This window comes from Chryseobacterium sp. ISL-6 (genome assembly GCF_018613715.1).
Lineage (GTDB): Bacteria > Bacteroidota > Bacteroidia > Flavobacteriales > Weeksellaceae > Chryseobacterium > Chryseobacterium paludis.
In genome coordinates, this window is sequence record NZ_JAGGPT010000005.1 from 57,672 (window position 1) to 115,342 (window position 57,671).

The 57,671-nt window shown below is 35.0% G+C and carries 47 protein-coding genes; 26 read left to right on the top strand and 21 right to left on the bottom strand.

All coding sequences use genetic code 11. The annotated features are described in order from the left end of the window. Window positions 1-82 precede the first annotated feature (82 nt). Complete coding sequence (locus J7E44_RS07895) at window positions 83-928, top strand: mechanosensitive ion channel family protein (RefSeq protein ID WP_214827554.1); 846 nt, start codon at window positions 83-85, stop codon at window positions 926-928. A gap of 103 nt (window positions 929-1,031) precedes the next feature. Here the strand turns inward: J7E44_RS07895 and ligD are convergent, their stop codons facing one another. From ligD to ku, 3 genes are all read right to left on the bottom strand, one after another. Further along, window positions 1,032-2,915, bottom strand: a complete 1,884-nt coding sequence (gene ligD / locus J7E44_RS07900) for a DNA ligase D (protein ID WP_214827557.1) — start codon at window positions 2,913-2,915, stop codon at window positions 1,032-1,034. A 71-nt stretch (window positions 2,916-2,986) separates the two neighbouring features. Next, window positions 2,987-3,589 (bottom strand): DNA polymerase ligase N-terminal domain-containing protein, encoded by a 603-nt coding sequence (locus tag J7E44_RS07905; RefSeq protein WP_214827561.1) that lies wholly within the window; start codon window positions 3,587-3,589, stop codon window positions 2,987-2,989. Beyond that, window positions 3,589-4,374, bottom strand: coding sequence for a non-homologous end joining protein Ku (gene ku / locus J7E44_RS07910; RefSeq protein ID WP_214827564.1), 786 nt, complete (start codon window positions 4,372-4,374; stop codon window positions 3,589-3,591). The genes J7E44_RS07905 and ku overlap by 1 nt, the downstream gene beginning before the upstream one ends. 146 nt (window positions 4,375-4,520) lie before the next feature. Between ku and J7E44_RS07915 the strand changes: the two genes are divergently transcribed. From J7E44_RS07915 to J7E44_RS07925, 3 genes are all read left to right on the top strand, one after another. Next, window positions 4,521-5,294 (top strand): hypothetical protein, encoded by a 774-nt coding sequence (locus J7E44_RS07915; RefSeq protein ID WP_214827573.1) that lies wholly within the window; start codon window positions 4,521-4,523, stop codon window positions 5,292-5,294. Window positions 5,295-5,496: 202 nt separating this feature from the next. Next, the gene (locus J7E44_RS07920; RefSeq protein WP_214827575.1) at window positions 5,497-6,066 is read left to right on the top strand and encodes a Crp/Fnr family transcriptional regulator; all 570 of its coding nucleotides are present in this window, start codon (window positions 5,497-5,499) and stop codon (window positions 6,064-6,066) included. Window positions 6,067-6,148: 82 nt separating this feature from the next. Further along, window positions 6,149-7,420 carry an adenylosuccinate synthase gene (locus J7E44_RS07925; protein ID WP_251040526.1) on the top strand — a complete coding sequence of 424 codons (1,272 nt, stop codon included), beginning with the start codon at window positions 6,149-6,151 and terminating at the stop codon, window positions 7,418-7,420. A gap of 17 nt (window positions 7,421-7,437) precedes the next feature. On the opposite strand, the gene J7E44_RS24385 is transcribed toward J7E44_RS07925, so the two are convergent. Beyond that, window positions 7,438-7,581 carry a DUF7660 family protein gene (locus J7E44_RS24385; RefSeq protein WP_449243642.1) on the bottom strand — a complete coding sequence of 48 codons (144 nt, stop codon included), beginning with the start codon at window positions 7,579-7,581 and terminating at the stop codon, window positions 7,438-7,440. A gap of 126 nt (window positions 7,582-7,707) precedes the next feature. Continuing rightward, the gene (gene aspS, locus J7E44_RS07930; protein ID WP_214827578.1) at window positions 7,708-9,462 is read right to left on the bottom strand and encodes an aspartate--tRNA ligase; all 1,755 of its coding nucleotides are present in this window, start codon (window positions 9,460-9,462) and stop codon (window positions 7,708-7,710) included. A gap of 112 nt (window positions 9,463-9,574) precedes the next feature. Between aspS and J7E44_RS07935 the strand changes: the two genes are divergently transcribed. After that, a complete protein-coding gene (locus J7E44_RS07935) occupies window positions 9,575-10,969 on the top strand; it encodes an MATE family efflux transporter (protein ID WP_214827581.1) in 1,395 nt (464 codons plus the stop codon). Window positions 10,970-11,054: 85 nt separating this feature from the next. Beyond that, a complete protein-coding gene (locus J7E44_RS07940; protein ID WP_214827584.1) occupies window positions 11,055-11,174 on the top strand; it encodes a 30S ribosomal protein THX in 120 nt (39 codons plus the stop codon). 57 nt (window positions 11,175-11,231) lie between these two features. Here the strand turns inward: J7E44_RS07940 and J7E44_RS07945 are convergent, their stop codons facing one another. The 3 genes from J7E44_RS07945 to J7E44_RS07955 form a co-directional block, all read right to left on the bottom strand. Continuing rightward, window positions 11,232-11,885, bottom strand: a complete 654-nt coding sequence (locus tag J7E44_RS07945; RefSeq protein WP_214827587.1) for a DUF937 domain-containing protein — start codon at window positions 11,883-11,885, stop codon at window positions 11,232-11,234. A 79-nt stretch (window positions 11,886-11,964) separates the two neighbouring features. Beyond that, entirely contained in the window at window positions 11,965-13,224 is a 1,260-nt protein-coding gene (locus J7E44_RS07950) for a protein O-mannosyl-transferase family (RefSeq protein ID WP_214827589.1), read from the bottom strand. 2 nt (window positions 13,225-13,226) lie between these two features. After that, entirely contained in the window at window positions 13,227-13,736 is a 510-nt protein-coding gene (locus J7E44_RS07955; RefSeq protein ID WP_214827591.1) for a DUF2480 family protein, read from the bottom strand. A gap of 79 nt (window positions 13,737-13,815) precedes the next feature. On the opposite strand from J7E44_RS07955, the gene lpxB reads away from it, so the two are divergent. The 9 genes from lpxB to J7E44_RS08000 all read left to right on the top strand — a co-directional run bounded on the left by lpxB (window position 13,816) and on the right by J7E44_RS08000 (window position 24,762). Further along, window positions 13,816-14,919: a lipid-A-disaccharide synthase gene (lpxB, locus tag J7E44_RS07960; protein ID WP_214827593.1), complete on the top strand. Its 1,104-nt coding sequence runs from the start codon at window positions 13,816-13,818 to the stop codon at window positions 14,917-14,919. A gap of 102 nt (window positions 14,920-15,021) precedes the next feature. Beyond that, the gene (locus J7E44_RS07965) at window positions 15,022-16,794 is read left to right on the top strand and encodes a ComEC/Rec2 family competence protein (protein WP_214827595.1); all 1,773 of its coding nucleotides are present in this window, start codon (window positions 15,022-15,024) and stop codon (window positions 16,792-16,794) included. A 146-nt stretch (window positions 16,795-16,940) separates the two neighbouring features. Continuing rightward, a complete protein-coding gene (locus J7E44_RS07970) occupies window positions 16,941-17,603 on the top strand; it encodes a succinate dehydrogenase cytochrome b subunit (protein WP_214827597.1) in 663 nt (220 codons plus the stop codon). Between the two features lie 15 nt (window positions 17,604-17,618). Next, window positions 17,619-19,631: a fumarate reductase/succinate dehydrogenase flavoprotein subunit gene (locus J7E44_RS07975; RefSeq protein WP_214827599.1), complete on the top strand. Its 2,013-nt coding sequence runs from the start codon at window positions 17,619-17,621 to the stop codon at window positions 19,629-19,631. A 24-nt stretch (window positions 19,632-19,655) separates the two neighbouring features. Beyond that, window positions 19,656-20,423, top strand: coding sequence for a succinate dehydrogenase/fumarate reductase iron-sulfur subunit (locus J7E44_RS07980; RefSeq protein WP_214827602.1), 768 nt, complete (start codon window positions 19,656-19,658; stop codon window positions 20,421-20,423). Window positions 20,424-20,561: 138 nt separating this feature from the next. Then, window positions 20,562-22,100, top strand: a complete 1,539-nt coding sequence (locus J7E44_RS07985; RefSeq protein ID WP_214827605.1) for a TlpA family protein disulfide reductase — start codon at window positions 20,562-20,564, stop codon at window positions 22,098-22,100. A 115-nt stretch (window positions 22,101-22,215) separates the two neighbouring features. Next, window positions 22,216-23,622 (top strand): 23S rRNA (uracil(1939)-C(5))-methyltransferase RlmD, encoded by a 1,407-nt coding sequence (gene rlmD, locus J7E44_RS07990; protein ID WP_214827608.1) that lies wholly within the window; start codon window positions 22,216-22,218, stop codon window positions 23,620-23,622. A 29-nt stretch (window positions 23,623-23,651) separates the two neighbouring features. Beyond that, window positions 23,652-24,128: a DUF6452 family protein gene (locus tag J7E44_RS07995; RefSeq protein ID WP_214827633.1), complete on the top strand. Its 477-nt coding sequence runs from the start codon at window positions 23,652-23,654 to the stop codon at window positions 24,126-24,128. Beyond that, complete coding sequence (locus J7E44_RS08000; protein ID WP_214827636.1) at window positions 24,094-24,762, top strand: DUF6048 family protein; 669 nt, start codon at window positions 24,094-24,096, stop codon at window positions 24,760-24,762. Before J7E44_RS07995 ends, J7E44_RS08000 begins: the two co-directional genes overlap by 35 nt. Window positions 24,763-24,793: 31 nt before the next feature. Here the strand turns inward: J7E44_RS08000 and J7E44_RS08005 are convergent, their stop codons facing one another. Continuing rightward, window positions 24,794-25,243 carry a hypothetical protein gene (locus J7E44_RS08005; protein ID WP_214827639.1) on the bottom strand — a complete coding sequence of 150 codons (450 nt, stop codon included), beginning with the start codon at window positions 25,241-25,243 and terminating at the stop codon, window positions 24,794-24,796. Window positions 25,244-25,345: 102 nt separating this feature from the next. Here J7E44_RS08005 and J7E44_RS08010 point away from each other — a divergent pair, with 102 nt between their 5' ends. From J7E44_RS08010 to J7E44_RS08020, 3 genes are all read left to right on the top strand, one after another. Next, window positions 25,346-27,358 (top strand): M43 family zinc metalloprotease, encoded by a 2,013-nt coding sequence (locus J7E44_RS08010; RefSeq protein ID WP_214827641.1) that lies wholly within the window; start codon window positions 25,346-25,348, stop codon window positions 27,356-27,358. A gap of 311 nt (window positions 27,359-27,669) precedes the next feature. Then, window positions 27,670-30,651: a reprolysin-like metallopeptidase gene (locus tag J7E44_RS08015; RefSeq protein WP_214827644.1), complete on the top strand. Its 2,982-nt coding sequence runs from the start codon at window positions 27,670-27,672 to the stop codon at window positions 30,649-30,651. Window positions 30,652-30,832: 181 nt separating this feature from the next. Beyond that, the gene (locus J7E44_RS08020; RefSeq protein ID WP_214827648.1) at window positions 30,833-37,291 is read left to right on the top strand and encodes a GEVED domain-containing protein; all 6,459 of its coding nucleotides are present in this window, start codon (window positions 30,833-30,835) and stop codon (window positions 37,289-37,291) included. A 106-nt stretch (window positions 37,292-37,397) separates the two neighbouring features. Here the strand turns inward: J7E44_RS08020 and coaE are convergent, their stop codons facing one another. The 4 genes from coaE to ruvB are packed head-to-tail and all read right to left on the bottom strand — an operon-like array spanning window position 37,398 to window position 40,567. Continuing rightward, window positions 37,398-38,027: a dephospho-CoA kinase gene (gene coaE / locus J7E44_RS08025; protein ID WP_214827651.1), complete on the bottom strand. Its 630-nt coding sequence runs from the start codon at window positions 38,025-38,027 to the stop codon at window positions 37,398-37,400. 8 nt (window positions 38,028-38,035) lie between these two features. Next, on the bottom strand, window positions 38,036-38,902 hold the full coding sequence (locus J7E44_RS08030) for an MBL fold metallo-hydrolase (RefSeq protein WP_214827653.1): 867 nt from the start codon (window positions 38,900-38,902) through the stop codon (window positions 38,036-38,038). Window positions 38,903-38,927: 25 nt separating this feature from the next. Next, window positions 38,928-39,539, bottom strand: coding sequence for an FMN-binding negative transcriptional regulator (locus J7E44_RS08035; RefSeq protein ID WP_214827655.1), 612 nt, complete (start codon window positions 39,537-39,539; stop codon window positions 38,928-38,930). Between the two features lie 5 nt (window positions 39,540-39,544). Then, a complete protein-coding gene (ruvB, locus tag J7E44_RS08040) occupies window positions 39,545-40,567 on the bottom strand; it encodes a Holliday junction branch migration DNA helicase RuvB (protein WP_214827666.1) in 1,023 nt (340 codons plus the stop codon). Between the two features lie 148 nt (window positions 40,568-40,715). On the opposite strand from ruvB, the gene hutI reads away from it, so the two are divergent. The 4 genes from hutI to J7E44_RS08060 all read left to right on the top strand — a co-directional run bounded on the left by hutI (window position 40,716) and on the right by J7E44_RS08060 (window position 46,642). Continuing rightward, window positions 40,716-41,945: an imidazolonepropionase gene (gene hutI, locus J7E44_RS08045; protein WP_214827668.1), complete on the top strand. Its 1,230-nt coding sequence runs from the start codon at window positions 40,716-40,718 to the stop codon at window positions 41,943-41,945. A gap of 209 nt (window positions 41,946-42,154) precedes the next feature. Beyond that, window positions 42,155-44,170, top strand: a complete 2,016-nt coding sequence (locus tag J7E44_RS08050; RefSeq protein ID WP_214827670.1) for a BCCT family transporter — start codon at window positions 42,155-42,157, stop codon at window positions 44,168-44,170. Between the two features lie 117 nt (window positions 44,171-44,287). Next, on the top strand, window positions 44,288-45,214 hold the full coding sequence (hutG, locus tag J7E44_RS08055; protein ID WP_214827672.1) for a formimidoylglutamase: 927 nt from the start codon (window positions 44,288-44,290) through the stop codon (window positions 45,212-45,214). A gap of 135 nt (window positions 45,215-45,349) precedes the next feature. Beyond that, window positions 45,350-46,642 (top strand): aldehyde dehydrogenase family protein, encoded by a 1,293-nt coding sequence (locus J7E44_RS08060; protein ID WP_214827675.1) that lies wholly within the window; start codon window positions 45,350-45,352, stop codon window positions 46,640-46,642. Between the two features lie 98 nt (window positions 46,643-46,740). On the opposite strand, the gene pyk is transcribed toward J7E44_RS08060, so the two are convergent. The 7 genes from pyk to J7E44_RS08095 all read right to left on the bottom strand — a co-directional run bounded on the left by pyk (window position 46,741) and on the right by J7E44_RS08095 (window position 52,978). Continuing rightward, the gene (gene pyk / locus J7E44_RS08065; protein WP_214827678.1) at window positions 46,741-48,186 is read right to left on the bottom strand and encodes a pyruvate kinase; all 1,446 of its coding nucleotides are present in this window, start codon (window positions 48,184-48,186) and stop codon (window positions 46,741-46,743) included. Beyond that, window positions 48,179-48,652: an IPExxxVDY family protein gene (locus J7E44_RS08070; protein WP_214827681.1), complete on the bottom strand. Its 474-nt coding sequence runs from the start codon at window positions 48,650-48,652 to the stop codon at window positions 48,179-48,181. The genes pyk and J7E44_RS08070 overlap by 8 nt, the downstream gene beginning before the upstream one ends. Beyond that, window positions 48,630-49,391 carry a ribonuclease III gene (gene rnc, locus J7E44_RS08075; RefSeq protein WP_214827684.1) on the bottom strand — a complete coding sequence of 254 codons (762 nt, stop codon included), beginning with the start codon at window positions 49,389-49,391 and terminating at the stop codon, window positions 48,630-48,632. Before rnc ends, J7E44_RS08070 begins: the two co-directional genes overlap by 23 nt. Window positions 49,392-49,400: 9 nt before the next feature. Beyond that, the gene (gene fabF / locus J7E44_RS08080) at window positions 49,401-50,645 is read right to left on the bottom strand and encodes a beta-ketoacyl-ACP synthase II (RefSeq protein ID WP_214827687.1); all 1,245 of its coding nucleotides are present in this window, start codon (window positions 50,643-50,645) and stop codon (window positions 49,401-49,403) included. Window positions 50,646-50,679: 34 nt separating this feature from the next. After that, window positions 50,680-50,919, bottom strand: a complete 240-nt coding sequence (locus tag J7E44_RS08085; RefSeq protein WP_002976354.1) for an acyl carrier protein — start codon at window positions 50,917-50,919, stop codon at window positions 50,680-50,682. A 252-nt stretch (window positions 50,920-51,171) separates the two neighbouring features. Further along, window positions 51,172-52,062 carry a helix-turn-helix domain-containing protein gene (locus J7E44_RS08090; RefSeq protein ID WP_214827690.1) on the bottom strand — a complete coding sequence of 297 codons (891 nt, stop codon included), beginning with the start codon at window positions 52,060-52,062 and terminating at the stop codon, window positions 51,172-51,174. Window positions 52,063-52,153: 91 nt separating this feature from the next. Then, window positions 52,154-52,978, bottom strand: a complete 825-nt coding sequence (locus J7E44_RS08095; protein WP_214827692.1) for an SDR family NAD(P)-dependent oxidoreductase — start codon at window positions 52,976-52,978, stop codon at window positions 52,154-52,156. A 198-nt stretch (window positions 52,979-53,176) separates the two neighbouring features. Between J7E44_RS08095 and J7E44_RS08100 the strand changes: the two genes are divergently transcribed. After that, window positions 53,177-54,073 (top strand): oxidoreductase, encoded by an 897-nt coding sequence (locus J7E44_RS08100; RefSeq protein WP_214827694.1) that lies wholly within the window; start codon window positions 53,177-53,179, stop codon window positions 54,071-54,073. A gap of 87 nt (window positions 54,074-54,160) precedes the next feature. Next, window positions 54,161-54,967 (top strand): helix-turn-helix domain-containing protein, encoded by an 807-nt coding sequence (locus tag J7E44_RS08105; protein ID WP_214827696.1) that lies wholly within the window; start codon window positions 54,161-54,163, stop codon window positions 54,965-54,967. A 12-nt stretch (window positions 54,968-54,979) separates the two neighbouring features. Here J7E44_RS08105 and J7E44_RS08110 read toward each other — a convergent pair whose 3' ends face one another. After that, window positions 54,980-55,705, bottom strand: a complete 726-nt coding sequence (locus J7E44_RS08110) for an AAA family ATPase (protein WP_214827698.1) — start codon at window positions 55,703-55,705, stop codon at window positions 54,980-54,982. A 282-nt stretch (window positions 55,706-55,987) separates the two neighbouring features. Between J7E44_RS08110 and J7E44_RS08115 the strand changes: the two genes are divergently transcribed. Together J7E44_RS08115 and J7E44_RS08120 are read left to right on the top strand one after the other, a co-directional pair. Then, window positions 55,988-56,947 carry a beta-1,6-N-acetylglucosaminyltransferase gene (locus J7E44_RS08115; RefSeq protein ID WP_214827700.1) on the top strand — a complete coding sequence of 320 codons (960 nt, stop codon included), beginning with the start codon at window positions 55,988-55,990 and terminating at the stop codon, window positions 56,945-56,947. Between the two features lie 250 nt (window positions 56,948-57,197). After that, entirely contained in the window at window positions 57,198-57,560 is a 363-nt protein-coding gene (locus tag J7E44_RS08120) for a helix-turn-helix domain-containing protein (protein WP_214827702.1), read from the top strand. The last annotated feature ends 111 nt before the right edge of the window (window positions 57,561-57,671 follow it).

Below are 57,671 nucleotides of genomic sequence, written 5' to 3' on the forward strand. Positions count from 1 at the left end.
GGATGCAGGTTATTTTTCAAAATTAATTACAAAATGAGAGTAAATAAACGGGTAAAATATCAAAAATTAAATAAATACAAAGATGGACGATCTAAAATTGAATAACATTCAGCAACATTGGGATACCTTTATGGCTTCAGCTATTGCATGGGCTCCAAAGATTATTACAGCAGTAATCTCTGCGTTCTTGATATATCTCATCGGATCATGGATCATAAGGATGATAAAGAAATTAGTTGAAAAAGCCTTTAAAAGGCGCAATATGGAGCCGTCCTTACAGCTTTTTCTTTTGAATATTATTAATTGGAGTCTCAATATTTTGCTCTTTATCGTTGTCGTAACTCAATTGGGGGTACAGACCTCTGCATTTGTTGCAATGATAGGTGCTGCCGGTTTGGCGGTGGGATTGGCATTACAAGGTTCACTGACCAATTTTGCAGGTGGGATACTTATCTTATTATTGAAACCATTTAAGATCGGAGATTTTATTTCCACAAGTTCGGGAGTTTCAGGAACGGTAAATGCAATTGATGTTTTCCACACAAGATTAATTACTCCACAAAATCAATTAATCGTAATACCTAATGGCGAAATTTCAAATAAAAGTATTACGAATTACACACAGCTAGGAACACGTAAAACATGGTTCGACATAGGAGTTTCTTATAACGCCGATTTAAAACAGGCAAAGGAAATACTACTGGAGGTGATAAAGAATAACGAATATGCACTTAAAGAACCAGTCCCACAAGTGGTCGTAACTGAACTTGGAGATAGTGCAGTTAATTTATCTATAAGAGTAGCGACTACCAATGAAAATTTCTGGGCGATGAACGAAGAGTTAATGATAACCTGTAAAGCAGCTCTTGATCAAGCTGGAATTGAAATTCCTTTTCCACAACGAGATGTACATCTTTATAATAAGTAACGGTTATAAATAAAAATAGTAAAAATTCCTGCATTAATTATAAATGCAGGAATTTTTTTATTACCATGGCTTGAATGCTGAAATGATCCTCATCAGTCAAAGCTTACTTAAGATTCTGTAACAACTCCAATGCTTTCATCATATCAATTCCTTTTCCCAATACAGATTTAAATAAATCTCCTTTTTCTTTAATTCTTTCTAAAGCATTATGAATAGTAAAATCTGTTGGTTTTAATCCTGGCTTTACCTCATCCCATTCTAAAGGCATAGAAACAGAAGCTCCTTCCTTAGGCCTTAAGCTGTAGGCACTCGCCAATGTCTGACCTGTTCTGTTTTGAAGATAATCGAGATAAATTTTCTTATCATCTCTTTTTTGTAAGTTTCTTTCTAATGTAGTTGTTTTAGGTAGCTTTTCATTAACTTGTTTCATCACGATATGAGCGAAGTCTTTCACCTGGTCAAAATCGTATTTACCACCCATTGGAATGTAGATATGAATTCCGGTACTTCCGGAAGTTTTACAGTAGCCTTTAATTTTAATTGAATTTAAAACTTCATTCACCTGTAATGCCGCCTCAATCACATCATCAAAACTATTTTTCTTAGAAGGGTCAAGATCCAAAACCAAATAATCTGGATGTTCCAGATCAGGAAGCGAACTGTTCCATGGATTGAGATCGATACAGCCTAAATTATTAAGATAGGCTAAGGTGGCTTTATCATTACAGTAAATATAATCAATGTACTTATCATTGGACTCTGAATAAACTTGAGTGGTTTTTATCCAATCAGGTATATTATCACTGGCATCTTTTTGATAAAAACCCTGGGCTTCAATTCCATTTGGAAAGCGGTTTAAGGAAAGTGGACGGTTCCTTAAATGCGGAAGTATATATTCAGCTACCGATTGATAATATTCAATAACATTCCCTTTTGTAATACCATCTTTTGGAAAATAGATTTTATCCTGATTGGTCAACTTTACAGAATGTCGGTTTAACGTTATTTCCTTTTCAGAATGTGGCGCTTTTTTGGGAGAAGAGGTTGTAGCTTTCATTTCTTTAGGTTTTTCGTTAGTTTGGATATTAGTATTTGTCGAACCTTTTATTTCTTCGGGATCTTTATCCTCACGGATCGCAATAAAAACGGGATGCCGGAAAATACCATCTTTTGTAATTTCTGAAAATTTAATTTCACAAACCAATTCGGGCTTTATCCATGTTACAGGCATATTGGTTTTAGGAACAGTTTCAAATGGAGATTTCTTTATAATTAATTTTTTCAATCTCTCATGAAGCTGGTTTAAAGATTCTTTATTAAATCCTGTTCCTGTATGACCGGAATAAATCAATTTCCCATTACTATATTTTCCTAAGATCAATGCTCCAAATCCTTTTCTTGAGCCCCTCGGTTCCGTAAATCCACAGATAATGGCTTCTTCAGTATCCGTAAATTTTATTTTGAGCCAATCCGTGGTTCTATGGTTTTCAATATAGTTGCTGTTTGCTTTCTTTGCGATCATCCCCTCAAGCTTCATTTTTTTCATCTGATTGAAAAAGTCAATTCCTTTTTCGGGAATGTGGTCGCAATATTTAATAACTTCAGTCTCAATCAAGGCCTCTTTTAAAAGTTCCTTTCTTTGCAATAATGGGATATCTTCTGTAGAATGACCATTGAGCCAGAGAAGGTCAAAAACTTGGTAAACCAAAGCAAGGTTAGGATTATCTCCGATCTGTTGTAGCAAATGGAAGCTGGGCTTTCCGTTTTCGTCATAAGCTACAATTTCTCCGTCCAGAATCATCTTATGTTTTTGCGAATCGAAATCTCTTGAAACCTTTTGAAATTTATCCAGGAAAGAAATGCCATTTCTGGAATAAAACAGAGGCGTATCATTACTAACATCAGCAATAGCCCTATAGCCATCCCATTTTATCTCGAAGATCCAATCTTTATCATCAAACGCTTTTTCAAAGGACTTTGCAAGCATTGGCCTGATGAAATTTTTAAGTTTTTTTTCGTTGGTTAGAGCATTAAAGTTTCTGAATCTTGGCTGAGTCGTTATGATTTCTTTCTGCTGCTTTTTAGGCTTTTTTTTTCCTCTAAAAATTTGGTGACTAAAGATTTTGCAGAAGTGTTTTCTTCAGCATCATAATTTGTTTCTGCATATTCATCTTTGTGTTTTATGAGCAACCAGGAATTGCCTTCAGTGTTTTTCATTTTAACCAAAGCAAATTCACCTTTCAATTTTTTACCGTGGAGAATAAATTTTAATGATCCGGCGTGTAATTCCTTTAACAGTTCTTTCTCATCGGAAAGCTTGTTGTTTTCTTCCAGTGGTTCGTAAGTGCCACTGTCCCAAACCTCAACCTGGCCGGCTCCATAGTTGCCTTCAGGAATATTCCCTTCAAAATCTTTATAATCGTATGGATGATCTTCCACCATCATGGCAAGACGTTTATCTTTAGGGTCTAATGATGGACCCTTTGGAACGGCCCAGCTTTTAAGGACACCTTCCATCTCTAATCGAAAATCATAATGGAGATGTGATGCCGCATGTCTCTGAACTACAAAAATAAGTTGATCCTTACTCTTCTTAGTTTTCCCTTTTGGTTCACTGGTTTCGTTGAATTTCCGTTTTTCGTTATAATCTTTAAGAGCCATTACGATGCATTTTTGGATTTAGAACTTTGTAAACTGGCTTTCAATTGTGCCATTAAGTCAATGACTTTACCTTCTTTTGTCGGCTCTGCCTTTTGGGCTTTTACACTCTTACCCTTCGCTTTCTGTTTGATGATTTTCATTAATGCTTCTGAATAGGTATCCTTATACACAGTAGGATCAAACTCCTGGGAAAGTTGTTCAATAAGACTTACTGCCATTTTTAATTCCGCAGGTTTTGGAGCTTTCTTAGGTGGAATCTTTAAGTCTTTATAATCCCTTATTTCCTGATTAAAGCGTAATCTGTTAAGAATTAAAACCTCTTCATTATAGGGTCGAATCATTCCGATAGCCTCACTTTCACGAAGAACAAAAGTTCCTATACCGACCATTTTAGTTTCTGTTAAAGCTTTCATTAGAAGGCGGTAAGCGTTTTCTCCGTTTTTCTGAGGTTCCAAAAAATAAGGATTTTCAAAATAAACGCTGTCTACTTCCACTTCTTTTACGAACTGATCAATAGAAAGTATCTTACTCTTTTCGGGACTTGCTGCTTCGTAATCTTTATCGTCAAGAACAATGTATCTGTCATCCATGAGATAAGCTTTTACGATGTTTTCCCATTTCACTTCTTTACCTGATTTTTCATTGACTCTTTTAAACTTGATATTTGAAAAATCAGATTTATCAAGCATATCCAGATCCAACTTACTTGTTTCGGTTGCGGAATAAATCTTTACAGGGATATTGACTAAACCAAAGCCAATGGCACCATTCCAAATTGCTTTCATTGTACTATGTTTACATAATAACGTACAATGATTGTGCCGAGTGAAAAATATTTACTAAATGTATTATTTTGATTAATATTAAAAATACAGGATAAGCACACTAAATTATTATTTGTATTTTGGACCAAAATAAAATATAACCTATAATGAAAACAATTTTTACTTTTTTATTTGTACTTGGAGTAAATGTCTTTCTATCGGCACAGAAAGTCGATTACAAAAATAATATCATTACTGTGGATGGAAATAAGCTTGGAAAAGTCGAGGTACAGAAACAAAATTTTGGGCTTACCAAAAACTTTAACCTTTACTCAATGGAAGGCGAAAAACTGGTCATTGCAGTTCTCAGTACAGAGTTTGAAGGTGATAAAAATGACAATGCAAGTATGTACTATCGTTTCACTTTTTTACCTACCAATCAGGTTGGAATTTTCAAGTTATCAACGTTGGGGATGGAGAAAGGGTTTGTAAATTTAATCGGTAAAGGAGGAGTAATTGACGGGAATAGCTTAAATGCAGATAAAATTACAGAATTAATTGCTACAAAAGGAGTGACACCCAGAACTGCCGTTAATTATAGTTTGGTATCACGTAATAAAAACTGGCCAATCGAGTTAAAGGAAACAAAGTCAATTGAACAGGGAGGAGAAACGATTGGCTTTTTTACTTCTACAGGATATGTAAACGGTCAAGACTCGTACGAATTTTTTATTCCCGATGGAATTATGGTAGCTAAAATAAGTTTTGCAGGAGGAAACAATGCTCAGAATTTTGAATTATTTACAGCACGGGATAAAGTGCGGAAAGTGGTTTCTATTCCACAGAAAGATAAAGTGAATTCTCTTTCATCCGTTGTAGATCCTAATGCACTTACTCTTAAAAGAATTACGGCTTGGTTGGTACAGAATAATTATCTTTAAAAGCGAAAAAATTAATGATTTGAAATTCTAGATCAATGATAAAAAGCGGATATATTCTCCGCTTTTTATATGCTTTAAAATCAGATTTATCATGTATAAATATATAATTGAGAGGTGTGATAGTAGCTGTTTAGTTTTATTACCAATTGGCAATTGACAATAATAAGTATTTGTATATCTTTAAAATTCGATTGATCAAAACATGAAAGAGCTATTTAATTACATCAGAAAATTTGGAACGCTTAGTGACAAAGAGGAAGAATTAATTGCTGGTGGAGTCAAAGAAGTGAACATTTCTAGAGGAGAACCATTTGTAGAAGCTGGTAAGATAAGCCAAAAGATTGCTTTTGTAAAAGAAGGGGTATTTCGATCATTGTATTATAACAAACAAGGAGATGACTTTACGAGGTACTTTATTTATGAAGGACGGTTTATTGGAGATTTTCAAGGTTTTGCTGATCAGGTACCTTCTAATGAATATATCGAAGCTATAACCGATGGGGTATTATTAACACTTGATTTTGATTTTTTAAAATCAATTGAAAAGGAAATTATTATTTGGCCTGTTTTAATTGCTAAGCTACATGCTTTTGTTGCTGAGAATAAGCTTAAGGTAGTAAGTACAATGCTCAACCTGGATGCTAAATCCCGATATCTTCATTTTCTCAGTCATTATCCTGGCCTGGCCAATCGTGTTCCACAAGCAATGTTGGCTTCTTATTTAGGAATTACTCCTTCTTCATTCAGTCGTATCCGGAAAAATATATTATAGAAATCCTTTCTTGTCAAATGACAATTGCCCCGCTATTCATATATGATAGCTTTGTCATATACAAAAACGATAAATTATAGATATGGATATTGTATTAGGTTTACAGTGGGGAGATGAAGGGAAAGGTAAATTCATTGATCTTATTAGTCAGAATTATGATATTGTAGCACGTTTCAACGGTGGGGCTAATGCCGGACACAGCATAGAGCGTTATGGAAAGAGAATAACATTAAAATCTCTTCCTTCAGGAATATTTATGAAGGGTGTACAAAATGTAATCGGAACAGGAATGGTCCTGGATCCTGTTAATTTTAAAAAAGAAGTTTTAAATTTAAGATCATTTGATGAAACCATCCAGGTGGAGAAGCATGTTTCTATTTCAAAAAAGGCACATCTTGTTCTTCCTACTCATCAATTAATGGATGTCTTCATGGAAGAAAATTCTTCTTATACGGCTATTGGAACTACACGAAATGGCATTGGACAGGCATATGCAAACAAGATTCTTAGGCAGAATTTACGAGTAGGGGATATTTTATCACCGGATTTTACGGATCGGATAATTCATATTTTAGAAAGAGATTATAATCAGCTTTTGAGCTATGGGCAGATACTTCCGTCATTAGAAAAACTATGTGAAGATTTTTTTGATGCCGTAGAGTTTCTGAAAAGATTTGAATTTATTGAAGCAGAAATATTTTTAAATAATTCATTGAGTGAAGGAAAGACCATGCTGGCAGAAGGAGCACAAGCTACATTGCTTGATATTGATCATGGCACCTATCCATATGTTACTTCTTCAACTACTTTAGCAGCGGGAGCCTGTAGTGGTTTAGGAATTTCACCTAAAAAAGTAGGTGAGATATATGGAGTTGCTAAAGCCTATTGTACAAGAGTAGGTAATGGAATTTTCCCTACAGAAATATTTAATGATCTGGGTGAAGAAATTAGACAGAAAGGCAATGAATTTGGATCCAATACAGGAAGGCCAAGAAGGATTGGCTGGTTGGATCTACCCGCTTTGAAATATGCTGTTATGATAAATGGGGTAACTCAGCTGGTGCTTACTAAAGCAGATGTTTTAAGTGGTTTTGAATCAGTAGCCGTATGTACTCACTATGAAATACAGAATCAGCAGATTTCAGTGATGCATGGTTTATTTATTGATGATGAAGTTCAACCCGTGTTACAGTGGATGAAAGGCTGGGACGAAGATATTTCCAATTATGATGATGCTTCTTCTTTACCCGAACAATTGAAGAATTATCTTAGTTTCCTGGAAAAAGAATTGAAAATTCCTGTGAGCTATCTTTCTACGGGACCCGGAAGAGAGCAGATTATAAAAATGGATTAAGAATAATCTATATCTTTCTATTCGTAGATGCTGCTTCCTTTTAATAGGTCGGAGAAAACTTTCCAATTAATCTTTTCTAAATCAATATTTTGGCTGGTATTAATATAATAACCATCTATATCTTGAATATAGCTAGACATTGCTTCTAAATAATCTTCAATGGTTCTGTTTTCTCATTGCTCCTTATTTTTGATAAAATCTTTCCTAAGATTGTCTATAAAATCAATGAGTTCTTCTTTTGCCATATGGGATAAAATAAAAAAGCGAGGAAAAACCTCGCTTTAAATTTATGCTTTTAAATTCAATTTTAATTCTAACTCATCGAGTTGAGCATCCGCAATAGAAGCTGGTGCATCGATCATAACATCACGTCCTGAGTTATTTTTAGGAAATGCAATATAATCTCTGATCACTTCATTTCCGTCAAGAATAGCTACCAAACGGTCAAACCCGAATGCTAAACCACCATGAGGAGGAGCTCCATATTTGAATGCATTCATTAAGAAGCCAAACTGAGCTTCCGCTTCTTCTTTTGAGAACCCTAAAAGATCAAACATTTTTGACTGAAGATCCTTATCGAATATTCTGATAGATCCACCACCAATTTCATTTCCATTAAGAACCATATCATAAGCATTAGCTCTTGCTTTTCCAGGATCTGTTTCTAATAAGTGGATATCTTCAGGTTTTGGAGATGTAAATGGGTGGTGCATAGCGTGGTATCTTTGAGTTTCTTCATCAAATTCCAATAATGGAAAATCAACTACCCAAAGAGGTGCAAATACATTTCCTTTTCTCAATCCTAAACGGTTTCCAAGTTCCATTCTTAAAGCTGAAAGCTGAGTTCTTACTTTATGCTCATTTCCTGAAAGGATCAACATGAGGTCTCCTTCTTTTGCTCCAAATTTTTCAATGATCTTTGCCAGATCTTCTTCATTATAAAACTTATTAACAGAAGACGTTTTTACCCCGTCATTTTGGAATTTTACCCAAACCATTCCCGAAGCTCCGATCTGTGGACGTTTTACCCAGTCCACCAATTCGTCGATTTGTTTTCTGGTGTAGTCTGCGCAACCTTCAACATTGATTCCGACAACCAATTCAGCATCATCAAATATTTTGAATTCTTTTCCTTTTACAAGCTCATTCAGCTCCACGAATTCCATTCCAAAACGAATATCCGGTTTGTCATTCCCATATTTTTGCATGGCATCAGCAAAAGTCATTCTTGGAAAAGTTCCGAATTCCTGACCTGTAATATCTTTAATAAGCGTTTTAGTCATCCCTTCAAAAACGTTCATTACATCTTCCTGCTCTACAAAAGCCATTTCACAGTCTATCTGAGTAAATTCCGGTTGTCTGTCGGCTCTTAAATCCTCATCACGGAAGCATTTTACGATTTGGAAATATTTATCCATTCCACCTACCATCAAAAGCTGTTTGAAAGTTTGTGGAGATTGTGGTAATGCATAAAACTGTCCTGGATTCATTCTGCTAGGAACCACAAAGTCTCTTGCTCCTTCCGGAGTAGATTTAATAAGAACCGGAGTTTCAACTTCAATAAATCCTTCATCTGAAAGATAATTTCTTACTTTTTGAGCCATTTTGTGACGGAAGATCAATTTATCTTTCACAGGATTTCTTCTGATATCCAGATAACGATATTTCATTCTTAGTTCCTCGCCACCATCGGTTTCATCTTCAATAGTGAAAGGTGGAAGCTGTGACTCATTTAGAATCGTTAATGTTTCAACTAAAATTTCAATCTCTCCAGTTGGAATATTAGGGTTTTTGCTTACCCTTTCAATTACTTTTCCCTTAACCTGAATCACAAACTCACGACCCAGTTTTTTAGCTTCTTCCATCAACTGAGTAGAAGAACGGTCCTGGTCAAAAACCAACTGAGTGATTCCGTAACGATCTCGTAAATCTATCCAAATCATAAATCCTTTATCACGGATAGTTTGTACCCATCCTGAAAGTGTAACTTCTTCATTAAGATTTTTTAGAGATAATTCTCTGTTGGTATGTGTTCTGAACATTGATAAGATTTTTTGCAAAGATAATATTATTTTTTCCTAAAACTTTCCATATGCCAAGTCTTAATCGTTTTGGAAGTGATATTTTTGAATCCTATTAATATGATTAAAGATTATGACAAAATATATAGACTTTTTCAAAAAAGCATTTAAAGGTGGAGATGTAGACTATACAAAGATCAGTATAAGGAGTGCTGTACTTCTTTTAGCCATTCCGATGATGCTGGAAATGGCAATGGAGTCTGTATTTGCTCTGGTAGATCTGTATTTTGTAGGGCATCTGAAAGAAAGTGGTTATGCGATACAAACCGTAGGGCTTACAGAATCTGTTCTTTCTGTAATGTACTCTATTGCAATCGGGATGAGTATGGCGGCAACAGCTTTGGTTGCAAGGAGAATTGGTGAGAAAAACCCTGAGCAAGCTTCCAGAAGTGCTGCACAGGTTTTATTTGTTTCGATTGTCATTACTTTTATTCTAAGTTTACTTGGAGTAATTTACGCAAAGGAAATCCTAATTCTTATGGGTTCTAAGCCAGAAGCAGCCGCTTATGGTAAAGATTTTACAAGAATGATGATGGGAAGCAGTGTTATCATTATGCTTCTGTTTTTAATTAACGGAATTTTCAGAGGGGCAGGAAATGCAGCCATTGCAATGAAGAGTTTATGGATCGCAAATATTGCCAATATTATTCTTTGTCCCATTTTAATTAGGGGCTTTGGTCCTATTCCGGCAATGGGTTTAACTGGCGCAGCCCTTGCAACAACAATAGGAAGAAGTGTGGGCGTTATTTATCAATTGTATCATCTCTTAATTGCTGATACACAAATCCGAATAAAATTAAATTATTTCAAACCAGATTTCGGATTAATAAGATCAGTTGTAAAAATAGCAACTCCAGGAATTTTTCAATTTGTTATTGCATCATGCAGCTGGATATTTCTGGCACAGCTTGTCGCAACAACGGGAGGAGAGAATGCTTCAGCAGGGTATCAGACAGCATTAAGATTGATGATGTTTTTTATGCTTCCAGCGTGGGGCTTAAGTAATGCTGCTTCTACTTTGGTTGGACAGAACATGGGGGCTAACGAGATGTTGAGAGCCGACCAATCTGTGATGAAAACCGTAAAGTATAATGTTGTTTTTATGCTCGTTGTAAGTTTGGTATTTTTTCTTTTGGGAGATTTTCTGGTTGGCTTTTTTACACAGGAGGTTGAAATTAAAAGCTTTGCTAAAAATGCACTGCATATAATGAGTGTAGGTTTTCTTTTCTACGGAATAGGAATGGTCATGGTTAATGCTTTTAATGGAGCCGGAGATACATGGACACCGACCTGGATAAATTTTTTTGGATTTTGGATGTTTCAGATTCCTTTTGCCTACTTTCTGTCAAAACATCTTGGAATGGGGCCGAAAGGGGTCTTTATTTCAATCCCTGTAGCAGAAATTCTAATTACAATAGTGGCTTTTATATTATTTAAAAAAGGAAAATGGAAGACCATTAAAGTTTAGATTTATAAAAACTTTAACAGCGATAAGTAGTCTGTTTCGAACGAGTTTTCTTACATTCGTATGAATCAACAAATACTTAATTATTATGGGAAAAGGAGACAGAAAATCTAGAAGAGGTAAAATTAATAATGGAAGCTATGGGAAAAGAAGACCTAGAAAAGCTTCTAAATCATTAGTGACTTCGGAAGAAAAATCTAAAAAGTAAACAAAATAAAAAAAGGCCAAAGATCTATTCTTTGGCCTTTTTTATATCCAAATTAAATTATTTTCCAAAAATATTTCCCAAAATACCACCTAGTCCTCCTTCCTGCTGTTTTTGCTGTCCCCCTCCTAAAACACTTCCTAAAATGTCGTTCAGTGGATTTCCAGATGATTGAGATTGTCCACCACCCCCTAATACACTTCCTAAGATGTCATTTAATGGATTGGATTGCTCAGCCTGAGCCTGATTAGATGCATTTCCAAGTATTCCGCCTAATAAATCACCTAAGCCTCCGGCACCAACATTATTTTGTTGTTTTTCTTTACCAATATACCCCATGATAAGTGGAGCAAGCATAGCCAGAACGGGACCTATTTTATCAATTGAAATCCCTGTATTTTGTGATAATTGATTTTCTACATTTTGTTTGTCACCACCAAAAACATGACTAAGGATTGAACCTCCTTCTGCTTGTCTTGCTTCTAACTGAGAAGAGTCATCTAAAATACTTCCGTTATGATCTTTATCCAGGGCGTTGTTTAATGCTTCAGCTTCTTTTGAATCTTGTGATTTATTTCTTAAATATGAAATAACTAAAGGTGCTGCAACAGCCAACAATGCAATAATCTGGTTTTTACTGATTCCAAATTTATTTTCTGCCTGTTCTGCAACCTGGTTGCTTGTATTTCCTGTAAGCAAATCGATTAAATTCATGTTTGTGTCTGTTAAATTGTTAGTAAACCAAAGTTATCAAAAAATATTCCCAAACAATTTTTTTAATCTAAAATTACTGTTAAAGTTTTCTTATATCTTCGTCGGTATATCCTTTAGATCTTAACAGCTTAATGTATTCTTTAGCGCTGGCAGTCATCCAGTTGATTGGTTCCGGAGCTTCTTTCTTATCAATAGTAAATTCAAGAATACCCACATTGTCATTCATCCACGGCAACATATAATATTTTAGTCCGCCTTTGTATTTTTTAAAATCGTTGAAGCTTTTTCCTTTATCTGTTGATGATACTGCGCTATATGAAAGAACATATCCTAAAGGGATAAAAAGACAGAGCCAGGATATCTTTTTGAAGGCAGCATATTTTGAAGATGATAGTCCATATCCAATAGACAACGCAAAGATGATATTGAACGGAATAAAAAATACATAGTTATCCGAAACCGCATAAAAAGTTGAAAACCCATAGACGCATAATGATCCTGCAAAGAATACAAAAAACATTTTTGCATTTGATTTATACAATAAAAATGCACCAACAACTCCAAAGAAGGTAAATATGTTGAAGTTATAAATTAGATAAACAAAAGACTTAAAGAAGTCCTGTACATATTGTAAAAATGTTTTGTTTAAGGAGTCTTCAACCCAGGTTCCCTGATCGGAAGTATAAGGAGAGCTTAGTGATAATCCCTGAGAAGTATTTAAAATAAATAGAGAAGAGAAAAGCACTAAGAAAATAAGCAGGGATAAAAAGACTTGTTTTTTTTCTGCTCTGAAATAGAAAAGAAATAAAAGAAGCGTCGGAATCAACAGGATATTCTGAATATGGATCCAGAGACTGATCCCTAAAAATAATCCACTTAAAACAATGTAATTTTTTTTATTTTCTATAAAACTTTTTATTATTGAAAAAAACACGAGGCTAATCCATAAAGAATTATAGGTGTATACTTCTACTATTTCTGCATTTTTCCAAAAAGTAAAGCTAAAACCAAACACAAAAGCTGTAGTGATAGATACCCATTCGTTTTTTGTAATAATCCTTACAGTGAGGTAAATTACCGCAATTGTGGCTGCTCCGGAAAGAATAACCAGAATCCTGCTTGCTTCTATAGAATTAATATTGGCTAAATTCTTAATAAGAATTGCCGTATTGGTATAAAAAAAATGTGTCGTAGCTGTGGCTGTGGTCATCCATTCACCTTTTTCTACAAGTGCTACAAATCCAACGCAATCAGCAAAAGGAATTTTTGTAAAACTCCCAGCATAATAGATGAATAAAAAAATGAGAAATAAGAGAAAAGCGGTTACGTTTTTTTTCATTACTAGTTCTTAATGATTGGGACATTAGAACATGCCTCTCCAAACATAAGAGACTTTACAATAGGTTTCAATTGTTCTACCAATTCTACATAGGCATTTTCCGGAATTTCTTTATCTGAGCAACCTTTTACGAGAACTCTTTTGCCTCTCATGTCATCGAAATCATAAGTTTGTATTGCATTGTGCATTAATATCACTTCAAGATCTTCACGATTGCCAAAAACTATTTTTTTTGCTGTATCTGTAAGTTTAGCTGTAAGGACAAAATATGCCCATAATGGAACAATGGCATCTGCGGAATTATAGATGTAAATATAGGTATCGGTATATTCGTCGGTGTTGATAGCGGCAACTTTCTCGCGAAAATCTTTTTCTTTTAAGATCATTTCCTGGAAAAGAAAATCTTTAAGATCTATACCCTTACGTATTCCTTTGGGAAGAAGAGTAGTAAGATCAAAATTTACCAGACCACTTTCATTTACTTTATTTCTGATTTCAAATTCTTCTGACATTTTTTATCATTATCTTTGAACAAATTTACAAATTAAGATTTAACAAATTCTTAATTTGTTCTCTATCCTTATTATAGAAATGAAATATTACATCATTGCTGGCGAAGCATCAGGGGATTTACACGGAAGTAATTTAATGAAAGCTTTAAAACAAAAAGATTCAAATGCCGAATTTAGGTTTTGGGGTGGCGATCTGATGACTAAACAGGGTGGCACATTAGTGAAACATTACCGTGATTTGGCTTTCATGGGGTTTTTGGAAGTGGCTATGAACCTAAGGACAATTCTTAATAATATAAAATTTTGTAAAGAGGATATTAAGAATAACAGACCTGATGTTTTAATTCTTGTTGATTATCCAGGATTCAACCTAAGGATCGCAAAATATGCCAAAGAACTTGGGATAAAAGTAGTATATTATATATCTCCTCAGCTATGGGCATGGAAAGAGGGTAGAGTAGAGATTATCAAGAAGTACGTAGATGAAATGATGGTTATCTTACCTTTTGAAGAAGATTTCTATAAAAAGCATGGTGTTCACTCTCATTTTGTAGGCCATCCTTTACTGGATGCAATTTCAAGTTTACAAGAGATCAACATCGACGCATTTAAAAAAGAACATGGTTTAAACGGAAAAGAAATAATTGCACTGCTTCCGGGATCGAGAAAACAGGAGGTTGAAAAGATGCTTGAAATAATGCTTTCTGTAAGGCCTCATTTTAAAAATTATCAATTTGTAATTGCTGGTGCACCAAGTCTTCCCAAAGAGTTTTATCAAAGTTATGTGGATGATAATGTTCATTTTGTCTCCAATAGAACATACGATTTGTTGAGATGTTCTAAAGCAGCACTGGTAACCTCCGGAACAGCAACTTTAGAAACGGCCTTGCTGAATATTCCTGAAGTAGTATGCTACCGTGGAAGTAAAATCTCCTATGCCATTGCTAAAAGGTTAGTGAAGAATATCAACTATATTTCTTTGGTAAATCTGATCATGGATAGGGAGGTTGTGAAAGAATTGATACAAAATGATCTGAATACTAAAAACCTTGTTGAAGAATTAACTAAAATTTTGGAAGGACAAAAAAGAGATCAGGTACTAAAAGATTATGAGCTGCTTAGAGAGAAACTTGGCGGAAAAGGAGCTAGTGATCATGCTGCGGATATTATTTTGAAAATATAAAGGAAAAAACATATCGGATTTCTGTTCCTAATATTTTAAGAAAAACAAAACCATACAGTTATGTGGTTTTTATTTACTATTTTGGTATAGTAAATCCTTAAGTTGAACAAACAACCCCTTTTTATTCTTGTCCTGTGTTTTATCCTTGGAATAGTTTTTCAGGATCAATTTTCGCTGAATAAAACGGCAATATTTATTTTTGCGGGAATTTGTTCAGCCATTTTTGCTACACTATTTTTTAAATCTTATCTAATACATAAAAGCAAGTCGGTTTTGTTAGGAATAATGTTTTTTGGAATAGGGATTATTATTCATTGTTGTAATATGGTCACTTCTTCTGAAACCAATTTTGATTCATCAAAAAAGACTGTAGTCTTTAAAATCTCTAAGAAACTAAATTCCAATGAAAAGTATAAAAATTATGAATGTATTGCACAGGTTGGGAAAAAATACTTTAGTTCAATTGTACGTATACCTGTAGAACGCGATCAGCTTGATTTTGATCATTACTATAAAGTAGAAGCTTTTATAGGTAAGCTAAAACCTCCACAATATGATTTTCAATTTGACTATTCCCATTACCTAAAACGGAAAAATATTGGGTACCAATTGTATGTGTCGAATGAAATTCTTTCTGTTCCAAGAACTGATCTTGATATACAGGAAAAAATTAAGCAGAAAAGGCTTAAAGTCCTGCAGAATATAGATAATACCGACATTTCTGCTCAAAGCAGGGAGTTTTTAAAAGGTATTATTCTTGCCGATAGGACGGAGATTGATTCCTCCGTAGTGCAGGATTTCAGCAGATCAGGGCTGGTTCATTTTCTTGCTATTTCCGGAACACATATTATGGTGATCTTTGGATTGTTTTATTTCCTTTTTAAATTGGTACTGCCTCTCAAATTTAGGAGATATACCATCATTATAAGTTTAGTGTTTCTCTGGTTTTTTGCTGCTTTTATTGGGTTTGGTAATTCAGTACTGAGGTCATGTACCATGTTGACCGTTTATTTTATTTATGTATTGCTTCAAAGAAAACCCGATGTATTACATTCTATGGCTTTGTCAGCTTTTATTATTCTAATTTTTGATACTCACCAGCTTTTTAATATAGGATTTCAATTAAGTTTTATTGCCGTTTTGGGGATTTTCTGGTTAAATCAACCTATTTTAAAGTGCCTTCCAAAGCAGGATGGCTATGGTAAAAAGTTAATCTTTAATACGATCTCTATTTCGATTTCAGCTCAATTGGCAACCCTTCCTTTGGTCTTATATTATTTTCATCAGTTTTCTTTTATTTCCATTTTAGCCAATTTTGTTATTGTTCCTTTCTCTGAACTGATCATTATGTTATCATTTGGAATGGCAGGCTTAATTGCTCTCCATTTAGATTTTGATATCATTAATATGGTGTATGACTTTGTGATTCACGGATTATTAAAATCTATTCATTGGTTTGCCGATTTCGATTTTCTCTTTTTTGAAAATATCTCAATGAATTTGGTTGAGGTTTTTCTCTTGTCAATAATTATATATGTGCTGAGGTTTGTATTTCTTAAATTTAATTTTAAAAATATAATGAGATTCATCATACTAAGTTTAATGTTTTTTATTGTCCGGTCTGGGTTTAATATTAAAGAGAATCAGAGAGAAGAAATTTTGGTTCACCAAGTAGGAAAGGATAAGGTACTTTCAATTAAGGATGGAAACAGGGCTTATTTTTGGATGGCAAATACTTCTGACAGAGAGAAAGTAATTAAGTATGTGATTAATCCATACAGCTCATCAAGAAGATTAAAAAATATTGAATTGAAAAGTTTAGAGGGTATAACGAAAAAGATTATCTATAAGAGCAAAATTTATGATATAAATTAATTGTTACATTTTTTTATTTTTTCTCTTATTTACTATACTTTAGGCTCTTATTTAGAAAGATTACAAACTGGCTAATAGTGAGATTTCTCACTTTATAATATTGTTAACATTTCCTAATTTTGTAGAAATTCAAATTTAAACTTAATATGGCAGGTTTAACGAGTTCTACAATAGGTAGAAAATATGCTATGGCATTATCAGCTATGTTTTTGCTGATTTTTCTTATACTGCATTTAACAACAAATTTATTATCTGTTATAAATCGCGATGCTTTTAATACAGCATCAGATTTTATGGGGTATAATCCTTTTGTTCAATTCTTGATGCAACCTATTCTTGGTTTTGCAGTTCTTTTCCATTTTATTATGGGATTTGTGCTGGAGATTAAGAATAATAAAGCGCGTCCAGTTAAATATGCTTCAAACAATGCGGCTTTGAATTCTACATGGATGTCTAGAAATATGATTATTTCCGGAGCTGTTGTATTGGCTTTTTTAGCGCTTCACTTTTATGATTTCTGGATTCATGAAATAAACTACAAGTATGTGGAAGGACTGGCTCCGGATGCGGAACGTTTTTGGCCGGAATTGCATGAGAAATTTGCTGATATCTGGAGAGTAGCTTTATATGTAATCTCATTTGTATTATTGGGACTGCACCTGGCTCATGGATTTCAGTCTTCTTTCCAGTCAGTTGGTGCAAGACATCCAAAATATACTCCAATACTTAAGGCGATAGGAACTTGGTATTCGATCCTTATTCCATTTGGGTTTATTTTTATTGCAATTTATCATTTTGTAACTCAATAATATCAATATACTAATATGAGTAAATTAGATTCAAAAATTCCGGCGGGTCCTTTAAAGGATAAATGGAAAAATCATAAAGATCATATGAACCTTGTTGCACCAAACAACAGAGATAAGATTGATATTATTGTTGTAGGTACAGGTTTGGCAGGTGGTTCTGCTGCAGCTACTCTGGCTGAGCAAGGATATAATGTAAAAGCATTCTGCTATCAGGATTCTCCAAGAAGAGCACACTCTATTGCAGCTCAGGGAGGAATCAATGCAGCTAAAAATTATCAGGGAGACGGTGACTCTACTTACAGATTGTTCTATGACACGATCAAAGGTGGTGACTACAGAGCAAGAGAGGCAAATGTTTACAGATTAGCTGAAGTTTCTGCAAATATTATCGACCAATGTGTTTCTCAGGGAGTTCCTTTCGGTAGAGATTACGGCGGTCAGTTAGATAACCGTTCATTTGGTGGGGTTCAGGTAAAAAGAACTTTTTATGCTAAAGGACAAACTGGACAGCAGTTATTATTAGGTGCATATTCTTCATTAAGCCGTCAGATCGGAAAAGGAAGAGTAAAAATGTACAATCGTCACGAAATGCTAGAATTGGTAATCGTAGACGGAAAAGCAAGAGGGATCATCGCTAGAAACCTTGTAACTGGTGAAATTGAAAGACATTCGGCTCACGCAGTTGTAATTGCTTCAGGAGGTTACGGTAACGTATATTTCTTGTCTACCAACGCAATGGGTTCAAACGTTTCTGCGGCTTGGAAAATTCATAAAAAAGGAGCGTATTTCGCAAACCCTTGTTATGTACAGATTCACCCGACTTGTATTCCTGTTCATGGAACACAGCAGTCCAAACTTACTTTGATGTCTGAATCATTAAGAAACTCAGGAAGAATCTGGGTTCCTAAAAATATTGAAGATTCAGTTGCCATCAGAGAAGGTAAATTGAGACCTGAAAATATTAAAGAAGAAGATAGAGATTACTATCTTGAAAGAAGATATCCGGCATTCGGAAACCTTGTTCCTCGTGATGTTGCATCAAGAGCTGGTAAAGAAAGATGTGATGCTGGTTTCGGAATTGAAAATAATGATACCAAAGAAGGTGTTTACTTAGATTTCTCTACAGAAATCATTAAAAAAGGTAAAGAAGCAGCTATTGAAAAGCATATTCACAATCCTACAGATCAGCAAATTTATGATTTAGGTAAAAGTTGGATTGAGGAGAAGTATGGTAACTTATTCGTAATGTACGAAAAGATTACTGCAGATGATCCTTACAAAACTCCAATGAAGATTTATCCAGCGGTTCACTACACAATGGGTGGTGTTTGGGTTGATTATAACTTGCAATCTACAATCCCGGGATGTTTTGTAATTGGTGAGGCTAACTTCTCAGACCACGGAGCCAACAGATTGGGAGCTTCTGCATTAATGCAAGGTTTGGCAGACGGATATTTCGTACTTCCTTACACCATTGCAGATTATCTTTCTGCAGATATCAGAACGGGAGAAATTCCTACGACTTCTGCTGAGTTTGAGGAAGCTGAAAAAGAAATTAAAGACAAGGTAAACTTCTTTGTTAATAATAAAGGAACACATTCAGTAGATCATTTCCACAAGCAATTAGGACACATCATGTGGAATAAGGTTGGAATGGGAAGAACTCCTGAAGGTTTAAGAGAAGCGATCGCAGAAATCGATGAAGTGAAAAAAGATTTCTGGAAGAACGTAAAAGTAATGGGAGAAGCTGAAGGGATGAACACTGAACTTGAAAAAGCGTTCAGGGTAGCAGACTTTATTGAATTAGGACAGCTAATGGCAATTGATGCTTTACACAGAAACGAATCTTGTGGAGGACATTTCAGAGAAGATCATGCTACTCCGGAAGGTGAAGCGGAAAGAGATGATGTTAACTTCAAATATGTAGGAGCTTGGGAATATCAGGGTGATGATATCAAACAGGAAGTTCTGCACAAAGAAGATCTTATCTATGAAAACATCGAAGTTAAAGCAAGAAGTTACAAATAATCTCCAACCTATAAATATAAAATTATGAGTGCAAAAAAAGGCCTTCATCTTACGCTGAAAATTTGGAGACAAAAAAATACAAAAACTAAAGGTCAGTTTGAGACCTATAAAATATCGGATGTTTCTACAGATTCTTCATTCTTAGAAATGCTGGACATCCTTAACGAGAATTTAATTAACGAAGGAAAAGAACCTATCGCTTTCGATCACGACTGTCGTGAAGGAATCTGTGGAATGTGTTCTCTTTACATCAATGGTAGAGCACATGGTCCTGATACAGGGATCACCACTTGTCAGCTTCACATGAGAATGTTCAAAGACGGAGAAACGATCGTTATTGAACCTTGGAGAAGTGCTGCTTTCCCGGTAATTAAAGACTTAATGGTAGATAGAAGCGCATTTGACAGAGTAATGGCCGCAGGTGGTTTTATTTCTGTGAATACTTCAGGAAATACATTGGATGCAAATGCTATTCCAGTACCTAAAGAAGATGCTGATAAAGCAATGGATGCAGCAGCATGTATCGGGTGTGGTGCTTGTGTGGCGACCTGTAAAAATGGTTCTGCCATGTTATTTGTTGGTGCTAAAGTGTCTCAGTTCGCGCTACTTCCTCAAGGAAGAGTAGAAGCAAAAAGAAGAGTTCTTAATATGGTGCAGGCAATGGATGAAGAAGGATTTGGTAACTGTTCAAATACAGGAGCTTGTGAAGTAGAATGTCCTAAGGGAATTTCTCTTGAAAACATTGCCAGAATGAACAGAGAATATATGTCAGCGCTAGTTGATAAAGGATAAAACTAGTTCAAATAGATAAAAAAAATCGTCTCCTTATTGGATGGCGATTTTTTTAGTTAAATGTTTCATAAAAAGTACTATTTAATTGTATTTAGTATACTTGAAAAACTTATTTTTGTTTAATTATTAAAAATCAAAATGAAAAAATATCTTTTATTGTTTATCATTGCAATATTTGTGATGTCTTGCTCTAAAAAAGTAGAAGTAAAAGGAAAAATTACAGGTGGATCACCATTAGAAAGAATAGAATTTATTGAAGCTTCAGGGGTTGCTACGTTACCGTTAGCTAACATTGGAGTGAAAAATGATGGTACTTTCGCTGGAAGCTTTGAAGCTCCTAAAAATGGGATGTATCTTATTTCTTATGCTGGAAAGCAAAACTTAGTATACTTAAAGGGTGGGCAAACCCTTAATATCTCAGGAAATGGAATGACATTTCCAAATGATTATGTTATTACAGGAGATGCAAAAAAGAATAATGACTTCTTTACAGCTTCCCAAAAGTATTTAACTAATTATGCTCAAACGGTGAACATGAATGAGCTGATGACTAAAGATGAAAAAGGTTTTCTTGCAGGTATCCAAAAAGTTGAAAAAGATATCAACAGCAATATTGAAGAAAATGAAAGAAAATTTAGTCCTGACAGTGAGGTAGTAAAATGGAAAAAGAATGATCTTTCCAGTACATTATTATCTATTATCAGTCAGTATGAAATGAAACAAAGTCAGACCGGTAATCCTTCATTTAAAGTAGGTAAAACCTTTACTGATTATGAAAATAAACTTCAGGAAAATAAGGATGTTATGATAAAAGAGAATCCTTATTACAGACAATATTTATTGGCTAAAATGAGTCCTGATTTTCAAAAGTATGCTGAAGCAAATAGCAAAAATAAAACTGATGTTACAACTTCAGAATTGTTTGCCCAATATTTAAAATCAAAAAAGGATATCAATCAAACGGCTAAGGATTATCTTTTGGCTTTCGTAATGGCTCAGTCTGATATTCATCCAGGTTCACCCGCTAAGGTTACTGATAAGATTAAGAAGATCATCGATGAAGATATCAAAGATGCTACTATTAAGAGTGACCTTTCGAAAATTCAAATAGCAGTAAATGGTATTAAAATTGGTGATGTTGCTCCCGATGCTTCTTTAATAAAGCAAGATGGTAAATCTTATAAACTTACTGAAAATAAAGGAAAACCTTATATGTTGCTTTTCTATGCATCTTGGAATCCATACATAGGAGAAGCTGCTGTACCAGTGCTGAAAGAAGTTGTTAATTTTTATAAATCTAAGATGAATTTCGTATTTGTAAATGTTGATGATACTAAAGATCAGTTTGTAAAAACAAGTAATTCTTTACTAAAAGGAATTCCAGGAACAAATGTATATGGTGATGGGGGATTAAATTCTGATATTGCTAAGAAATATGGCGTTTATGGATTTAAGTTACCTTGTTTTGTAATCATAGATAAGGATGGTAAAATAGCAAGTAGATCTTTTGTGAATTTGGGAGAACCGGAATTGGTAACAATTTTGGATAAACTTACAGGGCTTTCTGCACCTAAAGTAAATCCTAATGTACAATTGCAACCAGGGTTAGGTGTTGATCCTTCTGCACAGCAGATGGCTCCTCAACCAGAAAATCCTCAACCCGCTCCAACAAAATAATAAACTTTAACATAGATGAAAAACCTTGTCCTAGGATAAGGTTTTTTTTATTGTATTTTTGCAAATTGAAACCGGAAGGTTACATTCGTGATATAGAAAAAATAGAAATTAGGGAATGAGAAAGAAGAAAGATATTATTCTTGAAAATATTAAGCTTTTAACAGCTGGTGCTAAAGGTGTAGCAATAGGGAAGACAGATGAAGGGAAAACCGTTTTGGTTTCAGGTGCTATTCCGGGAGATGTTGTGAACGCAAGAGTAAGAAAGTCTAAATCTAAATATTTTGAAGCTGAAACAGTAGAAGTTTTAGAAAAGTCTCCTTTTAGAGTAGATGCCAAATGTATTCATTTTGGAACTTGTGGTGGATGTAAATGGCAGAATATGAGCTATGAAAAGCAGCTGGATTTCAAACAAGAAGAGGTTTATAATAATATAAAGAGAATTGGTGGAATTGATAATTTTGAAACCATTTCAATTTTAGGTGCTGAGGATCAGTATTTCTATAGAAACAAAATGGAGTTCTCTTTCTCTAATGCCAGATGGCTTACTCAATACGAGATAAGTTCTGAAGAAAATTTTGGAAGCAGAGATGCTTTAGGGTTTCATATTCCTGGAATGTGGAGCAAAATTTTAGATCTTAAAGAATGCTTCCTTCAGGAAGATCCATCCAATACGATCCGTTTGGCGGTAAAAAACTATGCCGTGGAAAATGGATTAGACTTTTTTGATGTTAGAAATCAGGAAGGTTTTTTGAGAACTCTAATGATGAGACAAAACTCTAGCGGGGAATGGATGGTGCTATTCCAACTTTATAGAGAAGAAAAAGAAAACAGAGAAAAGCTTTTTGAATTTTTATTGAATAAATTTCCACAGATTAAAACGTTAGTCTATGCAATTAACTCTAAGCAAAACGACTCTATTTATGATTTAAATATTAAAACATATTTTGGAGAAGGGTTTTTAATGGAAGAGATGGACGGATTGAAATTTAAAATAGGACCAAAATCTTTTTTTCAAACCAACTACAAACAGGCTTTGGAACTTTATAGAAAGACATTAGAATTTGCTGATTTAAAAGGTGATGAAGTAGTTTATGACTTATATACAGGAACCGGAACTATTGCACAGTATGTAGCCAGAAAAGCAAAACAGGTAATCGGAATAGAATCGGTACAGGAAGCTATTGATGCAGCAATTGAACATGCTGAGTTAAATGGCCTTACCAATTGCACCTTCTATTGTGGTGATATGAAGAATGTTTTTAATGATGAATTCCTGGAAAATCATCCAAAAGCTGATGTCTTAATTACTGACCCACCAAGAGATGGGATGCATCAGAAAGTTGTAGAACAGATCTTAAAACTTTCTCCTGAAAAAGTAGTGTATGTAAGTTGTAATTCAGCTACTCAGGCGAGAGACTTAGCACTAATGAAGGATCATTATAATGTAGTTAAAATATTACCTGTTGATATGTTTCCCCAAACCCATCATGTTGAGAATATTGCATTGCTGATAAAAAAATAATTTGCCTAAATTTGAATTCAAATCATATTATGAAATATTTTAAATTTCTCATATTAACCCTGATTTTGGGAATGCTTTGTTCATGTGGTGGAGATGATGATATTTGTGAAAGTGGAGAAGGAACGCCCAGAATTAAGATTGGGTTCAAGAGTGCAGCTACTGATAAAGAAGTAACTTTAGATTCTCTGTATGTTGCTGTAGATTATGGATCAGGAAAAGTGCAATTAGGAAAACAGCAAAAAATAACCTCCAGATTAGTGCCTCTTAGAGTCGATGACTCTCCTTATACAGACGTTTATATCAGACTTACAGATAAAGGACAGGAATCCAAAGTAAGAATAAGTTATGGCACAAAAGCTACCTACGTCTCTCCGGGATGTGGTGTGAAGAAAACATATAATAATGTAAGTTCTGAATTAGTAACTCCAAATCCAGTTACTAAAGTAGAAATAGGACAAAATAATATAGAGAATGAAGACAAAACTAATCTTTACCTTCTTTTTTAGTATACTAAGCTTATTGAGCTTCGCTCAGGAGAAGAAAGTAAAAGCAGAGCCTAAAAAAGAAAAATGGAAGTATGAGCCTAATTTTATGGTTGGTTTTGACGTTCTTAATTTTGGAAGTGCTTTTTTCTCAGACAGGAAATTATATCAGGGATTTATATCTTCAAAGATTAAAGGAAGTTTGCATGGAGTTGCAGAAGCTGGTTTTGAGAAAAATATTTATCAGAAGAATGGGTATGACGCAAAGGTAAATGGTTCTTTTGTAAAGCTGGGTGTGTTTTATATGCTTGCTCAGGATCCTGAAAATGAGTTCAATGGTTTCTATGCAGGCGGAAAAGCTGCAGGATCATTCTATACTCAGGAGTATATGGCTGTACCTGTCCGGGGATTTGGAGGAAGCAGTTCATCTATTGCTTTCCCGTCTTCTACTCAATCTTCCTATTGGCTTGAAGGAGTTATTGGAGGTAGAGTACAATTATTTGAATCTAATTTTTATATTGATGTTAACCTTCAACCTAAGTACATGGTATTTACAACAAAACAGGACGATATACAACCTATGATTGTTCCTGGTTTTGGTAGAAGTTCATCTAAATTCAATATGGGCTTTTCCTGGAATATAGCCTACAAATTCTAATTTTTACTTTTAACCTGAACTTTGCTTCAGGTTATTTTTTTAATAATTGATATAATGCTTCCAGTTCTTTTGGAGGTGTTCCAGCATCAAATTCTGATGATTGGAAAGTTTTACCTTTATGGGTAATGATTATAGTTGATGACAGTGCCCGATCAGAAAAACGACCTGTTGTAGGTGATGGATAAGAGGATATTTTATTTAAATCAATTAAGCTCGCTTCCTTTACTATGCTTTTCCAATTGTTAGCCGATAAATCGGAGACTTTTGAAGTTTCATTTAATAAAGTAGTGATGGCAGTAGGAGTAAAAGTGGTCTTCTTATTTGTTCCTCTGGTTTGTTCCGTTAATTCGATTTTTTCAATATCATATTTTTGATCTGTTATAACTGATTTATTTTGATTGTTTTCTGTATTTTTCTGTGAATTACAACTTCCCGTAAATGCTATAGAAAATATGATTGTAGATGCTATAATATTCTTCATTTTGAAATTTTATGTATTTTATTCTATTTATTTGAAATATAACTAAATATATTAGTTTAAACTAATATATTTGCAAGTCATATAAAAAAATAAGAATAAAGAATGAGAAAATCTACTACTTTAAAGTTTCTTTTTTTACTTCCATTGTTTGTTGCAGGATTATTAAATGCACAGACTACAAATGCTGGAGTAAAAAGAGAAGCGAAATTCACAGGAAAATCTCCTGCAGAACTTACTCAGTCACATGGCTTTGAAAGATGTTCTACTGTAGAATATGAAAACTACTTGCAGGCAAAATTTCCTGGAAGAATGACTGCAGATCAATTCGAATCATGGTTGGCTCCATTGGTTAAAAATGCTAAAGCCAATAAATCACAAAACGGAAATATCATTACGATCCCAGTAGTGGTACATGTTGTTCATAATGGCCAGAACCTAGGGGTTGCGCCTAATATTGTTGATGAGCAAGTAATTTCTCAAATTACGGTAATGAATAATGATTATCGTAGATTGGCAGGTACTCCAGGTTTTAACAACAATGTTGTGGGAGCCGATGTCATGATCCAGTTCGCTTTAGCAAAAGTGGATCCTAAAGGAAATCCAACTAATGGTATTGATAGAGTAAATTTGTGTCAGCCTTCATGGGGTAGAGCAGATATTGAAAGCTTTGTGAAACCTGAAACTATTTGGGATCCTACCAAATATATGAATATGTGGAGCTTAAAATTTACTGATACTACTTTATTAGGATATGCTCAGTTCCCATCTACTTCAGGTCTGCCAGGATTGAGTCCTTCAGGAGGTGAAGCTTATTCCGATGGAGTAGTTGCTAACTATGCTACTTTTGGAAGCAGTGACTATAATGTTAATAATACTTTCCTTCTTGGTGCACCATATGATAAAGGGAGAACAATGACTCACGAGGTTGGCCATTTCTTAGGATTGCGACATATCTGGGGTGATGCAAGTTGTGGGGATGATTTTTGTGCTGATACTCCAACGGCTCATACATCAAATTATACTTGTAATCCAGCAATAGCAAGCTGTACTGTTCCTACTGTATTTGAGATGGTCCAGAACTATATGGATTATACAAATGATACGTGTATGAATATCTTTACAATTAATCAAAAAGATAGAATTACAGCAGTAATGAATAATTCTCCTAGGAGACTTGAGCTTAAAACATCAACTGCAGATCAGCCAATTGCATTATTTCCAAATGATGCCGAAGTGAAACTGGAGAGAGAATGTGCGACAGCTACATGCGCTACTACTACAGCTCAAAATGTAAAAGTATCTCTTTACAATAGAGGAACAAGTCTATTGACTTCTGCAGTAATAAATTATACTGTAAATGGAAATGCAAAGGTATTTAACTGGACAGGAAGTCTGGCTCAGGACAAATATCAAGTTCTGACACTTCCAATGGATGCGAATACTTTAGGTGGGCAAATGAATATTAATGTAACTTCAGTAAATGGTGTAGCTGATCAAAGATTATCAAATAGCAATATTACTGTAAATTATCTAGGAGCTGTTGTAAGAGCAGATGCTAATGTTGTGTTTAATCTTCAATTAGACCAATATGGTTCTGAAACAACTTGGACACTTAAAAATAGCTCAGGAACTACCGTATATAGTGGTGGCCCTTATCCGGATTCTCCAACACCAGCTCTTCCGGCTTTAAAATCATTTAACTGGACATTAAGTGCAGATGAATGTTATACATTAACTGTGAATGATCAGTTTGGTGATGGATTCTATCCTTATGGTGGATATTATAATATTAAATCTTTATCTGGAACAACGCTACTTTCAGGATCTCACTTTGCTACTACTCAAAGTAGATCTTTAAAAGTACAGATATTGGGAACTAAAGAAGTGGTTAAGAATAGCTTCGCTATTTACCCTAACCCAGTAAATGATATTTTAAATATTACCAAAGTTTCTAATAAGGCAAGCTTTGAAATTCATAATGCTGTTGGACAGCTTGTGAAAGGTGGTACCATTACTAATAATCAAATCAGAGTAGCTGATTTAGTAAAAGGGACATATGTTATTTCAATAAAAGATAATGCAATTTCTGAAAGCATTAAATTCATTAAGAAATAATAATATTAAAACTTAGACTTAAAAAGAAAGTCTTCTACTTTATAGTGGAAGACTTTCTTTTTGTTGATTGTATTATTGTTGTTTTTTACTTCTATTATTTGTTTGTAATTCTGTCTTTTTGCTATTTGTTGCTGTGTCTTGCTATTTTTTTTATGGTCTTATTGTTTTTTAAAAACATAATGATAATTGCTAATCATGGCAGGTTGTTTAATATAATGATTGTATTTTTATATTTATGATATTTTATATTAAATATCTGTTTAAGTTTTTATATTTTTGTTAAATGTGAATTTAAAAAAAAAGATTAATTTATGAAAAAACTACTTACTACTTTAATGTGTACTTTAGTAGGGGGAGCTATGTTCGGTCAATGGACGCCAACTTCCTTTAAAAAAGTAGACAACAAGAAAAGAGGTACGGAATTTAAAGTAAATCCATCAGGTACAAGAAGTAATGGATACTATAAATTGGACTTAGATTTATTAAGATCCCAATTAAAGAACGCTCAGGAAATGGGACCGAATGCTGCACCCGTTGTTATTTCTCTTCCTACTATGAATGGGAAGATTGAAAGATTCAATGTATACAGCTTTCCGGTTGTTGTAAAAACAATAGCAGATAAGTACCAACTTGGATCATATGTGGGAGCTAGTGTTGATAATCCTACAAAATTCTTAAGATTTAGTGTTGCTCCTAATGATTTTCAATCGATGATCATCGATGGAGGGAACTATGAATTTATTGAACCAGCTTCTGCTGATAAGACTGTTTATGGAATGCATCCTAAAACAAGTAAAAACGAAAGTGGATTTTTATGTTCAACAGAAGAAAGTCCGGCTGCTAAAAAACAGATTGAAGACTTATTGAAAAATGGGCAATCTTTTTCAAATCAGCCAACAAATTTTGCCAAAAGTTCTGATAAAAAATATAGAACAATGAGATTGGCAATGTCTGTGACAGGAGAGTATACTCAGTTTCATGGAGGTACCGTAGCTGGAGCTTTAACAGCTATTAATGCTACATTAAGCAGAGTAAACGGAGTTTTTGAAAAAGATTTTGCATTGCACTTAAACTTACAAGACTTTCCGGGAGTAATTTATACCAATGCAGCGACAGATCCTTATTCTGCTGCTGGTCCTGGAGTTGGTGGGGCTTGGAATCTTGAATTGCAAAATACACTTACTGCCAATGTGGGAAATGCCAACTATGATATTGGGCATTTATTTGGTGCTTCAGGAGGTGGAGGTAATGCCGGATGTATCGGATGTGTTTGTGTTAATCCTACAACAGCTGTACCTGAAGGTAAAGGTTCTGGATTTACTTCTCCGGCAAATGGAATTCCACAAGGAGATAGCTTCGATATTGACTATGTTGCTCACGAAATGGGACATCAGTTAGGTGGAAATCACACTTTTTCGCATAATATAGAAGGAAGTGGTGTAAATATGGAACCTGGTTCTGGGTCTACGATTATGGGATATGCTGGTATCACAGGGCCAAATACAGATGTTCAGGCTCATTCTGATCCTTATTTCCATACAGCAAGTATTGGCCAGATTCAAGAGAATTTGATTGATAAGACTTGTGATGTAGAAACGTCAATTACAAATAACCCTCCAGTGATTGCAGCCTTACCAACGTATAATATTCCAAAAGGAACGGCTTTCGTACTAACGGCTTCTGCTACAGATCCGGAAAATGATCCAATGACATATATTTGGGAGGAGGTTGATGATGCATCACTTTCAATTAATAAGAATAACTTAGGGAATACCAGTTCTGGAGCTTCATTCAGATCGATTTCACCAACGACAAGTCCTACTAGATATTTCCCTAAACTCTCATCTGTATTGAATGGAGTCTTGAATAACGCAAACAATACTTGGGAAGCGGTATCTACCGTTGCAAGAACTACAAAATTTGAAGTAACTGTAAGGGATAATAATTCAAATATAGCTCAACAACAGTCACAGAGTAAAATTCAAACGATCATCGTTGGAGATAACGGACCTTTTAGATTAGCGAGTCAATATGCTGATATTAATACACCGACTCCAATTCAATGGATTGTAGCTAATACTACTGCTGCACCTTATAGTGTTGCGAATGTGAAGATTGATTATACAGCAGATAATGGGACTACATGGACTGTACTAGCTGCTTCAACTCCGAATGACGGTTCTGAAAACTTTACCTTTCCATCTTCTATGAACGGGCAGATTATTAAGGTAAGAGTTTCATCAATTGGAAATGTATTTTATGCTATTGGTAGTGTTACATTAGGTCCACTTGCTGCATGTAGCAGTGCTGCACCAACAAATGTGGTGGTAAGTAACATCAGCAGTTCTTCAGCGAGTGTATCTTGGATGTCTTATACCGGTGCTACTTATAAAGTACGTTATAAAAAAACAAGTGCAAGCGTATGGACTGAGATTGATACAAATGTTCCTTCAGTTAACTTGAGCAATTTAACAGACGGTACAGCATATGAGGTACAGGTTGCTTTAGTTTGTGGAACTACAGTTGGAACTTACTCTGCATCAGTTAATTTTACAACACTAGTCCTTGCTTATTGTACTGCGAGTACTTCTAGTACAAGCTATGAGAATATTGCAAATGTAACAGTTGCCAATTTGAATAATACTTCAGGAGCAAGTACTTATACGAACTATACAACGAATACAGCTCTTCAGGTTAATTTAACAAAAGGAACTACTTACCCTATTTCACTTACAATTGGTAATCCTGATGTTCCAGATTATGATGCTGCAGCTATTTTTATTGATTTCAATAAAAATGGTGTTTTTGAAGATTCAGAAAGAGTTCTGAACTTTCCTGTTGCAGTTCCGACAGCTGCTCCGATAACAGGATCATTTATGGTTCCTGCTAATGCTGTAGAAGGACAGCCTTTAAGAATGAGAGTTGTTGTATTCTATGTTGGAGACCAAAATGCAGGTGCAACATTACCTTCAGACTATTTGTGTGGAGTGAACTTCCAGTATGGAGAAGTAGAAGATTATAACGTTGTAATTTCGCCTAATAATTTAGCAACTAACGAAGTAATTAAAGATAGCTTTAGTATCTATCCTAACCCTACAAGTGATGTATTAAACGTTACTAAGGTTTCTGATAAAGCTACTTACAAAATTTACAGTGTTACTGGCCAATTAGTAAGCAGTGGAAATATAAATGGTGGAAAAATTAATGTTTCTACTTTGGTAAAAGGTGGGTACGTAATTACAATTGATGAAAAAGGAAAAGATTTATTCACATCTAAATTCATTAAAAAGTAATAAAAAAAATAATAAAATTTTTTTATAAATATGAAATCCTCAGGTATTCCTGGGGATTTTTTTATTTTGAAATGATAAATTATATTATTGTGGAATTTGTATGAAAAAAATGATTGTACGTGTAAATTAATAATAAAAAATGATTAGATTTGTATAATTAATATAATATATTGAGAAACTTATGAAGAAAATTTTTACTTCTTTCTTCTTTCTCTGTTTGTTTGTCGTCACCAGTGCACAATGGAGTCCTACATCATTCAGAGGGGAAAAAATCAGAGGAAGTTCTGAAATCAGGAACTATTACTCTTTAGACATTCCCTTATTAAAATCCCAATTGGCAAAAGCACAGGAAACAGGCAGAAATGCAAAGCCTGTTACTATTTCATTGCCAACCATGGATGGGAAAATTGAAAAATTTGCCGTTTACAGCTTTCCGGTTGTTGTAAAAGAACTGGCAGATGAATATCAATTAGGATCTTATGTAGGGGTCGGAATCGATGATCCGGGCAAGTACCTAAGATTTAGTTTAGCCCCTGATGACTTTCAGTCAATGATTGTCAAAAATGGAAAGTCCGAATTTATAGAACCGTTGAATAGAGAAAAGACAGTTTATGGTGTGCATCCTAAAACTGATAAAAGTAATGAAGGGTTTTTATGTTCTATGAATGAAAGCCTTTTGTCTAAACAAGAGATCAATAAACTTTACGAAAAGGGATCTGCATTTACGAATCAGACCACCAATTTTTCTAAATCTTCTGATAAGAAGTATAGAACAATGAGATTGGCAATGTCTGTTACTGGAGAGTACACCCAGTTTCATGGCGGAACAGTGGCGGGAGCATTAATTGCTATTAATGCAACCCTAACCAGAGTAAATGGGGTATTTGAAAAAGATTTTGCTTTACACTTAAATTTACAGAATTTTCCTGGGGTAATTTATACCAATGCAGCGACAGATCCTTATTCTGCTGCTGGTCCTGGAGTTGGTGGGGCTTGGAATTTGGAATTGCAAAATACATTAACTGCTAATGTAGGAAATGCCAATTATGATATTGGGCATTTATTTGGTGCTTCAGGAGGTGGAGGTAATGCAGGCTGTATAGGTTGCGTTTGCGTAGATCCTACAACTGGAGTTCCTAAAGGTAAAGGTTCTGGATTTACCTCTCCTGCAGATGGAATTCCGCAAGGTGATAATTTCGATATCGACTACGTTGCTCATGAAATGGGACATCAGTTAGGAGGTAATCACACTTTCTCTCACGGTCTTGAAGGAAGTGGTGTAAACATGGAACCAGGTTCTGGATCTACTATTATGGGATATGCCGGGATTACCGGTCCAAATACTGATGTTCAGCCACATTCAGATGATTATTTTCATATTGCCAGTATTAAACAGGTACAGGCAAATTTAATCAGTAAAACATGTGATGTTGAAACTCCGGTTGCCAACAATCCACCTGTAATTGCTGCTTTACCTACGTATAATATTCCTAAAGGAACAGCGTTCGTATTGACGGCATCTGCAACTGATCCGGAGAATGACCCAATGACTTATACGTGGGAAGAGGTAGATAACGCTACCGTTATAATTAATAAAAATAACTTAGGACTAACCACTAGTGGTGCATCATTCAGATCTGTGGAACCAACTACAAGTCCTACAAGATATTTCCCTAAATTATCTTCAGTATTAGCTGGGGTTCTTAATAACTCTAACAATGGTTGGGAATCGGTTTCTACAATAGCTAGAAACAGTAAATTCTCTGTAACTGTTAGAGATAATAGTCCTATTGCAAATCAACAGCAAACACAGTTTGCAGAACAAACGATTATTGTAGGTAATAACGGACCTTTTAAAGTTACAACTACAACAGCTTATAATAACGGGCCTACTACAGTAGCCTGGGATGTTGTAAATACGACAGCAGCTCCTTATAGTGTTGCTAATGTTAAAATAGACTACACAACTGATAATGGTCTTACATGGACTGTTTTGTCAGCGTCTACAGCTAATGATGGAAGTGAAAGTTTAACCTTTGGAGCTCTAACATTAGGCTCTACTGTTAAAATCAGAGTGAGTGCTATCGGTAATGTATTTTATGCGATTGGTAGCGCAACAGTTGCAAGTTTAGCAGCTTGTACCGGAGCTCCTACAACAGGAGTTACCGTTTCAGCGATCACTCAGACACAAGCCACTGTTTCTTGGGCTGCTTCTGCTGGAGCAACATATGTTGTTCAATATCGTCCGGTAGGAAGTACAACTTGGATTTCTTTACCAGCAACTACTAACTCTATTGTATTAACAGGGTTAACTGACGGAATTCAATATGAAGTACAGGTAGCAAATGTCTGCTCAGGAACACAGGGAGCCTTCTCTGCGTCTGTTAATTTCACTACTCCTGGTTTGAATTATTGCCAGATGCAATCAAGTAACTTCGGTAGTGAGTATATTTCCAATGTTACAGTAACGCCAATTGGAGCGGCTCCTATGAGTAATAACTCCGCAGGAAGTACGTATACAGATTACAGCACCAATCCAAGTACTTTAGTGAATCTTGTGATTGGTTCTACAGGTAATACTGTTTCTGTTACAAAATTTTATCCTGGAGGATTTACCTATTCTGAAGCAGTAGGTGTTTGGATAGATTTTGATAGGAATGGCATTTTTGATCCGGCAGAGCAGGTGATGAACTCTCCTTCTAATACTACGACTCCTGTTAGTGCTGTTTTCAACGTACCTGCAACAGCATACAATGGTCCATCAACAACAAGAATGAGAGTCGCAATGCGATACAATACTTCTCCTGTAATGTGCCAAAACTTTGGTGATGGTGAGGTTGAAGATTATGCAGTAAAATTAATTCAGCCTATACCTTGTACAAGTAATGCTCCGTTGAACCTTAGTGTGACTAACATTACTGCTACATCGGCATTTGTTATGTGGGATCCGGCAGTGGGAGCAACTTATATATTAGAGTACAGAGCTTTAGGTTCAACAACCTGGATACCTGTTCCTCTGACAACTAATGCATATACTATTACTGGTTTAACTGAATCTTCTCAGTATGAGGTTCGTGTAGCTTATGTTTGTTCCGGAACAACCGGAACCTTTACAGCTCCTGTTCAGTTCAGTACACCAGCTGTCAACTATTGTACGGTTACAGGTAATAGTACGAACGGATATATTTCAAATGTTAAGGTAACTCCAACGAATTCATATGTTATGAATAATGACACTGGGGCAAACTCTTACACAAACTATTCACCTGATCCTGACAAATTGGTAACATTGGTACGTGGATCTGTGAATAATAGTATTTCAGTTGGTAAATCTTGGCTTATACCAAGCTCATTCCCTCCTTATTTAGCGGTTGGAGCTTGGATTGATTTTAACAGAAACGGAATATTTGAAGCAGGTGAAAAAGTAATAAACACTACAACTAGTGCTACAACACCTATCGCTGCAACATTTACGGTTCCAATGACATCGTACAATGGACCACTTACTCTTAGAATGAGAGTAATTATTTCTTCAGCTTCGATCAATGATCCTTGTGTAAATATTACAAATGGTGAAATTGAAGATTATGCTGTTAAGATCGTAGATATGCAGCCATGTTCTACAGCTCCACCTGCACCAATTACAGTAAGTAGTGTTACAGCATCTACAGCGGTAGTTTCTTGGTTGAGCAGTACTGGTGCTACCTATGCATTGAGATACAAAGCTACAGCATCTGCTGCATGGACAACAGTTAACCCTGTTCCTGCACCTGGATATAGCTATGTTATTGGTAACTTAAATGCTGCTACACCTTACGAAGTACAGGTAGCTACGATTTGTGGTGGTACTCAAGGTGCTTGGTCAGCGTCTATGAACTTTACAACGTTAGCAATTAATTATTGTAATGCGGGGACGGCAACAGTAACTGACGGTTACATCAGTAGCGTAACAGTTACTCCAACCAACTCGATTCAAATGATTAATAATTCAGGACCTACTACATACACAGATTATTCTAACGATCCTGCTAAACTTACTACATTTGTTCGTGGCTCTACAGGAAATAATATTTCAATTGGAAGAACCATCTTATCAGGTACATATGCTTCATCTGTATGGATTGATTATAATGGAGATGGTATTTTTGATAATGCGACAGAAAGAGTAATGAATCTTGGTTACTCCAGTACAACACCGGTAACAGCTACTTTCACTGTTCCTGCTAATGCATATACAGGAGGAAATAAAGTTAAAATGCGTGTTGTGGTTTATTATAATACGATTGACAGTGCATGTCAAAACTTCACAAGTAACGGAGAAGTTGAAGATTATGCTGTTAAATTTGTAGATATGCAGCCATGTACAACTGCACCTCCAAGTAACATTACAGTATCTAATATTACAGCAACTACAGCAAATGTTTCCTGGCTAGCATCTACCGGAGCTACTTATGTATTAAGATGGAGGCTGGGAGCTACCGGAACATGGAATGTTATCGATCCTGTTCTTGCACCTGGAAACAGTTACACTATTACCGGACTTACTGAACTTACTGCATATCAGGTACAGGTGGCAACAAGATGTAGTGGAACTTTAGGGGCTTTCTCAGCTTCAATTCCATTTACTACAACGGCTATTAGCTATTGTAATATGACCGGAACAGGAACTAATGATCATATTTCTAATGTAACGGTTACTTCAGTAAATCCAGGTATTACTCCTATGAGTAACACTTCAGTTCAAACGAACTATATCAGTTATATAACACCTGCTACGCTTATTAACTTGGAACTTGGTTCTACAGGAAATAAAATTGCTGTTACAAAAGGATGGACAGGAGCAACGAACAACGATGCCGTAAGCGCCTGGATAGACTTTAACAGAAATGGAGTTTTCGAAGCAGCAGAGCAGATTATGGCAATACCTGCCAATACAACGAATACTGTTAATGCATTATTCAATGTACCATCTACTGCATATAGCGGACCTTTGACAACCACAATGAGAGTAGTACTGAAACGTAGTAGTGCTCCTGTAATGTGTCAGGTTGCTGCGAACGGTGAGGTGGAAGATTATGCTGTAAGAATTAGACCATGTGCGACTGGTACGCCAACGAACTTGGCATTCAATACAATCACACATACTTCAGTTGTTGTCAACTGGTCAGGAGTAACTAATGGTCTTACTTATATTTTACAGTATAGACCTCTGGGATCTACTACATGGACAAGTGTGAATGTATCTACTCTTTCAGGGAATCCACCTATTTCATTGACAGGTTTAACACCTGCTACAACATATGAAGTACAGGTGGCTGCAAGTTGTGGAGCTACACCAGGTACCTTTACGCCAATTAAAACGTTCTCTACGAGATGTGATCCTACACCTCCTACAGTAACAATTAGTAACGTAACAACGAATTCAGCGTTAGTAACATGGGCGCCGATTGCTCCTAGTTCAACTTATGTATTAAGATACAGAGTTGTTGGAACAACTACTTGGATCAATGTAACAGTACCTGTAACACCTGGGAATTCATATCCATTAACAGGATTAAGCCCATATACAACATATGAAGTTCAGGTAGCTAATATATGTGTGGGTGAAACTACGGTTAATCCATATTCAAACCCTAAGGTGTTTACTACTGAAAGAATTTGTGAATTACCACCTCCGGGATTAACGATAACTAGCCTGACGCCTACCACGGCAGTCGTGGTTTGGGATCCGTTCCCGGGAGCTACGTATATCTTAAGATATAGAAAAGTAGGTATTCCGAGCTGGACAACAATTCCTGTAGCAACAAATACCCTTACGCTTACAGGATTAACAGAATTAACGAAATATGAGATGCAGGTTGCTAACATTTGTAGTGGTACTCCTGGAACATTTACACCTCCGTATTTCTTTACGACTCCGACAGTAATTTATTGTCAGATGTCATCTGGAAGTTCAATAAGTGAATACATTTCGAACGTTACGGTAAAACCTAATGGTAAACCACAAATGTCTAATGATTCAAACGCTCAGAATTATTCAGACTTTACTGGTATTCCTGAGAAATTTATAGAACTGATCCAAGGTTCTACGGGCAATGAAATTTCTATTGCTAAATCTTGGTCAGGAGTAACAAATAACGAAGGAATTGCAGTATGGATAGATTTCGACAGAAGCGGAACTTTTGATCTTAATGAAAGAATTCTTGTTTCTGGACCTAATACAACCACTCCTGTGAAAGGAACATTCAGTGTACCGGCAGATGCATTCATCAGTATGACAGATTACAAATATGTTGTTATGAGAGTTGCAATGCAAAAAGATGGTATCCCTGTAAATTGTGTGAGTTTTGCAAATGGAGAAGTTGAGGATTATACAGTAAGAATTTCTAAACAAACAGTGCCAAACCCTGTTAATCAAACGGAAATTCTGATCTATCCTAACCCAGTAAGTTCAGTATTGTATGTGAAAAATATTAGCAAGAAAGCTAATTATAAACTATACAATGCTGCAGGGCAACTTGTTATTAGTGGAGTTATCCTGAATAATAAGATTGACGTAAGCAGATTGATAAATGGAGTATATGTAATAGACATCGAAGATGTTCAAGGTACAGCTCAGAAGAAATTTATCAAAGAATAGTAAATAATCACTATTAAATAAAAAATGAGCTCTCAGAAATGAGAGCTTATTTTTTTAATCTTTATATAAAAAAAGCGTTAGAAAATAACATCTAACGCTTTTTTGTTTATTCTATTTCAAAGATAATACGCTCTGTCTGCTCCTTTAAATCTTCTAAATTAGTATCATTATAGATGATGTAGTCTGCGATTCTTATTTTATCTTTTTCAGGCATCTGGCGTTCCATAATTGCTTGTACTTCACGATAAGTTTTGTTATCTCTATCCATCACCCTCTTTATCCTTATATTGTCCTGTGCTGTTACCAAAAGAGATTTGTAACATTGCAAATTAAGCTTTAATTCAAATAATAAAGCGGTCTCTTTAAAAACTAAATATTTAGACTGTCTTTTCACCCATTCTTCAAAATCAATTCGGACAGCAGGGTGTATGATTTCATTTAATTTATGCAAAAGATCGGTATCATTAAATACTTTTCCCGCCACAAATTTCCGATCATAAAAGCCATTTATATCATAAGATTGATCCCCTAAAAGCTCTTTAATTTTATCCTTAAGATCTTCATTGTCATTGACGATAGTTTTTGCTCTGTCGTCAGAATAATAAACCGGGAATCCACATTCTTCAATAAACTGGGCAACCGTAGTTTTACCTGAACCTATTCCTCCCGTTAATCCAATGATCTTGGGTGCTGGTTCTGGTTCTGCTTTTTTTGTTTCTGAATACAATTCTTCCATAGTTCAAATTAATATCCGAAAACGTCATTAAAACTGTGAATTTCATCAAGTCTTACTCCTTTATCCGTCATCTTCAGACTTGCCAACTCATTATGTGCATCATGTTCAAAAAACAATAGATATTCATTATCTACACATTGCTTTAAAAACTTTCCTTTTTCCTCCATCGTTAAAAGAGGTCTTGTGTCATATCCCATTACATAAACCTGGTTGATATGCCCTGCTGTAGGAATAAGATCTGCAGCAAATACGATTGTTTTTTCCTGATACTGGATCACCGGAAGCATTTGTTTTTCCGTATGTCCATCTACAAAAATTACATCCATTTTCAAATCAGGAGCAAAACCGTAGTTTCCTGTAGTTGGAAGTGGTAAAAAGTTCAACTGACCACTTTCCTGTATAGGGAGAATATTTTCTTTTAAAAAGCTTGCTTTCTCTCTTGGATTGGGTTCAGTAGCCCATTTCCAATGGTTTTCATTGGTCCAGAACTGAGCGTTTTTAAAAGCTGGTCTATAACCTGTTTTATCATCATTCCATTCAATAGCACCACCGCAATGGTCAAAATGTAAATGCGTCAAGAAAACATCAGTAATATCTTCTTTTATGAAGCCATACTTTTTTAAGTTTTTATCTAAATTATCATCTCCCCAAAGAGAATAATGTCCGAAAAATTTTTCGTCCTGTTTATTTCCCAGACCACAATCCACTAAAATCAGCTTCTTGCCATCCTCAATAAGTAATGAGCGTGTTCCTAGTTCTATCAGATTTTTTTCGTCTGCAGGATTTGTTCTTTCCCACAAACTCTTTGGGACGACTCCGAACATTGCGCCGCCGTCCAGCTTAAATTTTCCACATTGTATTGGATATAGCTTCATATAATATTATGTTTTTATAATGTATTTACTTTTTATTTAATTTCATTTTTTCAGCAATCTTTTTTGCCTGATCGTCAGAATTCTCAAGGTGGGAAATAATATTTTGATAATCTCCTTCCTTTCTATTTTGAGAAAGCTTTTGTTTGATAAATATTTCTGTTGGGATTACCTTTATTCCGAAGGCTCCTTTCATTTCCTTTTCAACAAACTCCTTACCCATATCCTTTACCAATACAGGGCATTGCTGAAAATTTTCGTATTTGCTGGTTAATTTGTCTAAATGCTTATAAAGTTCTTCCTCATTCATCAACTCAACTTTTCCGTGGATCTGTACCGCTTCATAATTCCAGGTTGAAACATTCATGTGATCATACCAGCTGCTGGAAATATAAGTGTGAGCTCCTAAAAAATCACATACTACTTCATCTCCATCCTTAAGGGTTCTGGCCTGAGGGTTTGCTCTCGAAATATGAGTTTCTACATAAATATGCTCAGGATCATCTTCATTGAGCATCATCATTGAATGCGTTGCTCTTATCTTATCGACCGAAGAAATAAGCAAGGCGAAAGCATTCTCTTTAATGATCTCTCGCATTACATTATAATCTTCACTTCTGTATATTTTTGGGATAAACATAATTTTTAAAATAACTCTCCTGGATTTCTTGGTATTGGAATATGTAAATGTTTATAAGCTTTTTCCGTTACTTCTCTCCCTCTTGGAGTACGGATAATAAAGCCTTCCTGAATTAAAAAAGGTTCATAAACCTCTTCTAAAGTTTCAGGGTTTTCAGCAATTGAAGTTGCCAGTGCTGAAATACCCACGGGTTTTCCTTTGAAATTTTCAATCATAACACGCATGATCTTATTATCCATTTCATCCAACCCAAATTCATCTACATTGAGAGAATTCAACGCATATTTTGTAATATTAATTTCAATCTCACCGTTTCCTTTTATTTCTGCAAAATCACGTACCCTGCGCAATAGTGCATTGGCAATTCGGGGTGTTCCCCGGCTTCTTCTTGCAATTTCAATAGCTGCATCTTCATATATCTTTACTCCCAAAACTCTGGAACTTCTTATGATAATAGTTGATAGTAGCTCTATCGTATAATATTCCAGCCTACTTTGAATACCGAATCTTGCTAACATCGGTTTGGTAAGCATTCCACTTCTGGTTGTTGCGCCTACTAATGTAAAAGGGTTCAATCCAATCTGGACACTTCTTGCATTAGGCCCGGTTTCCAGCATAATATCGATCTTGTAATCTTCCATTGCCGAATACAGATATTCTTCTACTACGGGGGATAAACGGTGTATCTCATCAATAAATAAAACATCATTTTCCTCGAGATTAGTTAAAAGACCTGCCAGGCTTCCTGGTTTATCCAAAACAGGCCCGGAGGTTATTTTACAGCCTACACCCAATTCATTGGCAATAATATTTGCTAAAGTTGTTTTACCTAGACCCGGTGGGCCATGAAGAAGAACATGGTCGAGAGCTCCGCCTCGCTTTTTAGCTGCAGTAACAAAAACTTCAAGATTTTCTAACGTCTTTCTCTGCCCTGCAAAATCCTTAAAACTCTGGGGACGAATTTGTTCTTCCTGCATGAGCTCTTCATGGGAAAAGTTTTCTTTATCTGGATGTAAAAAATCAGGCATTAATTCATTTCATTTACTTCAAAGATAGGGATTTTAGACTTAGGTTAGGGAAAAGGTTATGCTAAAAAATGAAGGTTAAAAGATATTTTTTGAGTATTTTTGGAATGGAAATTTAAACATAAACACAACTTTTTCTGATCATAAACCCATGAAATTAATAGGACCATTTAAGCAGATCATTACACTCAGCAATCTTCCATTAAGAGGAAAATTAACCGATGAACAACTTGAAATAATTGTTGATGGCGGAATTCTAATCGATGGTGATATCATTCAAAAAATTGGGAATTTTGAAAAACTAAGATCAGAAAATCAAAATATCACATTGGAAGAAGTTCAAGGTGAGCAAATTGTACTTCCCGCTTTTGTCGATTCTCATACTCATATTTGTTTCGGTGGAAACAGAGCCAATGATTTTGCTATGAGAAATGCCGGCAAAACATATCTTGAAATTGCTGAAAGCGGAGGTGGTATATGGAGTTCCGTGTTGCATACAAGAAATGCATCAGAAGAAGACTTATTAAAGACACTCCTGGAAAGAATCAATTTCCTTGTTTCTTTAGGCATAACAACAATTGAGGTGAAAAGTGGCTATGGTTTAGATGTAGAAAATGAGCTGAAAATGCTTCGAATGATCCAAAAAGCACAAAGACAGACTAAGGCAACATTAGTTCCAACCTGTCTTTCTGCACACCTAAAGCCCAGAGATTTTGAAGGCAGTAATAAAGAATATTTAGAATTTATTATCACCGAGATCCTACCAAAAGTAAAAGAAGAAAACCTGGCAAAAAGAGTAGATATTTTTATCGAAAAATCGGCATTCCAACCAGAAGAAAGCAAAGATTTTTTACTTAAAACTAAACAATTAGGTTTTGAAATAACAGTTCATGCAGATCAGTTCACTCCAGGGAGTTCAAGAATTGCTGTTGAAGTTGGAGCTCAATCTGCAGATCACCTGGAAGCAACTATTGATGAGGATATTGAATTTATTGCGCATTCAAATACCGTAGCTACAGCTTTACCTGGAGCAAGTCTGGGATTAGGAGAAAAGTTCACTCCGGCACGAAAGTTGTTGGATGCAGGAGCTATTCTTGCAATAGCCAGTGATTGGAACCCTGGTTCCGCACCAATGGGTAATCTGATTACTCAGGCATCTATTTTAGCAACATATCAAAAGTTAACGACTGCAGAGGTTTTAGCAGGGATAACTTTTCGTTCAGCATATGCTCTGGGATTAGAAGACAGAGGAAGGTTAGAAAACGGATTAAAAGCGGATTTTGTAACTTTTAGAACTGATAATTTTCAAAATGTATTATATAATCAAGGAAGCCTGAAGGCTGAAAATGTTTATATCAATGGAGTAAGGTGGGATTTATAATTTAAACCCCTTCCGCCCCGTTTAGTATCTTATGATAAGTTTCCTTAGTATGCAAATATTGTTTTTTCTGAGAGAAAAAATAATCTCTGTAGTTCGTAAGTGTAATTAATTGATAAAGAAAGACCATCTTATTTTTCTTAATTTTTTTTGATTGCTTCTGTTGCGGCTTTGCCAGAATGATGTATCAGTAATTTAATATGAAAATAAATATGATGAAATTTCGAAAAATACAAACGACATTCAACAAAGGGGTAACAATTCCAAGTTTAATTTTTATTATTGGGACTTGTTTTCTTTCTGCTGTTTATCCAAAATCGACTGAGACTGTTTTAAATAGTATTAAAGAATTTATTTTTGTGAATCTAAACTGGATTTACGTATGGTCAGTAACCATATTTGTTATTTTTTTAGTCTACCTGATGTTTAGTAAATATGCAAATATTAAATTAGGGGCTAATGATAGCAAACCTGAATATTCGCTCTTTTCCTGGATTTCAATGTTATTTGCTGCGGGGATGGGGATTGGTTTAATATACTTCAGTGTAGCAGAACCTATGCAGCATTATTCCTCAAAAGTCTTTGGAGATAATCATTATATAAACAGAGCTAAACAGGCACAGCTTTATACCTTTTTTCATTGGGGAATTCATGCCTGGGCTATTTATGGGATTGTAGGCCTTTCATTGTCCTATTTCGCCTACAGGTATAGATTACCATTGTCGTTACGAAGTTGTTTCTATCCTTTACTTAAGGATAAAATAAATGGAAAGTGGGGAAATGTGATCGATATTTTTGCACTTTGCTGTACCTTTTTTGGGATTACCACGACACTGGGATTTGGAGTTGTTCAGATCAATTCAGGACTACAAATAATGAGGGTAATTCCTGAAAATAATTTTATATATCAGATCATCATTGTGGTTTGCCTAATATCTCTTTCAGTATTTTCTGCTATTAGTGGAGTAAATAAAGGAGTGAAACTATTGAGTAATATCAATGTGATCAGTGTAATTGTACTTTTATTGTTTGTATTAATATTAGGACCAACTGTTTATTTAATTGGGAGCTTTACCGAAGGACTGGGAAATTACATCAATAATTTTTTCGATCTTACTTTTAGTACCCATGTTTATGAAAAAGAAACATTGCCATGGTTCTATGACTGGACCATTTTATATTGGGCCTGGTGGATTTCATGGTCACCTTATGTAGGCTTGTTCATTGCCAGAATTTCAAAAGGAAGAACAATACGGGAATTTATTTTTGCCGTCCTGGTGCTGCCGACATTATTTAATTTTATTTGGATGTCTGTTTTTGGTAACAGTGCGATATGGTTTGATTTTAATGTAGCCAATGGTAAACTAAGTGAATTTGCTTCTAATCCTGATGCATTGATGTTCAGGTTTTTAGAATATATGCCATTATCGAGCATTACCAGTTTTTTTGTTATTGCCATAATCATTATATTTTTTGTGACTTCAGCAGATTCCGGAATATTTGTAATGAACAGTATTGCAACGAAAAATGCCGAAAAGTCACCCAAATGGCAGTTGGTATTCTGGGGACTGCTGTTAGCTGTTCTTTCTCTTTTATTATTAAATGTCGGAGGTTTGAAGGCTCTTCAGAGTATGACATTAATCACGGCATTACCATTTTCAATTATCGTACTTTTATTCATTGTAAGTTTGATGAAGGCATTGATCATCGATCAGAAATATTATGATAGGAATTTCTCTGCTTCTGCTATTCCGTGGTCAGGCGAATTTTGGAAAGAAAGGTTAAAGAGAATTGTTTCATTTAAAGATAATTCTTCTGTTGATGGTTTTATTCAAAGTACAGTAAAAGAAGGTTTTATCGAATTGCAGCAGGAGTTTGCAGAGAATGGGATTGAAGTAAAGATGAATTATGGTGAAAACCCTACAAAAATTGAAATAGAAATTCATCACGGTGTCGTCAATAACTTTATCTATGGAATAGTGAATCAGAAGAAAACGGTTTCAGAATATGTTATTAATGAAGAAAACCTTCCTGATCTGGAAAATAGTACGACCCATTATCCAAAATCATATTTTGGAGATGCAAGAGAAGGATATGATGTACAATACTTCACAAAGAATGAATTAATTTCTGATGTGCTTAAACATTACGAACGGTTTTTAGAAATTATTTCGGAAGAGAAAAACGAAATGTTTATCAGCAGCAATGCCAATCAGAATAAAGTATAATGGCAACTGGATAAAAGCTATAAGAAGAATGCTTTTATAATTGAGGAAAGTAGTTTTACTATTTAAACAATATTATTTAGTTTTACTGAGTATAAACTGTAATTGAATTTATAAAAAATGATATCACAAAATATTTGGCAAGGTAGGAGGGATGGAGATGAACTTCTATACCATAGAATTTTTCAGAGGGTAAAAATAGCGAGAGATTACGATACTATTTCTACTAATGATTTCGTTTTACATGGTTTTGCTGTTGAAGAAGGCGTAAGAAGGAACAAAGGAAGATTAGGAGCTAAGGATGCTCCGGATGTGATAAGAAAGAACATGTCTAATTTTCCGGTTATCCTTCCTGATTTCTCATTATTAGACTTTGGAAATATTACATGTGATGATGCGAATCTTGAAAAGACCCAGAACAGCCTTGCGAAAAATGTTTCAAAAGTTCTGTTGAAAGGTGGGAAATCACTTGTTATAGGCGGTGGTCATGAGTTGACGTATGCTCATTATTTGGGTGTAAAGACAGCCTTTCCTGAGCAGAAAATAGGAATTATTAATATTGACGCCCATTTTGATAATCGACAGCCCGAAGACGGTGTAGGAGCGAGTTCCGGAACGGGATTCTGGCAGATTGCACAAGAGGGAGATATCAATTCATTGCACATAGGAATACAAAGGAATTCCAATACCCTGAAATTATTTGATACTGCCCATCAATATGGGATGAAATATATCCTTGCTGATGAATTGTTCTTTGAAAATCTTCCATCCATATACCAGCGTATAAATGATCTATTGGATGGAGTTGATGTAGCTTACCTTACCATTTGTATGGATGTATTTAATGCATCTGTTGCTCCTGGAGTTTCGGCTTCAGCATATAATGGTATTTTTGCAGATTCGGCTTTTATGCATTTTTATAAACATATTTTAAAGAATGAAAAACTTGTTGCATTAGATGTGGCAGAAGTTAACCCTTCGTATGATATTCAGGATAGGACAGCGAGGTTAGCAGCCAGCCTGATCAACGAGTGGTTTATGATATAACAAAAAATATATTCTTTTAATAGAGAAAATCATTATTTTATTTAACCTAAAGGAACAAAATTTGTTGCTTTCATCCATGCTTTGCCAATAAAGCATTCTAATTCATTATTTTGAATTTGAAACAAAAATTACATTATGGAACAATCAATTGAAAATAAACTTATTAAGGCAGATAAGGCTTTTTCAGAATGGAAAAAAGTACCCTTTGAAGAAAGACAAAAATTACTTGCAAAAGCTGCAGAAGTGCTAAAGGCAAATTCAGAGAAATTTGGAGAAATCATTACCAGAGAAATGAATAAACCAATTTCACAATCAATCGCTGAGGTTGAAAAATCTGCTTTAATGATGAATTATTATGCTGATGCCGAAAATATCCTAAAACCTGAGAAAATAGAATCTGAATATAAATTTTCTGAAGTACATTATATTCCGAAAGGAGTTATTTTAGGTGTAATGCCATGGAATTTCCCCTTTTGGCAGGTACTAAGATTTGCTACTCCAGCTATTTTATCTGGAAATACTGTTGTATTAAAACATGCTTCTATTTGTTTTGGAAGTGGCAATGCCATTGAACAGGTCTTTTTGGAAGCAGGTTTTCCGGAAGGTATTTTTCAAAATCTGGAGGTAGGTCATAAAGAAGTAAAAGAAATTCTGGAGCACGATGCTGTAAAAGGAGTAAGCTTAACAGGTAGTGGAAGAGCAGGGGGAGAAGTAGCCTCAATAGCAGGACTGAATATCAAAAAATCTGTGCTCGAATTAGGAGGTAGTGATGCTTTTATTGTTCTGGATGATGCTGATCTGGATAAGGCTGCACAAGTGGGTGCCCAGGCAAGACTTCAAAATTGTGGACAGACCTGTGTTGCGGCAAAAAGATTTATTATTGATGAAAAGATTGAAGATGAGTTTATGCCAAAATTCATTGAAGCATACAAGAAATTTATTCCAGCTGATCCAATGGATAAAGAAACCAAGATCAGTGGTATGGCAAGACCTGATCTTGCTGATGATCTGGAAAAGCAGTTTAATAAAGCTTTAGAAAACGGAGCTGAAATTATTATCCCTCTTGAAAGAATTTCTGATCATGAATTTAATCCTGGATTAATCAGAGTAAAAGAAGGAAATCCTATTTTACAGGAAGAGCTATTTGGGCCATTGGGAATGGTAATGGTTGCTAAAAATGATACTGAAGCCCTACAAATGGCTAATGATATTCCTTTTGGACTTTCTAATTCTGTTTGGACAAAGAATAATGATCGCCAGATGTTTTTTATTGAAAATTTAGAATCCGGAACGGTCAATATCAATAGAATGACAAGCTCTGATCCACGTTTTCCTTTTGGTGGAACCAAAGCATCAGGATATGGAACTGAACTTTCTTTAATTGCCCTGAAAGAATTTGTAACACCTAAGACTATTGTAGGAAATTAGTTTTAATCTTAAACTAACAACATAAAAAAACTCTCGAAATTATCGAGAGTTTTTTATTTTATATTGAAAAGCAAATTTGCATTTCTGCTTTTTCGATTTTAAACCGTTGTTAATCTCAGTGTATTCGTCTTCCCTCCTTCATATGATGGAGTTGCATTGATGTTGATAACAAAGTCTCCACTTTCAATATATCCATAATTATGCGTCAGCATATTCACCTGGATAATCGTTTCATCTGTTGATTTATTCATGTCATAATAATACGCATGAACACCCCAAAGAAGATTCAGCATATTAATAACTCTTTTATTACCACTGTAAACAATGATATGAGAGTTTGGTCTGTGTGCCGAAAGTTGGAAAGCTGTATAACCTGAATGCGTTAAAGTAACAATTGCAGTAACATTAGTCGTTTTTGCAATTCTAACTGCTGCAAGACAAACCCTGTTCGTAATGAATCGCTCATCAATACAGTTGTAGTCTTTTTCGATAGGTTCGTTTTTATGCTGGTAGAAGTTGGTCTTTTCTATATTCTGAACGATTTTTGCCATGTTTTCTACTACCTGGATCGGATATCTACCTACGGAAGTTTCTCCTGAAAGCATTACCGCGTCAGCACCATCCAATACAGAGTTTGCAACGTCATTTACTTCAGCTCTTGTAGGAGTTAAGCTATTGATCATTGTTTCCATCATTTGAGTAGCGATGATTACAGGCTTGGAATAGAATCTTGCTTTTTCAACAAGATTTTTCTGTATTGCCGGAACTTCCTCCATAGGAACTTCTACTCCAAGGTCTCCACGGGCAACCATCAATCCATCACACTCTAATAAGATCTCGTCAATATTTTTTACCCCTTCAGGTTTTTCTATTTTAGCAATAATTGGTGTTTTGAATTTACCGTTCGGGTGCTTTTTAATAAGCTCCTTTAAATCGATAATATCCTGTGCGTGACGAACGAATGAAAGAGCGATCCAGTCTACCTCCATATCTAGCATGAAATTGGCATCCTGAATATCTTTTTCCGTTAAAGCCGGAAGTGAAACATTGGTATTAGGTAAGTTTACCCCTTTCTTAGAACTTAGAGGTCCCCCTTGAATTGTTTTAGCCTTTACGGTATCTACAGCATTGGTTTCTATAACTTCTAAAACTAATTTTCCATCATCAATAAGGATTCTTTCCCCTACATTTACGTCCTGAGGAAATTGCTGATAGGTCATATAAACTTTTGTAGAATCACCCTCAATTTTTTCATTAGTGAAAGTTAAGATGTCTCCAGGATTAAGATATGATCCCTCTTTTACAACTCCTACACGTAATTTAGGACCTTGTAAGTCTCCTAAAATACTTACAGAATATCCATGTTCCTTATTGAGTTCTCTAATGATATCAATATTGGATCGAACTAAGTCATAATCTGCATGTGAAAAATTTATTCTAAAAACGTCTACACCTGCTTTCATAAGTCCTAACATGACTTCTTTAGATGATGATGCAGGGCCAAGCGTTGCGATAATTTTTGTCTTCTTTAAATACTTATTCATAATACTGGATAATTTGATAAAGTTCCTCATCAGAACTTAATGTATAATCTTGAATTGGAAACACAAGATTTTCAGGGAGCAAAATTACGGAAAAATCAGGAAACTGTTCCGAACTATGAAGAATATATTCTACATCTACCTGATTATTTAATAAAAATTTAATATTCTCTTCTTCTGCGAAGAGCTCTGTCTGTATTTTCTTTTGCTTACTTTCTGAAGATTTATTGGAAATAAAAGTAAAGCAGGTCTTTGTAAACTTGTGATAAGCCTCAAATCTTGAAAAATAATAATCATAATAAGATCCGTGAAAGACAAGATCGTCTATCCTTGAAAATTTGAGATCGTTACTTTGATTTATTTTGAAAAAAAACTCATGATCGAATACATTTTTTGCTAATCTTACCAATCCTATGGCAATATCTTCAAATTCTATATCGTCTATATCATAAAGTTTTTGAATTTCCAAGTATGTTTTCTTTTTTGTTTAAAATATAAAATGCCCTTTGTGCAGCTTTTTCTTCTGCCTTCTTTTTGGAAGTTTCCGTAGCATTGGCAATCTTCTCATCGCCTAGCCAAACATGGCAACGAAACACAATTGCTTTATTGACCTGAATTTCCTCACAGGTCTCATATTTTATATGTACTTTTTTCTTTTGACTCCATTCCAGGAGAAGGCCTTTATAGCTCACAATTTTATTTTCGAGCTTATTGATCTCGGATGGCGTTAGTAGTCGTTCCAAAATAATCTTTTTACAAGTGTCATATTGGAAGTCTAAATAAACAGCACCGATTAATGCCTCGAATAAATTTCCGGAGATATTTTCACCTAAAGCTACAGAATTTTGTTTTACTAAAAGATCCGTCAGCTTTAAATCTTCTCCTAATTTATTAAGATTTTTCCTATTAACAATCTTAGATTTCATTTGCGTTAAATATCCTTCATTAGCCTGAGGATAAGTCTGAAACAAATGACAAGAAATAATTGTACCCAAAACAGAATCTCCCAAAAATTCAAGCCTTTCGTAATTACTGTCTTGATTTTTAGAAGAACTTTTTAAAGAAAAAGCTTCCCGGTAAAGAGCAACATTTTGTATCTCAGAACCAAGCACTTTACTGAGCTCGGTACTAAGAAAGTAATCTCTCTCCGTTAATTTTCTTTTTCTTTTTTTGAGAAGGAATTTAGAAAAGTATTTCTGTAACTCCATTCAGTAAATTTAGATTTTCGTAAACAGAACACAGGCATTATGCCCGCCAAATCCAAAAGTATTGCTCATGGCTACTTTTACATCTTTTTTCACAGCGTCATTAAATGTAAAATTAAGTCTGCTGTCGATATTTTCATCATCAGTAAAATGATTAATGGTAGGAGGAACAATACCATGAATAATTGTTCCCAAAGCAGCAATAGCCTCAATAACTCCGGCAGCACCTAAAAGATGTCCTGTCATTGATTTTGTAGAATTAATCTGAATGTCGTAAGCGTGCTCGCCTAATAATTTTGAAATTGCATTAGATTCTGCAATGTCTCCTAATGGAGTAGATGTACCATGCATATTGATGTGATCTACTTCATCAGCAGTTAACCCTGCATCTTCCAGACAATTTCTCATTACCAGATAAGCTCCCAAACCTTCAGGATGAGGTGCAGTCATATGATGTGCATCTGCACTAAGACCTCCACCTTTTAATTCTGCATAAATTGTTGCGCCACGTTTTACTGCATGCTCATATTCTTCAAGGATAATAGTTCCCGCTCCTTCTCCCAATACAAAACCATCTCGGTCTTTATCAAAAGGTCTTGAAGCTGTTTTTGGATCATCATTTCTTGTAGAAAGTGCCATCATAGCATTAAATCCACCAACACCACTTGCTGTAACAGCAGCTTCAGAGCCACCACATACAATAACGTCAGCTTTTCCAAGTTGGATAAGCATTTTAGCATCAATTAGTGCATTTGCAGAAGAAGCACAAGCAGATACCGTAGTATAATTAGGACCATGGAAACCATACTCGATTGAGATGTGTCCAGGCGTAATATCCGCGATCATTTTAGGAATAAAGAATGGGTTAAATCTTGGAATATCCGTATTTGCCCATCCTAGAACTTCTGTTTCAAAAGTTTCTAAACCTCCGATCCCGGAACCCCAGATTACACCAACTCTGTTTTTATCGACAGAGTCTTCGATAATTCTGGAATGTTCTACAGCTTCTCTTGCAGCAACAAGTCCTAATTGAGTATTTCGATCCATTTTCTTTGCTTCTTTCTTATCGAAATGTTGCAATGGATCAAAACCCTTGACCTCGCAAGCGAATTTTGTTTTGAAGTTTGTGGCATCAAAAAGAGTAATCGGAGCTGCACCGCTCTCACCTTTAACAAGATTTTCCCAGTATTCCTTCGCATTATTTCCAATCGGTGTTATTGCTCCAAAACCGGTTACAACTACTCTTTTTAATTCCATAAACTTTTTTAAATTTTCCTTTTGTTGAAGAATATTATTTATTTACTACTTCTTCGATATAAGCGATAGCGTGACCTACAGTAGTAATTTTTTCAGCTTGATCATCAGGGATTTGAATATTAAATTCTTTTTCAAACTCCATGATAAGTTCAACTGTATCCAGTGAATCAGCTCCTAAATCGTTAGTGAAGCTAGCTTCAGGAGTTACTTCTGTTTCTTCAACGTCAAGCTTATCAGCGATGATAGCTTTTACTCTTGATGCAATGTCTGACATAGTAAATTATTTTTTTAATTGTTAGATGCTGCAAATATATAAAATTCTTTACGATAAAACATTTTTTTAGTCTTTTTTGTGGGTAGACTATACGTATTTTATCATGATGGGATTTAGTCTTTTAGTTTTCAGGTGTTTAGAATTTGTATGCAAAGCAGAAGATGAAATCAATCATGAAATGTATAGGCAGGTTTTGGAGTCTATTCTGGTGTTCAGGATAGGATTCCACCCTTATATCTTTGATAAGATCATTTAATTAATATGCATTTTTCGAAATTCTACAGGTTTCATTCCTGTTTGTTTTTTGAATAACCGGGTGAAGTATGAAGCATTTTCAAAGCCTAATTCATAGGCTATTTCAGACACTCCTTTTTCTCCCAGTCGCAAAAGATTTTTAGCTTCCGAGATCAGATAAATATGAATAAGTTCTATTGCTGTTTTCCCTGTCTCCTGTTTCAAAAGATCGCTCAGATAACGCGGAGAAATATTCAGTTGACCGGCTAATTCTGTTACATTTGGAAGTCCCTGGTTTTTCAAATTATCATTATTGATGTATTTTTTCAGAACATCATTAAATTTTGAAGCCATCTTTCCGGTGATCTGTTCACGTTCTATAAATTGTCTTTTATAATACCGCTGTGCATATTTCAAAATAGTTGAAAGGTGGCTTAATATAATTTCCCGGCTATATTCATCAGGATTATTTCTGTACTCATTATTAATTTTATCATGAAGCTCAAGGATATTCTGCTCTTCTTTAGGAGAAAGATGGAGCGCTTCGGTGACTTCATAGTCAAAGTAGCTGTATTGTTCAATCGCTTTATGTAACTCATGTCCTTTGAGATAATCTTCATGAATAAGAAGCATAAAACCTTCTTCTTCAAATTCCAGATCTCTCATTTCAATGACCTGTCTTGGTTTTGTAAAGAAAAGAGACCCGTTATCATGGTCGTAAGGGGTACGGCCATACATAAAGATGCCGGACTTTATTTTTTTGAAAGCAACCATATAGCAGTCTGTGGTAAACTCCCGGTTTCCCATCGTGCATTCCGACAAGCATCCTACCAAACCTAATAATGGATGTTGTGGTGCTTCCCAGTTACTTTCTGAATGAAGTTCGATAAGAGTCTTATAATGTTTCATCGGATTTTCAATTTTCTAAATTACAATAATCTGCAGATAAGATTGGTCTGCAGATTATTGAATTTTTCGATTTCTAAGTATTATTTTGATTCTAATGACCGTGTGCAGTGATGCTCACATCTTTCCAGTCTTCCACCTCCTGTAAACGATCTGTGTACATCTGATGTATCATGTGGTAGGCCAGTTTTCCTAGTAATAAACGTCGAGGCGGATTTTCTGAATTTATAATGTCTAAAACAGGTTGTACGGTAGCTTCCGGTTTTCCCCATGTATCAGGATTGTCTCCCGATTTTGCAAATGCTTCCCGTACTGGGTTGTAATCTGAAATATCAGCTGACGTTTGTATGGCAGATGCTCCTGCCCAGTCTGTCGCATATCCGTTTGGTTCAACTAAAGTTGTTTTAATTCCTAAATGCGCGGTTTCTGTTCCTACAGTTTCTATTAAACCTTCTATCGCAAACTTTGAAGCGTTGTATAGACCTAATAAAGGTAAAGTAGTTAATCCAAGAAAACTGGAGATCTGAATGATATGCCCACTCTTTTGTTTTCTCATTATTGGTAATACGGCCTGCGATACCCAAAGAGAACCGAAGAAATTAGTTTCCATTTGTTCCCTGGCTTGCTGTTCGGTGGTTTCCTCCACAGTACCAAATAAGCCATAACCCGCATTATTGATTAAAACATCAATCTTTCCGAAATGTTTTTCTATGGTATCTACTGTTTCAAATACCTCCTGACGGTTATTGACATCCAGTTTCAATGGGAGAATTTGGTCACCATATTTTGCTTTAAGATCATCTAAAGTAGAAATGTTTCTCGCAGTAGCGGCTACATTATTTCCTTGCTCTAAAAGAGCTTCTGCCCACAGTCTTCCGAATCCTTTAGATGCTCCTGTGATAAAAATTGTTTTGCTCATGATTTTGTATTTGAATTATTTTATGATGCAAAGTTATTCAGGTGCAGTAGAGAAGACTAGTTCATTTCAGCTGAATACTAGCACAAAATTACATGACCGGAAGTGAGTGTTTTAACAAAGTGGATTTGAGCTTTTTAACAAACCGAATGTTGGTCGGTTTGATGGAACTTTGTCTCAATAAAATTTAAAATAAAAACAATGAAAAAAGTTTGGTTTATTACAGGAAGTTCAAAAGGACTGGGAAAAAGTCTTTTAGAAGCAGTTTTGTTAAAAGGGGACTATGCTGTGGCTACCGCAAGAAATCCTGAGCAGTTAAATGATCTGTTGCAGAATTATTCCTCACAGTTACTTTTATTAAAGTTAGATGTTCAGGTTAAAGAGCAGATTTATTCTGCTGTTGAAGAAGCAGTTAATCACTTTGGAAGAATTGATGTATTGGTAAATAACGCTGGATTCGGAATCACCGGAGCAGCAGAAGCATTTACTGAAGAACAGGTGAGAAATCAGCTGGAGGTTAATTTATTTGCTCCTATCGAAGTAACCAGAGCTGTGCTGCCTCATATGCGAAAACAGAGATCAGGGCATATTTTACAGATCAGTTCTGTAGGTGGAAGAGTAGGAAATGCTGGCCTGTCCATTTATCAGGCTGCAAAATTTGGTCTTGCAGGTTTTTCAGAATCATTAAGTAAAGAAGTTTTGCCTTTGGGAATTAAGGTTACTTCTGTTGAACCTGGTGGGTTCAGAACAGATTGGGCTGGAGCTTCTATGAGTTTTGCTAAAGATATTGAAGGTTATGAGGATACGGTAGGAAGCATTAAAGAATATCTGACGTCAGGGAAATTTCTTCCAATGGGTGATCCGGCTAAAGCAGCGAAAGTAATGGTTGATTTGGTCGATCATCCAACACCTCCATTACATCTGGTTTTAGGAAGTGAGGCGGCAACCATTCTTCAAAATGCGGATCAACATAGAAAAGAAGAATTTGAAAAGTGGCGTGAGGTTAGTGTTTCCACAGATCATGATGATGCTGTAAATGTTTTGGAATCTGAAGAAGGCAAAAAGTTTTTAGCAAAAAAAGGAATCCGGATAGATTGATATTTTGATCATAAACAAGTGTAATGAAAATACTTACACTTGTTTTATCGAATTATTCTAAAGATGCTTTATTATATTTGTAATGAAATGAAAACAACAAGACAGGATTTCGGAAATATCATATACTCTTGCTATGTTCAGTTGAGCAGGCAGGGAGAACATTTTGTGTCCGATCATGTGATCAGTTACCAGATCTCCGGAGACTTAATTTTAAATGATGGAATCAATGAATACAGATCGGAAGAAGGTTCTATTCGTTTTTTAAAGCGTAATCAGCTTTTGAAGTTTACGAAAATACCTCCTCCGGGTGAAGAATTTCAGTCGTTATCCATTCACTTGGATCAGCAGACCTTACAGGACTTTAGCATAATGTACAATGTAATGTCGGAGAAGAAATGTTCGACGAGCTCTTTAGTTTTATTTGAATCCAGTTCTCTTTTAAAAAATTATATGGATTCATTGCTGATGTATAAGAAGACTGATACGCTTTCCGATCCGCGTCTGGTAGAGGTGAAGATAAAAGAAGCGATTATTTTACTGCTCCAGGAGAATCCTGAACTGAAAGATATTTTATTCGATTTTAATGAACCTGGAAAAATTGATATCGAGGCATTTATGCGCAAGAATTACCATTTTAATGTAAACCTTGATCGCTTTGCTTATCTCACAGGAAGAAGTCTGGCAACCTTTAAACGTGATTTCGAAAAAATATTTGGGAACACACCCGGAAAATGGCTGTTGCAGAAAAGATTACAGGAAGCACATTACCTCCTTGCTGAAAAAGGCAGAATGGCGTCGGATATTTATATGGATCTGGGCTTTGAAGATCTTTCTCATTTTTCATTTGCTTTCAAAAAGCAATATGGATTATCTCCAAGTAAATTATCTTCTTAAAAGTGTTTCTGATCAGATGTCGTCATCATTAAATAAATGACGGAAATATAAGTCGGGAGAATTCAGGAAGTTTTTCGTGATTTGATAATGTTCGGTGTCTTTATAATTAATAGTTTTAAGATGGTGATCCAGGGAATAAATTGTTGCGCCCGGATAACTAAGCAATATAGGAGAATGGGTTGATATGATAAATTGTGCCTTTCCCGTTTTTTCCAATGAATGTATGATAGATAAAAGTGAAAGCTGGCGTTGTGGAGAAAGTGCTGATTCCGGCTCATCAAGTATATAAATGCCTTTTTCAAAATGATTATGGAATAAAGCCAGAAATGCTTCCCCGTGAGATTGTTTATGTAAAGACTTTCCTCCGTATGCATCCAGAACCCTTAAATCTCTAGTAGAAACTTCATCTATATAAGTGGCAAAATTAAAAAAGCTTTCTGCACGCATGAAAAAACCTTCATTGATCTTTGTGCGCCATGAAAGTGTAAGGTAGTCCGATAATACAGATTCTGTTTTATGGAAGTCATAATTGTGATTTCGATTTCCACCCGATAAATTAAATTCACATTTATCAGCAATACTTTCCATTAAGGTAGACTTACCGGTTCCGTTTTCACCAACAAAAAATGTGACATTGGTTTTTAAATTAAGATTTAAACCATTTTTAAAAATAGGAAGGTTAAACGGAAAGTCTTCCGGGTGATCATCTTTTAAATAAATTCTGGATAAATAAGTCATTTTTTTTAAATCAAACAATTACTAGTGCACCTATGATAAAAATATGCCAAGTCATAAAATAGTAACTTTAAATGTAAGAAAATTGTACTTCATGTAAATAAAGCAAGTTTTCAATGTAAGCCTGTCATCGGAGGAACTTCATTGAAATAATTTCATACAGGGAAATGGGTTTTTGAGAAATTAATAAATAAAAGACCATTAAATTATCGTAAATTGAGAAAAATGTCTATTAATACTTTATAAAATGAGTTGTAAGCATTCATAATTTTAAAAAAATATAAAATGAGAAATGTTTACATGAGCGAGAGCAATGAACATCATATTAGTATGTCACTAGAACCTGTCCGTATTGCCTATCTGGTTTTAGTACATCGATTACCTGAACAGTTTAAGAGACTTTTTAAAGCCATATATGAACCTTCAAATTTCTATCTTATCCATATTGATAAAAAGGCCAATCAGGAAATTGGAGAAGAAGTAAAAGATTTTCTGAAAGAATATCCGAATGTGCATATCCTTAAAAGTGAGAAAGTAGTGTGGGGTGGATATAGTATGGTTCAGGCAGAACTGGATGGGATGAACTACCTGCTTAGTATGAGCGAGAAATGGGATTATTTTATCAACTTAAGTGGACAGGATTATCCTTTGAAATCACAGAAAATAATCAAAGAATTTTTATCGAAAAATAATGGGAAGAGTTACATTAAAGTAGCTGATCAGGAATTAAACAGACCTGAAACGATGAACCGTATTGAGAATTATTTCGAAGAGCTTGAAGATAAAATTTCTGAAGACACCCATAAAAGAGGTTTTATGAAAGATATAATTCCTTACATCGGTGGACAGTGGATGATCTTAACCAGAAACTGTTGCGAATTTATCTGCAATAGTGCAGAAGTAAAAAAGTTTGAAACCTATTATTTTAATACCCTGATTGCTGATGAATCCTTTTTTCAAACCGTTTTAATGAATACTTCTTTTGATGGTATTTTAGTAAATGACGATAAAAGAGCAATTATATGGATTCCGGATGGAGATATTAAATTACGTCCAAAAACATTTACCAAAACGGATTTTGAATTCTTAAAAACAGGCAGTAATCTTTTTGCAAGAAAATTTGATGATAATGTGGATGATAAAATAATAAATAGTATTACAACCCATTACAACGAACCTTTGAAAACATTAGCGAAGATCGTTGATATAAAAAGTATCGATATCAGCTTTAATGAGTTGAATTAAATATAAAATTAGGTTAATACATAGTTCTGATAAAGTAGCGATATGGTTATTGAGTGGTTCGTGACATATCCTTTTCAGAAACGAAAAGAGAGTTTGTAGTAATTACAAATTCTCTTTTTGCTTTAAGTGAGTGGGTGGGATTTGAACCTTCGTCCAAACGATAAATAAGTTTTCTACATGCTTATTCTACTATTGACAAACTTGAATTACAATTTTCTTTATATTTGTACAAAGCACATATACGGGCACTATGGAAAAACTAAAAAGTTTAAGAAAGCAAAGAGGATATACTCAGGAATACATGTCAAAGGTCTTGGCAACGGATGTTTCTAATTATTGCCGAAAGGAAAATGGAGATGTAAAAATTTATGATGATGAATGGGAGAAGCTTGCTAAGGCGCTGGATGTTCCGGTTGAAGAAATTAAAGAAGAGAAAGCGGCAACTATTGTACAGAATATTGATAACTCGACTTTTAATGAATCGGGTATCAACTCCAATTATTATAATGTTCCAAATCAGATAATGGATAATCTACAGGATTATATTAAAATGTTGAAAGAAGAGAATGAGTCTTTAAAAGAGAAACTAAAGAAATTTGAATCTGAAAAATAGTATCTGCTTTTAAAAAATAATATAGAAAAATACTGCCTTGATGAGGTGGTATTTTTTTTAAAAGAGATATTGATAATTATGCTAGTATAATTAAGCTTTTTTTTGATATTG

What these genes read in the sequence shown, in the direction of transcription:
- J7E44_RS07895 (WP_214827554.1), top strand. Translation starts at nt 83, where the DNA reads ATGGACGATCTAAAATTGAATAACATTCAGCAACATTGGGATACCTTT.
- ligD (WP_214827557.1), bottom strand. Translation starts at nt 2,915, where the DNA reads ATGCTTGCAAAGTCCTTTGAAAAAGCGTTTGATGATAAAGATTGGATC.
- J7E44_RS07905 (WP_214827561.1), bottom strand. Translation starts at nt 3,589, where the DNA reads ATGGCTCTTAAAGATTATAACGAAAAACGGAAATTCAACGAAACCAGT.
- ku (WP_214827564.1), bottom strand. Translation starts at nt 4,374, where the DNA reads ATGAAAGCAATTTGGAATGGTGCCATTGGCTTTGGTTTAGTCAATATC.
- J7E44_RS07915 (WP_214827573.1), top strand. Translation starts at nt 4,521, where the DNA reads ATGAAAACAATTTTTACTTTTTTATTTGTACTTGGAGTAAATGTCTTT.
- J7E44_RS07920 (WP_214827575.1), top strand. Translation starts at nt 5,497, where the DNA reads ATGAAAGAGCTATTTAATTACATCAGAAAATTTGGAACGCTTAGTGAC.
- J7E44_RS07925 (WP_251040526.1), top strand. Translation starts at nt 6,149, where the DNA reads ATGGATATTGTATTAGGTTTACAGTGGGGAGATGAAGGGAAAGGTAAA.
- aspS (WP_214827578.1), bottom strand. Translation starts at nt 9,462, where the DNA reads ATGTTCAGAACACATACCAACAGAGAATTATCTCTAAAAAATCTTAAT.
- J7E44_RS07935 (WP_214827581.1), top strand. Translation starts at nt 9,575, where the DNA reads ATGACAAAATATATAGACTTTTTCAAAAAAGCATTTAAAGGTGGAGAT.
- J7E44_RS07940 (WP_214827584.1), top strand. Translation starts at nt 11,055, where the DNA reads ATGGGAAAAGGAGACAGAAAATCTAGAAGAGGTAAAATTAATAATGGA.
- J7E44_RS07945 (WP_214827587.1), bottom strand. Translation starts at nt 11,885, where the DNA reads ATGAATTTAATCGATTTGCTTACAGGAAATACAAGCAACCAGGTTGCA.
- J7E44_RS07950 (WP_214827589.1), bottom strand. Translation starts at nt 13,224, where the DNA reads ATGAAAAAAAACGTAACCGCTTTTCTCTTATTTCTCATTTTTTTATTC.
- J7E44_RS07955 (WP_214827591.1), bottom strand. Translation starts at nt 13,736, where the DNA reads ATGTCAGAAGAATTTGAAATCAGAAATAAAGTAAATGAAAGTGGTCTG.
- lpxB (WP_214827593.1), top strand. Translation starts at nt 13,816, where the DNA reads ATGAAATATTACATCATTGCTGGCGAAGCATCAGGGGATTTACACGGA.
- J7E44_RS07970 (WP_214827597.1), top strand. Translation starts at nt 16,941, where the DNA reads ATGGCAGGTTTAACGAGTTCTACAATAGGTAGAAAATATGCTATGGCA.
- J7E44_RS07975 (WP_214827599.1), top strand. Translation starts at nt 17,619, where the DNA reads ATGAGTAAATTAGATTCAAAAATTCCGGCGGGTCCTTTAAAGGATAAA.
- J7E44_RS07980 (WP_214827602.1), top strand. Translation starts at nt 19,656, where the DNA reads ATGAGTGCAAAAAAAGGCCTTCATCTTACGCTGAAAATTTGGAGACAA.
- J7E44_RS07985 (WP_214827605.1), top strand. Translation starts at nt 20,562, where the DNA reads ATGAAAAAATATCTTTTATTGTTTATCATTGCAATATTTGTGATGTCT.
- rlmD (WP_214827608.1), top strand. Translation starts at nt 22,216, where the DNA reads ATGAGAAAGAAGAAAGATATTATTCTTGAAAATATTAAGCTTTTAACA.
- J7E44_RS07995 (WP_214827633.1), top strand. Translation starts at nt 23,652, where the DNA reads ATGAAATATTTTAAATTTCTCATATTAACCCTGATTTTGGGAATGCTT.
- J7E44_RS08000 (WP_214827636.1), top strand. Translation starts at nt 24,094, where the DNA reads ATGAAGACAAAACTAATCTTTACCTTCTTTTTTAGTATACTAAGCTTA.
- J7E44_RS08005 (WP_214827639.1), bottom strand. Translation starts at nt 25,243, where the DNA reads ATGAAGAATATTATAGCATCTACAATCATATTTTCTATAGCATTTACG.
- J7E44_RS08010 (WP_214827641.1), top strand. Translation starts at nt 25,346, where the DNA reads ATGAGAAAATCTACTACTTTAAAGTTTCTTTTTTTACTTCCATTGTTT.
- J7E44_RS08015 (WP_214827644.1), top strand. Translation starts at nt 27,670, where the DNA reads ATGAAAAAACTACTTACTACTTTAATGTGTACTTTAGTAGGGGGAGCT.
- J7E44_RS08020 (WP_214827648.1), top strand. Translation starts at nt 30,833, where the DNA reads ATGAAGAAAATTTTTACTTCTTTCTTCTTTCTCTGTTTGTTTGTCGTC.
- coaE (WP_214827651.1), bottom strand. Translation starts at nt 38,027, where the DNA reads ATGGAAGAATTGTATTCAGAAACAAAAAAAGCAGAACCAGAACCAGCA.
- J7E44_RS08030 (WP_214827653.1), bottom strand. Translation starts at nt 38,902, where the DNA reads ATGAAGCTATATCCAATACAATGTGGAAAATTTAAGCTGGACGGCGGC.
- J7E44_RS08035 (WP_214827655.1), bottom strand. Translation starts at nt 39,539, where the DNA reads ATGTTTATCCCAAAAATATACAGAAGTGAAGATTATAATGTAATGCGA.
- ruvB (WP_214827666.1), bottom strand. Translation starts at nt 40,567, where the DNA reads ATGCCTGATTTTTTACATCCAGATAAAGAAAACTTTTCCCATGAAGAG.
- hutI (WP_214827668.1), top strand. Translation starts at nt 40,716, where the DNA reads ATGAAATTAATAGGACCATTTAAGCAGATCATTACACTCAGCAATCTT.
- J7E44_RS08050 (WP_214827670.1), top strand. Translation starts at nt 42,155, where the DNA reads ATGATGAAATTTCGAAAAATACAAACGACATTCAACAAAGGGGTAACA.
- hutG (WP_214827672.1), top strand. Translation starts at nt 44,288, where the DNA reads ATGATATCACAAAATATTTGGCAAGGTAGGAGGGATGGAGATGAACTT.
- J7E44_RS08060 (WP_214827675.1), top strand. Translation starts at nt 45,350, where the DNA reads ATGGAACAATCAATTGAAAATAAACTTATTAAGGCAGATAAGGCTTTT.
- pyk (WP_214827678.1), bottom strand. Translation starts at nt 48,186, where the DNA reads ATGAATAAGTATTTAAAGAAGACAAAAATTATCGCAACGCTTGGCCCT.
- rnc (WP_214827684.1), bottom strand. Translation starts at nt 49,391, where the DNA reads ATGGAGTTACAGAAATACTTTTCTAAATTCCTTCTCAAAAAAAGAAAA.
- fabF (WP_214827687.1), bottom strand. Translation starts at nt 50,645, where the DNA reads ATGGAATTAAAAAGAGTAGTTGTAACCGGTTTTGGAGCAATAACACCG.
- J7E44_RS08085 (WP_002976354.1), bottom strand. Translation starts at nt 50,919, where the DNA reads ATGTCAGACATTGCATCAAGAGTAAAAGCTATCATCGCTGATAAGCTT.
- J7E44_RS08090 (WP_214827690.1), bottom strand. Translation starts at nt 52,062, where the DNA reads ATGAAACATTATAAGACTCTTATCGAACTTCATTCAGAAAGTAACTGG.
- J7E44_RS08095 (WP_214827692.1), bottom strand. Translation starts at nt 52,978, where the DNA reads ATGAGCAAAACAATTTTTATCACAGGAGCATCTAAAGGATTCGGAAGA.
- J7E44_RS08100 (WP_214827694.1), top strand. Translation starts at nt 53,177, where the DNA reads ATGAAAAAAGTTTGGTTTATTACAGGAAGTTCAAAAGGACTGGGAAAA.
- J7E44_RS08105 (WP_214827696.1), top strand. Translation starts at nt 54,161, where the DNA reads ATGAAAACAACAAGACAGGATTTCGGAAATATCATATACTCTTGCTAT.
- J7E44_RS08110 (WP_214827698.1), bottom strand. Translation starts at nt 55,705, where the DNA reads ATGACTTATTTATCCAGAATTTATTTAAAAGATGATCACCCGGAAGAC.
- J7E44_RS08115 (WP_214827700.1), top strand. Translation starts at nt 55,988, where the DNA reads ATGAGAAATGTTTACATGAGCGAGAGCAATGAACATCATATTAGTATG.
- J7E44_RS08120 (WP_214827702.1), top strand. Translation starts at nt 57,198, where the DNA reads ATGGAAAAACTAAAAAGTTTAAGAAAGCAAAGAGGATATACTCAGGAA.